This is a genomic window from Orbus hercynius, assembly GCF_003634275.1.
GTDB lineage: Bacteria > Pseudomonadota > Gammaproteobacteria > Enterobacterales > Orbaceae > Orbus > Orbus hercynius.
In genome coordinates this window covers 737,626-795,296 of record NZ_RBWY01000001.1, presented here as the reverse complement: position 1 = coordinate 795,296, position 57,671 = coordinate 737,626, and the positions used below count along the sequence as shown (strand labels likewise).

Sequence of the window (57,671 nt, the reverse complement as noted above, 5' to 3'; positions counted from 1 at the left end):
ATGACTGCAACGTTAAGGGCCAACAGTGTCAAAACCGTGGTTAGCGATACACTATTCGATTGGTGCAAAGGTACATATACTTTAGAAATCAGTGCAACGGCGGATACATCGGGTAACTTACAAGCTAAAACAATGTATGGTGATCCTTATTATCGAGATTATGAGACTAATACGGCAACCTACACCTTACAACCGGCGGGAACCGCCCCTTATGTGTGTTGGGCTCAGCCTAATTTAAGGATGGGTACTGATCAATACGCCGGTCCGGCATCCCAATGGGATCCGAGCAACGGCTTTTTGTTACAGTCTCTGGATGATCCAACTAAAAATTTCCCAACCACGGGATTTAATAATGCCTACTTTTATTTAGTGCTTGTTGGCACGACGGCTAAACAAGTTATTGCATCGACAACAGGGGCAAGTGGCTTAAGTGGAACGTACACCCCTGTAGGAACAGCGGGAATCTATGCTGAGCTCTCTGCTATGACTGCAAACACCAACTTATTGATGGTGAAACTCAAAGGTCCTGATATGAACTCGGCTACGATACCCATGCACTCTGCGACAGTATTCAATTTGCAATCGGGTACGGATATGGTGTATCGATTTAGTATTGATAAATGGTTTATTGCCAGAGCGGGAATTAATGGTGGTTACAAGGATTCAGCAAATCCAGCCTTAAACTATTGCACAGATCTCGGTGGTGGCGGTAAATACAAGGTCCCTAGTGTAGTCGGTGACTATACTAACGCATCGATAGAAGCGGGTGTTAATGGCAATTACCAACGCACTATCGGTGGTGGATTATTTGCTGAATGGGGCTATACAGCCAACAATTACACTGATAGTGGCTTCGAAGTGAACGAATATTGGGCGAGTGAATCCGTGATTGGCTACGATGATGACTACCAATACATTGTGTCATCGGTAAATGGCAGTGTAAATTACACCTTTTACGCCGACGATAAATTTTTTAGAGCAGCGTGCGTGAGTCCTTTATAGCATAATTCTGATCGGGCGACCGCTTCGGCATTGATAGCGCTGCCCATCAAGCTTAAGACGTAAAAAAACCTGCTAAAAGCAGGTCTTAAGAATTTGGTGCCAGTGGTCGGACTCGAACCGACACGCTTTTAAGGGCGGCGGATTTTGAATCCGCTGCGTCTACCGATTTCGCCACACTGGCATAGAGTGAATAAAGTAAACGTTGGCATTATACTCGGCTACTCACCGCTTGCAACTATAATTATGTATTTTTTTATTATTTGCTGAAAAAATAATCTTGACCTAATAATTGTTATCGCCATTAGCTTTTACGTTTAAAAAGATAATAACTAAGCCCTAAAAAGGCAACACTTGTTAACGCTGCGCCTAATACCGGTGGAATACCAATGACAATGCTCAATTTAGAAAATAGGCTATCAGCGATAAAAAAGATAAAACCACCAAAAATACCCGTAATAACCCTTATGCCCATCGAAACGCTTCTAAGTGGCCCAAATATAAACGATAACGCCAGCAACATCATAACGGCAACAGATAATGGTTTTAGCAGTTTTTTCCAAAACAGCAATTCATAGTTACTAGGATCTAACCCTGATGATTTCAAGTACTTTGCATATTGATATAAGCCTGATGCCGATAATGATTCGGGATCTTGAGCAACAATATTTAACTTATCAGGAGTAATGGTTGTTTGCCATGGCATGTTGAATAAATTCACGCCGTTGACTTTATACGGATCGGTCAAATCGGTTTTCTCGACATCAAAAAGTTGCCAAGAATTATTTTTATAATTGGCATAAGCAGCATGCGTAATATGAGTCAGTTCACCATTATTGACGGATAAAATATCAAGATCGGCGATAGTATCCGTTGAGTCAACTTTACCAATGTGGATATAGTCATTACCATCTTTGGCCCAAATACTATTTTGGGTCGCAATTAATGCATCACCATAAGCTTTTTCTGAGCGCATGTTTCTGGCTGTTTGCTCTCCCCAAGGTGCAACCCATTCACCAATGGCCATGACGATTAAGACTAAGGGAATCGCTGTTTTTAACACCGCTTTTATTATATGTAATCGACTAAAACCGGAAGTTTGCATCACCACCAATTCACTTTTTGAAGCAAGCATCCCCAGTCCAATTAACGAACCTAGTAATGCGGCAATAGGAAAAAAAACTTCGAGATCTTTTGGTACCATCAAAAGGGAATAGAGCGCCGCTGACAAGGCATCATAATCGCCTTTAACCCGCCTGAGTTGATCAATAAAACGAATAATTCCTGATAAACTGATCAACAAAAATAAAGATAAACTAATCATGCTTAATATGGTTTTACCAATATAACGATCTAAAATAGAAAACATATTAAACGTCCTTATGATGCAAAACGAGCAGGGAAATATCGATAACGAATCTTACGCATTGGGATACTATCCCAAAGATTAAAAATGACCGCAAGTATAAAGTAAAGGCCATTAACTGCATTAAACCAAAAGGTTGGATCAATACGACCTTTACTACCATGGGCTTTAATTGAACTTTCTAATAAAAAATAGACCAAATAAAGTAACATTGCCGGTAAAATTCGGGCTAAACGGCCTTGTCTTGGATTGGAGGCACTCAGGGGAATGACTAAAAATGCCATCAAAGGAACGGAGATAATAAGCGATATTCGCCAGTAATATTCTGCTTTGGCTTTTGCTGTTTTTATTGCTCTAAGTTGTGCAAAAGATAATTGTTCAACTTTGTCTTTAGTATCTTCATCTGAAACCGTCAATGTTTTTGGTTTAATTACGGCTTGATAGTTATCAAAATGAGAAATTCTAAAGTCTCTTAATTTGGTTGATCCTTCATAACGATTAGCGTTATCAAGAATGATGATTTGGTTACCCTCGCTATCATGAGTAATCTTACCTTGATTTGATAAAATTACCGATGGACGTTCATTTTTAAGAGGATTAGTTTGAGCAATAAAAATCTGTTTGATATTATTACGCTCAACTTCGCCTAAATAAATCACCGAGTCACCTTTTGGGGTACGTTGGAATTGGCCGGCGAGTAATCCGGCAAGGCTAGGGTTAAGTTTGGCATTTTCAACGAGCTTTTCTTCTTGTACGCTTGACCAAGGACCAAACCACACCAAATTGGCTGTACTCACGCAACAGGTGATAATAGAAAGGAATAATACGACTTGATAAATAATTTTCTTTTTAACGCCGCACGCATACATCGCAACCATTTCACTATCAGTATAAAAGCGACCAAATGCGATAAGAATGCCTAAAAAAAGGCTCAGTGGTAAAATTAATTGCGCCATATTTGATACCCCTAATAATAATAGGGGGGTAATGAGGCTACTGGGGATATCGCCATCAACTGCACTCGACATAATTCGGATTAATTTTTGTGAAAAAAAGATCATAAATAAAATAACGAGAATAGCGAGTTGTGCTTTGAATGTTTCTTTTATGATGTAACGGCGAATAATCACGTGCGATAAACCTACAAACAATATAATTGTGGCATTATAACGTGAAATGATGCTTTTCGTTATCAATTTTTTGTTGATATGAATTGGTTAAACGCTAGAATGGTAAAATCATTTCGATAAAACCAATTATTTAAGGATCGATCATGGATTTTCAAATTAATCACTGTGATGTATTTACCCAAGCAGCAGATTGCTTAGTTTTATCAGTATACCAAGGCGGAACCCAGTCACAAGTAGTGCAAGAATTTGATAAATTAACCAATAATACCCTTACTAATTTACTCAAGTCTGGCGATTTTAAAGCGAAGGTTGGTGATACCCTCGTACTATTTCATATCGAGAATATTGCGGCTAAAAAAGTATTGTTGGTGGGTATTGGCGAGCAAATAAATGCAACAACGGATAAACTTGCGACTATCACTAAGAGTATTGCTAATCAATTAGCATCCTTAAATAGCCAACACGTTTTAGTCTCGTTGGAACATGTTGCTAAGGAAGAAAGTTATCGTTATATTCGTCACTTTATCGAGTTAATCAATTATCATTGCTATCAATTTAATGACTACAAAACCACCAAATCGCCAAGTCTGGTGACAAAAAAAATCTCTTTAGTCGTTGATCAAGCCGACTGCCAGCTAGAAGCACAACAAGGCTTAAAACACGGTATTGCCATTTCGAATGCCATTAAGGCAACACGTACTCTGGCCAATCAACCATCAAATGTATGTAATGCACAATATTTGGCAGATAAAGCCGGCAAGCTTGATGACCAATTCCCAACATTAACAACCTCTTACTATGACGAGTCAGCATTAGCAAAATTGGGTATGAATGCCTATTTGGCGGTTGGTCAGGGTTCAAAAAATGAATCGATAATGACGGTAATGGAGTATCATGGCGCTAAAGATAAACACGCAGCGCCAATTGTACTGGTCGGCAAAGGGTTAACATTTGATTCAGGCGGAATTTCAATTAAACCAGCAGCGGGCATGGATGAGATGAAGTACGACATGTGTGGCGCGGCAACGGTGTATGGTGTCATGCAAGCAATCAGTGAATTACACCTGCCAATTAATGTGGTTGGGGTGATGGCTGGGTGTGAAAATATGCCCGGTTCAGGCGCTTATCGCCCCGGTGATATTTTAACCACATTATCTGGGCAAACAGTCGAAGTCATAAATACTGATGCAGAAGGCCGACTGGTATTATGCGATGTGTTAACCTTTGTTGAACGCTTTAAACCGACTGCGGTCATTGATATTGCGACATTAACCGGTGCTTGCATTGTTGCGTTAGGTCATCATTATACCGGCATTATGGGCAATGATGATGCGCTTGTTAATGAATTAGTCAGTGCATCGAATAAGGCGCATGATAAAGCTTGGCAGTTACCACTTGATGGCGATTTTCAAGAGCAAATTAAATCGACCTGTGCTGATATTGTCAATTCAGCGGGACGTGATGGTGGCACAATTACCGCCGGATGTTTTTTATCTCGCTTTACTCAAAAGTACCGCTGGGCTCACCTAGATATAGCCGGAACAGCATGGGTATCAGGTGCTAAAAAAGGTGCAACTGGTCGGCCGGTAGCCATGTTAATCGAATATTTATTATCAAAATCTTGCTAAGCAAGGTAGCATAATGCACAGTATAAAATTGATTGTTTAGGAGTAACTCGCATTGAAAAAGGTCATTTTTTATTTAATTGAAGACGATAAAGCGTTGACTGATTCGAGACTGCTCCCTCATGAAAAATTAGCCTGTGAAAAAATTACCGCTTGCTGGCAACAAGGACAGCGTGTTCTTGTTGCTTGCCAAGATCAACAGCAAGCAGAACGAATTGATGAATATTTGTGGCAACAACAAACTGACGATTTTGTGCCACATAATTTAGTGGGTGAAGGTATGAAGGGCGGTTCACCGGTTGAAATTGCCTGGATCGGTAAAAAGGGCAACAATAATCGTCATACTTTAGTTAATTTGCAAGAACCGTTTCCTGAATTTGCCACTATGTATAATGATGTGATTGACTTTGTACCGAATGAAGGACGGTTAAAAAATTTAGCACGAGAACGTTATATCACTTATAAAAATATTGGTTTTAATCTAAAAACGATCACTATCAAAGCTGACACTTAAACAAGCCAACTGGTGGATATTTTATCGCTAAAACGATTAATAAATTCATCTTTATTCTGTTTATATCATAGCGAGCTCATTATTCAGTTTTTATCTATCACTAATTTGTTGTAGAATACCGGCCATTCGTTTTATTTTTGATACATTGATTGTCATCAATGTTATTTTATTGGATATAAGCACGTATTATGAAAATCACATTAGATAAAACCTATAATCCGCAAGAAATTGAACAACCGATTTATACGCATTGGGAAGACAGTGGCTACTTTAAGCCTAATGGTAATCAATTAGCACCAAGTTACTGTATTGCCATTCCACCACCGAACGTCACGGGTAGTTTGCATATGGGGCATGCTTTCCAACAAACTATTATGGATGCGCTAATCCGTTACCATCGTATGCAAGGTCACAATACGTTATGGCAATCAGGGACAGACCATGCTGGTATTGCAACCCAAATGGTTGTTGAGCGTAAAATAGCCGCTGAAGAAAACAAAACTCGGCATGACTATGGCCGAGATGCATTTATCGATAAAATTTGGCAATGGAAAGCAGAATCTGGTGGCAGTATTACCAAACAAATGCGACGTTTAGGGGATTCAGTTGATTGGGAGCGTGAACGCTTTACGATGGATGATGGATTATCTAATGCTGTTAAAGAAGTCTTTGTTCGACTCTACAAAGAAAACTTGATCTACCGTGGTAAACGATTAGTTAACTGGGATCCAAAATTACGTACAGCGATCTCTGATCTTGAAGTTGAGAACCGTGAAAGCAAAGGATCAATGTGGCATATTCGTTATCCACTAGCCGATGGTGTAAAAACGGCAGAAGGCAAAGATTACTTAGTTGTTGCAACCACTCGCCCGGAGACTTTGTTAGGTGATACCGGCGTTGCAGTTAATCCTGAAGATCCGCGTTATAAAGATTTAATCGGTCAATATGTGATGTTACCATTCGTTAACCGACGCATCTTAATTGTTGGCGATGAACATGCCGATATGACTAAAGGGACGGGTTGTGTGAAAATCACACCAGCTCATGACTTTAATGACTATGAAGTCGGTAAACGTCATCAGTTACCAATGATCAATATTTTCACCTTTGATGGTGATATTCGCCAGCAAGCTGAAGTCTTCGATACCAACGGTGAATTGACCGATGTGTACAGTGGCGATTTACCACTTGAATACCAAAAACTAGAACGATTTGCAGCTCGTAAAGCGATTGTTGCTGCGTGTGAAGCATTAGGCATTTTAGACAAAATAGAACCACATGATTTAACCATCCCTTATGGCGATCGTGGTGGCGTGGTGATTGAACCAATGCTAACTGATCAGTGGTATGTCAGAACCAAGCCATTAGCTGAAGTTGCAATCGATGCGGTTAAAAATGGTGAAATCCAATTTGTGCCTAAACAATACGAAAACATGTATTTTTCTTGGATGAATGATATTCAAGATTGGTGTATTTCTCGTCAATTATGGTGGGGACATCGTATTCCGGCTTGGTATGATGAGCAAGGTAATGTTTATGTTGGACGTAATGAAGATGAAGTTAGAAAAGAGTACCAATTAGCCGACTCAATTAAACTAAGCCAAGATGATGACGTATTAGATACATGGTTCTCTTCAGGATTATGGACATTTTCAACCTTAGGTTGGCCTGACAATACCGATGATTTACGGACATTCCACCCGACGAATGTGCTCGTTACCGGGTTTGATATTATTTTCTTCTGGGTTGCCCGCATGATTATGTTAACCATGCACTTTATCAAAGATGAAAATGGTAAACCACAAGTGCCATTTAAAACGGTTTATGTAACAGGTCTGATTCGAGATGAAGAAGGGCAGAAAATGTCCAAGTCTAAAGGTAACGTTATTGATCCGCTCGATATGATTGACGGTATTTCTTTAGCTGATTTATTAGAAAAACGTACAGGGAATATGATGCAGCCGCAATTAGCGGAAAAAATTGGTAAACGTACTGAAAAGCAGTTCCCTAATGGCATTGAACCACATGGTACGGACGCATTACGCTTTACGTTAGCCGCACTTGCTTCAACAGGGCGTGATATTAATTGGGATTTGAAACGCTTAGAAGGGTACCGTAACTTCTGTAATAAACTTTGGAATGCCAGCCGTTACGTTCTAATGAACACAGAAGATCATGATTGTGGTTTTAATGGCGGTGAACTTGATTATTCCTTAGCAGATAAATGGATATTAGCGGAATTTAATCAAACGATTAAAGCTTATGAAGACGCATTTTCCACTTATCGTTTTGATATGGCGGCAGGCATTTTATATGAATTCACTTGGAACCAATTTTGTGACTGGTATTTGGAATTAACCAAATCAATCATTAGCAATGGTAGTGCCAGCCAGCAACGAGCGGCTCGTCATACATTAGTTTCGGTACTTGAATCATTATTACGTTTGGCTCATCCAATTATTCCGTTTATTACCGAAGCAATTTGGCAAAATGTTAAAGGAATTATGGGGATTACTGCTGATACTATTATGTTACAAAAAATGCCTAGCTACGATAAAAAATGGGATGACGAACAAGCGCAAAATGATCTTAACTGGATTAAACAAGTGGTTATTGCGATTCGTAATATCCGTGCTGAAATGAACATTGCCCCAAGCAAACCATTACAGCTAATTATCCGTGATGCATCACCGGCGAGCCATCGACGAATCAGTGACAATGTCACATTTATTGAGTCATTAGCGCGATTATCTGAAATTGTTATTTTAGAAGGCAATGATAAAGGGCCGATGTCAGTGACCAAACTGGTTGAAGGTGCTGAACTCCTTATTCCAATGGCCGGACTAATTAATAAACAAGACGAGCTTGCTCGCTTAAGTAAAGAGATTGAGCGGATGGACAATGAGATTGGCCGTATTGACAGTAAATTATCCAATGCGAGTTTTGTTGATAAAGCACCACCGGCCGTTGTTGCCAAGGAACAAGAAAAACGGCAAGCCTACGCAGATGATAAAGTCAAATTACTTGAACAGTACGCGGCAATTGAAAATCTGTAATAAGTGTAATTCACACAATTGATTAGCCTGCTATACGCAGGCTTTTTTTATTTTCAAAACAAACTGATTAAATAATGATAGTAGGGGAGGGAACACGGTAAGTTGGAATAATAATCTCGTGTATTGTTACTATAACGAGATTTTTATGAATAATAGCAAGAACTAATAATTCTACCAACATTACTGTGACATTGTCACAATTAAGATAATGTCTTAATTGTGATATTCATGCAGCAACAAATAAAAAAACGTATTAGAATGGATAAATTGTTCAGTAATCCGCACACAAATGTAAATTAATTGTTACACCGCGCTTATATTCACAAGTTATCCACAGGTTGAAATTATTAGGAAAAAAATACGCTTAATAACCAACACTAAAGTGCGAAATGCTCACGATGGACATTATCAATGTCGTTTCGGTATAGGTTTAAACGTATTAAATTCATCAAGAATGAACGTTATAGTCAACACGATAACGCGTCATGACACCTGCAAGATTAGTCTCCAGGCAAGCGCTGATTTAGTCGTTATAGTGCTAATATGAACTCATTAATAATGTGGGGATGATAACCTGCAGGGTCGATTATATTCACTCTAAATCATCAATAATGGTTTTACATTGTCTGTATTTTCAATTTATCGGCTTATCTTGCAATCATGAATTATATTTTATCGTTATGCTAATAATTCCTTTTTGTTACACGGATGGATAACATTCATAATCATCACAAGGAAGATAAACAAGGCTTTTAACATAATATACATTATTTTAACGTATTGATTTTAAATGGGTTTTTAAACTAATTAATAATTAACTTATTTTAGTTTTAGTAAATATAAGAGCTTGAAATGGTATTGGAATTAGTGATCTGGCGATTGATGAACGGGATTAACTTGGAGTACTTGGTCACCTCCTTTAAAATACATTTAAGTTCGCATAATGTATATTATGTTAAATAAAAGATATTATTTAATTCTATAAAAACATGGAATTAACCATTACTGCACTTCCTAAGTAAACACACACTTACAATCGAATAATAGTCTTATTTATAGTTTTCGATTGATTTTGATTAGTTATTTTTCAATATAAAAAAACTGGATTATATTATTTAGTGATATACAGTCAAAAATTTATTAAAAAACAATAGTAAATTGCGTCAATTTTGATTAGAATTTAGGTAAATAAAAATTTAATGAATGCCGTATCATGCAAGATATTTCCAAGCCTCTTCGTTCAAAAAGTTACTCGGTGCCATGTGAATTATGTAGCATTGGCTCTATATGTATTCCGATGGCTTTAAATAATACGCTTGAGTCAGTTTTGAATCGAAAACGCAGTTTTGCTAAAAATGAAATTCTTGTGACTGAAGGCGATGAGTTTCAACGTTTTTATATTATTCACTCAGGTGCATTAAAAACGTATGTTATAATCAATGGTACTGAGCAAATTAATGGTTTTTACCTTCCAGGCGACATTATCGGGTTAGACAGTATTACAACCCATAAATATAATAATACCATCAAAGCATTAACAACTACCCTAGCCTGTGAACTTAAATATGATGAATTGATGGCTTTAGTCACCAAAAGTACGCAAGTTCGTGACACTATTTTCAATCTAATGAGTCAAAATATTCTAAATTACCAAAAAATGATTTTAGCTTATTCTCAGAAAAATGCCGAAGAAAAGCTCGCTGCATTTATATGCTGGCTTTATACCCAATATGCTAAGCGAGGCCATACCTCGTTGAGCATTAAATTGTCAATGTGTCGTGCTGATATTGCTAACTATTTAGGATTAACGATCGAAACGGTTAGTCGAATCCTAACTCGTACCCAAGAGTTAGGGATTTTGAGTGTTAGAGGGAAATATATTTGTATTAAGGATCTTTCTGCGTTATTTCAGTTAGCTGCAGAAAAAATTTAGTGACATTGTCACAACTAATAAGGTTTATGTATCTATGAAAATTTTCAAAAAATCTTGCTTAGCGGTAATCTTACTGTCTACTTTTTCTCAATTATCTTACGCCGCTCAAGAACTATCTCCTGAGCGTGCTAACGCCTTAGAATCGTTTAAAGAAGTATCAACTCGAGGGCAATTTTATAACGAAACAGATTACGCTAGAGCCATATCAAAAATTGCCGATAAAGAAGGCGCGGCTTATTTCTATATTACTAGTACTAATACAATGCCAAAAAATGATAGCTTGCGTATTGTGTATGCAAAATTATACAAACAAGATGCTGCTGAAGTGACCGAAAAGGCTGATAATTTTAGAGAATTTGCTGGTGTTTATGAATATCCTAAAACTAAAGCAATTCGTTTTGAACCTTACGATATTGTCAGATTACGTGGTTACTTTCCTACTCAATATCAATTAAATACCGCAGTTGCAAAAGAAGCATCAGCCAAAGGCGCATATGCCTTCTTTATCGATCGCTCAGTTGAACTTAATGGTGGCAATCAACAAATTACAGCATATCTATTTAAAAAAGATGCTGTGGAACGAAAACTTCAACCAGACGATGCGATTCCTTATGATTCTGAAGCAGGCCAACTTGCGCTTGCACAAGGTGGTGAAGCAGCGATGCAAGTTGAGCGTCCGGGTTATTATTCTTCATCAGCATTTAACGAGCAATTTTATGTCGATAAATTTAAAAGTGATGACATAAAAGACGTCAATGCAGATCAATCCACAACGACTTTAACTAAAGAGACAAAAGCGGCGGCAACTCCGGTGGTTCAACCACCTGCCGATAGTCGTCAAGCTTCAATAATACCGCAAAAATCCTCACGTTACACCGTAACGCTACCTGACGGCTCCCAAATTGAAGAGTTAAACGATGCTACGGCTGCTAAGATGGTGCCGTTTGATACGATTAAATTCAGAGGTTATTATGTTTCTGATCAGCAAATATCGTATAATGCGGGTAAAAAAGCCTTAGCGAACGGTGCTAAGTACTATCATATCTCACGTATTTCACAAGATACGAAAGGACCCAATAAAACCATTTACGTTGATCTCTATCGTTAAGAATAAATGCTAACATATTGCCATTTAACTCCCGTAATTTGGGGAGTTAAATGGTTAAATCGGTTTTGATCGATTACGACTATTTCATACATATAGTATAAGCACCAGAATTGATCGATACATTACCTTCTACAACACCGACATCATAGTGATAGCCTGATGAATTGGTTGATACTTGGCTTGTGTAATAGTAACTATAATTAAAAATTTTCTTAATGGCACTGGCCGGTAAATTAGCCATCATATCTTTACGATTACCATCACCTGGTGCGTAATAGAATATTTTTCCCCATTCCGCCGTAACACCACCGCCAATCGCCCTGCTATAACCATTATTTTTAGCGTAATCAGAAATGGTGCTATATTCACCTGTGGCATAGATACTATTAGTCATATCCGTTCTAGTTGGTATATCGGCATTTAAAGCGGTACAATATATCGTTAGGATTAATGAATTAAACTATATTTTATAAAATCTTATAATTAAGTTAATGGTATTTTTACACAGTCAGTTTTTTGCGAAGAATAAAGCACTTTTAGCCCTTTATGGTTGCGTTTAGATAATTTATCGTAAAATGATTAAAAAGATATTTTAGTTATCCCTTACTCAATTCTTCAACAAATTGATTGATACGTTTTTCGGAAATTGGATATGGTGTACCTAATTGCTGAGCAAATAAATTAACCCGTAGCTCTTCTATCATCCATCGTAATTGCCTGGTTGATTTATCTTTGGTTTTATCATTGGCTTGAGTCTGATAAAGCTTCATTACTCGTTCAATAACATGCAAATGCAACCGATCTTTACTTGGATCTAAATAAAGCTTTTCGATCCGTTTATCGACAGCCTGTAAATATCGGTAAATATCTGGTAATTTTTGATACGTGCTATCAGCCACAAATCCTTTATAAATCAGCTGAGATAACTGCTGCTTTATATCAGCTAATGAGAGTGCCAAATTTAAATCCATCCGCCCTTTTAGCTTTTTATTAATCGCAAAATTTAGTGTCAAGATTCGCTCTACCAATGTGGCAATCTCGACAATGATATCATTGATTTGTGCTTTAATTTGAACCAACAGCGGCTGAAACTGCGATTGTTCGAAAATAATACCCTGCTCTTTATCGATCAAATAATCAATGCCACAGTAAATACAATCATCGATTAAATCGCTTATTTTACCAAATGGGTTAAAGTACAGGCCCAGTTTGGCTTTATTGGGCAATTTTTCATGTAAATATTTAATCGGTGAGGGAATATTTAAATAAATAAGCCGCTTAATTCCTTGCTGCATCTGCTTAATCTGTTCATCTTCATTATCAACCAGCTTGATTGAAACGCTATGTCCCTCGTCCACTAGCGTTGGATAAGCTTTGACTACGTAATTTTGTTGTTTCTTTTCATAAACTTTTGGTAAGTGGCCAAAATCCCAAGTCGTCAACTGGTTTTTTTCGATTTCATTATGCCTTGTTTGGGTTATTTGGGTTAACACTTTTTGGACTTGATCTTTTAATGTTTCTTTCAGTTCGCTTAAATCTTTACCTACTAATATTGGCTGATTTTGCTCATCTAAAATAGCGAAAGTCATTAACAAATAGTTTGGTACCAGATCACGTTGCCAGTCTTCTTTAGTAATGGTGATTCCTGTCATTTTACGATATTCACGCTCAAGAGCAGTAAAAAGATCGCCACTATATGGTTTACAACGCTCTAAAAAAGCTTGAGCATAATTAGGTGCTGGCACTAAGTGGCGCCGAAGTGATTTTGGTAGCGATTTAATTAATGCAATAATGAGCTCTTGGCGAAAGCCGAGTACTTGCCACTGAAACACACTCTCTTCATCAATTTGATTGAGAATAGTGAGTGGAATATTAATCGTGACACCGTCACGTGCGCCACCAATATCAAATTGATAGGTAATTTTAAGTTTTATTTGATTGTTATATAACCAATAATCTGGATAATCGTCCTGAGTGACTTGCTCTGCATTGGGGTTAATTAATATGGTTTTGGTGAGTAATAAATAATCACTATTAGCCAGTTTTTCTTTCTTCCACCAATGATCAAAATCTTTTGCACAGGTAACTGTCGTCGGAATTTTACGGTCATAAAATTCAAACAGTAACTGAGGATCGACTAAAATATCTTGACGCCTTGATTTATGCTCCAGCTCTTCAACTTCATTAACTAGTTGATTATTCTTGATAAGAAAATCGTATTTAGTATCGAAATCGCCATCAATTAGGGCTTGTTTGATAAATAATTCACGGCTCAACTGTGGATCAATTCGATGATAATTAACCGTGCGGCAATTAACAATTGGCAAACCAAAAAGCGTCACTTTTTCATTAGCGATGGTTGTCCCCTGCTTTTTTGACCAACGCGGTTCACTATAATGTTTTTTTGATAAATGGACGGCCAATGGCTCAATCCATTCTGGTTCTATTTTTGCAACATTACGGCCCCAAAGTTTGGCTGTTTCAACTAACTCACTTGCCACACACCATTTTGGTAAGGTTTTAAAGACTCCTGAGCCTGGGAAAATCGCAAATTTGATATTTCTTGCGCCAATATACTCGAATTTTTCCAGCTCTTTCATACCAATATGTGATAACAAGCCACTTAAGATTGCACGGTGAATCGATGGATAATCACTATCATGACTATTGATTGCAATATTAAGCTGCTTAACTGTTTGTCGAATTTGGCTGTAAATATCTTGCCACTCTTTAATGCGCAAATAATTCAAGAATTCTTTGCGACATAACTGCCTAAATTGATTATTGGTCAGTGCGTTTTGCTGTTGGTCAATATACTGCCATAAATTAAGATAACTCATAAAATCTGAGTTTTTATCTTGAAACCGTTTATGTTTTTCATCAGAAGCTTGCTGCTTATCTAAAGGCCGCTCTCTTGGATCTTGGATAGAAAGCGCAGCTGAAATAATCATGATTTCTTTCACACAGCCGGTTTTACGCGCTTCAAATAGCATTCTGGCCAGTCTCGGATCAATTGGCAACTGTGATAAAATTTGCCCAATTTTTGTTAAATGATATGATCCTTTTTTACTGAAGATTGCGCCTAACTCTTCTAATAATCGAATGCCATCTTTAATATGTTTTTGCTCTGGTGGTTCTAAAAATGGAAAGGCCGCGATATTACCTAAATCAAGTGCTGTCATTTGCAAAATAACCGATGCTAAATTGGTGCGCAAAATTTCAGGCTCAGTAAATTCTGGTCGGCTTAAAAAATCAATTTCATCATATAAGCGAATACAGATACCATCTGATGTTCGACCGCAGCGCCCTTTACGCTGATTGGCTGAAGCCTGTGAAACCGGCTCAATGGGTAGACGCTGAACTTTCGTGCGATAACTATAACGACTGATGCGAGCCATACCCGGATCAATGACGTATTTGATGCCAGGAACGGTTAATGAAGTTTCGGCAACATTGGTGGATAAAATAATGCGTCGACCACTATGAGGCTGAAAAATACGATTTTGTTCGGCTGCAGATAACCTAGCATACAGTGGCACAATTTCAGTATGCAGTAAATTCAATTTACTCAGTGTATCGGCTAAATCTCGAATCTCTCTCTCCCCAGTTAAAAAAACTAGAATGTCGCCTCGATTATCCTCAAAAGAGAGCTCATCAATTGCGTCAATAATCCCTTGAAAATCATCAACGTCATTATCATCCGATTGATGTGTTGGACGGTATCGCACCTCGACAGGATAAGTTCTTCCCGATACTTCAACAATTGGTGCCTGATTAAAGTGACGAGAAAATCGTTCAACATCTATCGTTGCCGATGTAATGATTACCTTTAAATCAGGGCGCTTTGGCAGTAGCTGTTTTAAATAGCCTAAAATAAAATCGATATTTAAGCTACGTTCATGCGCTTCATCAATAATAATCGTGTCGTACTGGCGCAACAAACGATCTTGTTGAATTTCAGCAAGCAATATTCCATCGGTCATCAATTTGATTAAGGTTGTTGGCTGAACTTGATCGGTAAATCTAACCTTATACCCCACAAGAGTACCCAATTGACTATTTAATTCTTGTGCAATACGACTGGCAACTGAGCGCGCGGCTAATCGTCTTGGTTGCGTATGGCCAATTAGCCCTTTTACGCCTAAACCTAATTCTAAACAAATTTTGGGTATTTGTGTCGTTTTACCCGATCCGGTTTCACCCGCAATAATCACCACCTGATGAGATTGAATTAACCGAGCAATATCTTGTTTTTTTGCCGTAACAGGCAGCCCGTCTGGATAATCAATTTTTGACGGCAAAGCTTGTATGCGCTGTAGATATACCGCTTGAGCTTGATGGATTTTATCAGTAATTGACTCGAGTATGTCAGGTGTAATCTGTTGTTTACCAAGCTGCAATAATGCTTGTTTTAAGGTATATTGATCGAACAAACAGACCGATTCTAACTGGTTAAAAAGCGCTTGTATTTGCTGTGGATATGGCATAGATTATTGCTGATTTATCAAATGTATACTGCTCATTATAGCAAAAAATTGTCATTTAAGCAGAAAAGAAATCTCATTGAGGAACAATATGAAAAAAAAATTATGTTTTTTATTATTAACCACAAGCTTAATGATAACCGCGTGTGATAAAACTAAGCCTGTTCAGGCTGAAGACTTAATGCACCACCGCTTTACGGTAAAAACGTTGAATGGTCAAGCGATGCCAAATAGCCCGCAAACTTTTATTGAATTTGGTGAACATCTCACTATCAATGGCCAGATGTGTAATCGTTTTTTTGGGCAATCAATATTAACCAATAATGAGCTCACAAGCCCAGGATTAGCGATGACAAAACGTTTATGTGCAGATGAACAGCTCAATCAACTCGATAGCGTCATCAGTGAACTGTTCAAAAACGGTGCAACAGTTAAATTAGACAACCAAACGAATGATAAAGTATTACTTAAATTAACTGATAATAGTAATACCATTGTATTTGAGTTAAATGATTTGATGTAATTGACCAAAGATAGAGGCATTATCTGCGTGAAATACACTATTTTATGATTATAATGACAAATGACTTTATTAAAAAAAATGTTAAGCTATAATACATAGCATATATTTAAAACTATCTATGAGTTAATTCTAGTGAAAACTATTTCAAAAAAAAATGTTGGTAATCTTCTCGATATTGTTTTTCCCTTTGAGGTTAACTCTTTAACATCCATTTTATAACTATACCAATGCTTGTCATTGGTTTTTTTATACCTAATATTTTTAACTTTTGACATTAACTTAACAAGCAGATATCTCATTATGAAAAAGACAAAAATTGTATGTACTATCGGACCAAAATCTGAATCCAAAGAAATGTTAACCAAGCTATTAAATGCAGGCATGAATGTGATGCGTTTAAATTTTTCTCACGGTGACTATGAAGAACACGGCGGGCGAATTAAAAATCTACGTGAAGTGATGCAAGAAACAGGTTTAAAAGCCGCTATTATGCTTGATACCAAAGGCCCTGAAATTCGCACCATTAAACTTGAAGGCGGTAGCGATGTTTCTTTGGTCGCAGGTCAAACATTCACATTTACCACCGATAAATCAGTGATCGGAAATGCTCAGCGAGTTGCTGTGACTTATGCCGGTTTTGCTGACGATCTAAAAGTGGGTAATCGTGTGTTAGTCGATGATGGCCTTATTGCCATGGATGTTAAAGAAATTAAAGGCAACGATGTTATTTGTACAGTATTAAATAACGGTGATTTAGGTGAAAATAAAGGGGTTAATCTTCCTGGTGTATCTATCCAATTACCAGCCCTTGCTGAAAAAGATAAACAAGATCTTATCTTTGGTTGTGAACAAGGTGTTGATTTTATTGCGGCTTCATTTATTCGTAAACGTTCTGATGTCGAAGATATCCGCGCGCACTTGAAAACACATGGTGGCGAAGATATTAAAATTATTTCAAAAATTGAAAACCAAGAAGGGTTAGACAATTTTGATGAAATTTTAGAAGCATCTGACGGTATTATGGTTGCTCGTGGTGACTTGGGTGTTGAGATTCCGGTTGAAGAAGTTATTTTTGCCCAAAAAATGATGATCGAAAAATGTGTAAGAGCATCTAAGCCGGTTATTACTGCAACACAAATGCTTGACTCGATGATCAAAAATCCACGCCCTACTCGCGCTGAAGCTGGCGACGTTGCTAATGCAATTTTAGATGGCACTGATGCGGTGATGCTTTCAGGTGAAAGTGCGAAAGGTAAATACCCGCTAGAAACGGTTAACGTGATGGCGACGATCTGTCAACGTACTGATACCACAATTCCAGCATCATTAGAATTGCAACAAGTTGAGAAATTAAGAATTACAGCTGCAGTTTGTTATGGCGCAGTAGAAATCGCTGAAAAACTCAGTGCACCGGTGATTATTGTGGCAACTCGTAGTGGTAAATCAGCTCGTGAAGTGCGTCACTACTTCCCAACAGCTAAAATTTTAGCACTTTCTTCAAGTCAAAAAACAATTAATCAATTGATCTTAACTAAAGGTGTTGAACCTGTTTTAATTGATTCAATTAATTCAACTGATGATTTTTACCGTTTAGGTAAAGAAATGGCAGTGAAACTTGGTTTTGCTAAATCGGGTGATATTGTGGTGATGGTTTCTGGTGCATTAGTGCCAAGTGGGACTACTAATACAACATCCGTTCATCGTATCTAATTTATATCATATTATGATAATATAAGCCGGCAAACGTCGGCTTTTTTACGTTGCATATCGTATGACTTAAATATGCAAATTTAACCAAATTCAGTATATAATTATACACATTGCATTTTGATAGTAGGCCAAAACTTCCATGGGTAATGATAATTTATATCTTCAAAAAGAGCTTAGCTGGCTTGCATTTAATGAAAGAGTGTTACAAGAGGCTGCGGATAAAAGCAACCCATTACTTGAACGAGTCCGTTTTTTAGGTATTTATTCCAATAACCTCGATGAATTCTATAAGGTGCAATTCGCTAATTTAAAACGAGATGTACTGATTGAACAAGAACATGGTAGAGGCGGAAATGCTAAAAGCGTCTTACGGCAAGTCCATCTACGCGTGACCCAAATAGAGTTAACATTTGATAAGCTGTATAATGAGTTATTACTCGAAATGGCTAGAAATCAGATATTTCTTATCAACGAAAGACAGCTAACCTCACAGCAAGAAGAGTGGATAAGAAAGTATTATAAACAAAACTTAAGACAATATATTACCCCCATATTATTAGATAGCCATACTGATCTCATTCAAATATTAAAAGATGATCACTCCTATCTGGCTGTTGAAATTATCAACAATAATGAGATAAAATATGCACTGCTGGATTTACCAACAGGGCAAGTTTCCCGTTTTGTGCTATTGCCATCTGATACAGTATCAAAAAATAAATCGATTATTTTTCTTGATAATATTTTACGTTTTTGTTTACCTGACATTTTTAAAATATTTTTTGACGTCACTGAATTTAATGCCTATTCAATTAAAATTAATCGTGATGCAGAGTATGAGCTTAGCAGTGAATTAGATAGTTTGTTAGAATTAATGTCACAAGGATTAAAGCAGCGTTTAACCGCTCAGCCTGTGCGTTTTATTTATCAAAAAGATATGCCCAAAGCACTGATTGAACTATTGCTCAATAAGCTCAAACTTTCTGAAAATGATGCAACTCCTGGCGGTCGCTATCCTAATTTAAAAGATTTGATGGGAATTCCGCTAATTGGTAGTAAAAATCTGCTCAATAAACCTTTACCCAGTTTAACTTATCATCGCTTTAAACAATTTAGAAATGCGTTTGATACGATCAAAGATCAAGATATTTTACTCTATTATCCTTATTACTCGTTTAGCCATGTACTTGAAATTATGCGACAAGCATCATTTGATCCTAGCGTTACCCATATTCGTATTAATATTTATCGTGTTGCTAAAGATTCCCGATTTGTTCAAGCCGCAATCAATGCAGCAAATAATGGTAAAAAAGTCACGGTTGTCGTTGAGTTACAAGCGCGATTTGATGAAGAAGTTAACATTCGCTGGGCAAAAAAACTCATTGGTTCCGGCGTAAAAGTGATCTACTCACTACCAAAACTCAAAATTCACGCCAAATTATTCTTAATTGAACGAAAAGAAAAAGATCAAATTGTCCGTTATGCCCATATTGGTTCAGGTAATTTTAATGAAAAAACCGCCAAAATTTATACTGACTTTTCGCTTTTAACCGCCGATCCGGTAATCACCGATGAAGTTAAAAAAGTGTTCAACTTTATTGAGAATCCGTTTAAACCAGTGACCTTTAATTATTTACTTATTTCACCACAAAATACCAGAATGAGGTTGATGGAACTCATTCAACGTGAAATAAACCATGCAAAAGCAGGTCTAGCATCGGGCATCTATTTAAAACTCAATGCCATAACCGATAAAGCGATGATCAATAAGTTATATGAAGCATCATGTGCCGGCGTCAAAATCAGAATGATCGTACGGGGAATGTGCGTATTAATACCACAAGTGGCCAACTTGAGTGAAAATATTGTTGTTACGAGTATTGTTGACCAATTTTTGGAACATGCGCGAGTTTATATCTTTGAAAATAATGGTACCAAAGATACTTATATCTCATCTGCTGATTGGATGCCTCGCAATATTGATAATCGCGTCGAAGCTGGCGTAAAAATTCTTGACCCGCAGTTACAAAAAATAATTCAAGATATCTTCACTATTCAGTGCAATGATAATGTTAAAGCCAGAGTCATCGATAAAGATTTACAAAATAACTATATTCAACGCGGTAATAAGAAAAAAATCAGAGCGCAAATTGCGATATATGACTACTTAAATCGATTAGAAAACAACCTATAAACCCAATAAGGATTATTGAGTGCAATCTAAACAACACCATAACCATGAATACGCTATTATGGATCTTGGCTCCAATAGTTTTCACATGATTATTATGAAGAAAAGTGATAATGCTTTACAAGTCATTTATAAAAACAAGCAGAATATTCATTTGGCAACGGGATTAAATAGTGATTATTTTTTGAGTCAAAGTAGTATTCAACGGGGCGTGGCATGTCTAGCGATGTTTGCCGAACGTTTAGCCAATTTCCCAGCCTCACATGTTAAAGTAATTGGTACCTATGCGCTGCGCGTCGCCAAAAATAGGCATCAATTTTTAACTGAAGCCGCCAAGGTTTTCCCTTATCCTATTGAAATTGTTTCAGGTCAAGAAGAAGCACGTCTTATCTACCTTGGTGCGATCAATAATGAATCTGTACCAAAATCGGAAGTAAAATTTGTTATTGATGTTGGTGGTGGTTCAACGGAAATCGCCATAGGTAAGGCGCTTAACCCGACATTAGTTGAAAGCAGACCAATGGGCTGTGTAACGTATGCTAAACAGTTTTTTCCAGATGAAAAAATCACTCGTCAAGCATTTGAAAAAGCAAGATTTGCAGCTGAGCAGCAAGTCGAAAAAATCATCCATTTTGTCAAAAATAATAATATTGCCATTGCCTTTGGCGCATCAGGCACAATTAAAAGTATCTATAATATTTTACTGGATATCGGTGTGAGTGATGGCATTATTACCCCAAAAAGGTTGGATGATTTAGTTTCATATATCCTTGAATTTAATCATTTTGATGATATTAATTACCCATCACTTTCTAATGAACGAAAACGGGTATTTGTTAGTGGGCTGGCGATATTTTATGGGGTATTTAAAGCGTTTGGTTTGAAAGAACTGCATTATACTCAAAGTGCACTGCGTGAAGGTGTACTTTATGAAATGATTGGTAATAATTCTAAGCATCAAGATATTTATCAGAAAACCATTGATGACTTATCTAAATTATATCGTGTTGACGAGCTACATGCTAAAAACGTTGCTTTGACAGCTCAGCATTTAATGACACAATGGCGACAACATGCTTTGGTAGATATTGACGCGGTTCTTGAATCGATTCTCGATTGGGCCGCGCAGCTGCACGAGATTGGTCTAGGCATTAATTTTTCGGGTATTCATAAACACTCAGCCTATATTTTACAACATAGTAATATGCCAGGATTTAATGAAGAGCAACAATTTTTATTATCAACATTAGTTAAATATCATCGTAAAAGTTTTAAATTAGATCACCTTCCCTACTTTAGCTTATTTGAGAAAAAACAGATTTACCCTCTGCTACAAATATTAAGATTATCGGTGCTTATTAATAATCAGCGGTCAGAAAATCTCGATCCATCCGTGTTTAAATTAACCATTATAGATCATGATCCATGCAAAATGGTCTTGATGATGGATAAAACTTTTGCAAAACATAATCGCTTAGTACTATTCGATCTAGAACAGGAACAGCAATATTGGCGCGAGAATAAGCCTTGGCAGCTTGATATCCAAGTGGTTGATATTGCTTAGTTTATGTTGCTTATTCACCACGACCATTTAGCGATTAAAAACCGTTGAGAATTTTAACGGGATCGACTTTACACGCTCGGCGAGCTGGATAATAGCTCGCTATTAATGTTAATAACATCGCTGTACAAAATACAATCACAATATCGACGATATGAATTTCAGAAGGAAGAAAGTCGATAAAGTAGATATGACTATTTAATAACTGGCGTCCAATTAACGATTGAATAACCAGTATGATATTTGAAAGCTGCCATGAAATGATAATCCCAAGGATAGCACCAATCACACTTCCCACCAAACCGGAAATCAAACCGTAAAAAATGAATATTTTACGAATCAATTCATTAGTGGCGCCTAATGTTTTGAGTATCGCAATATCACGTTGTTTATCTTTAACGGCAATAACTAGAGTTGATACAATACTAAAGCAGGCAACGCCCATCACAACAACCATCGCTAAATACATAATCTGCCGAATCATTTGAATATCATGGTACATATAGCCATAGTTAACTTCCCAACTCGACACAGATAACGGTGTTATAATATTCATCGCGGTATTTTGCGCGATATAATTAGCACGGTAAATATTATTAACATTGACCTTTATGCCCGTGACGTTGTCACCTATATTGAGGTATTGTTGCGCATCAGCTAACGGAATAAAAGCAACGCTATTGCCTAAACTACCGCTAAAGTCCATGATACCTACCACCATTAGGCGCACTCTTTTGGGTTGTTTAAGCTGACCGGAATCACCGCTAGTTGGGATTAATAATGTTATCCAATCGCCTTCTTTGGCCGATAACGCATCCGCCAAACCGGCGCCAATAATAATTTGCTGTTGATTATCGGCAAATGATGGCCACTTATCATGCAAAACATAGCGCGGTAAAACACTCATTTGCTCTTCCTGAGCGATATTCACGCCCTGCACTTGAAGCGCTTTTAATTTGGTGCCTTTTTCAACCAATCCGGAAAAACGGATAAAGGGAGCTGATGCAATGATATTTGGGCTATGGGCAATCTGATTTTCCACTGAGCGCCAATTGGCCAGTGTACCATTCTCGGCATAAAACTCAGCATGTGGAATGACCGACAGCACTCGGTTTTTCAACTCTCTTTCAAAGCCGTTCATTGCACTTAAACCAATAATTAACGCCGCAATACCGATAGCGATACTTAAAGTTGATATCACTGAAATCAGTGATAACATGCCACTTTGCTTACGTCCTTGTCTAAATTTTCGTGCCATAAACAGTGCTAGCATCGTTTTATTCACTCTCATGTAATGTTAGTGAACCATGAGACATCATATACTGCTGGTCCATTTTTTTCGCTAAAACTAAATCATGGGTCACCACTAAAAATGCCGTACCATAGTGTTGATTAAGTTCAATTAATAGTTCAAATATCGTTTCTGCAGTAGCCTGATCTAAATTACCTGTTGGCTCATCGGCCATAACAATGGAAGGATGATTAATTAATGCACGACCAATGGCAATGCGTTGCCGCTCACCGCCGGATAATTCTGCCGGTCGGTGCTTTGAACGATGTGACAAATTAACCGATTTTAGCATCTCAAATGCCTGTTCTTGTGCTTGTTTAGCGTTAATTCCGGCAATTAATAATGGCATCGCGACATTTTCTAACGCTGAAAAATCAGATAACAAATGATGGAATTGATACACAAAGCCGATCTCTTTATTACGTAAATGCGCTTTGCGAATTTCAGATAAACGATTTAATGACTGTTGTTTAAATATCACCTCGCCTGAGGTCGGGGTATCAAGGCCACCTAACAAATGTAATAAGGTGCTTTTACCTGAGCCTGAACTACCAATAATGGATGTCATAGTTTTTGCATTAATTGAAAAATTCACATTATTTAGTATATGGGTTGTTACTTTGCCATCTTGATAACTTTTACATAAATTAACCGTTGATAGCAATGGTGTAGAAGATAGGTCCGTTTGGTAATTATTCATAGCGTAATGCCTCAGCGGGTTGGATATTGGCGGCTCGATAGGCAGGATAGAGCGTGGCAACAATCGATAACAGCAGTAAAGCGATAAACACCACCGTTACTTGTGCCATATCAACGACTGAAGGTAAGCGAATACCAGAGAATGTTAATCCGAGAGCCGACATAATGTCACTTAAATTTAAGGCGAACATCAAGCCAATAAAGCAGCCAACTACAGTGCCAATAATGCCTGAACTTGCCCCTTGAATCACAAAAATTAACATAATGTTTTTACGCGTTAGTCCTTGAGTTTTTAAGATAGCAATCTCATTTTGTTTTTCCATTACTAATAAACTTAGTGACGTTATAATATTAAAAGCCGCCACAATCACAATCAGGCTAATTAATAAACCCATCACGTTCTTTTCCATTTTTATCGCTTGAAAGAGCTCACCGCGTTTTACTCGCCAATCGATAAAATGGAGTGATTTGGGTAATGTTTCGCTAACGAGAGACTCAATGTTTAGCGGCTTGTCTAAGTATAGTCGCCAACTTGTGATGGTATTATCTGGATAACGCATTAATTTAGCGGCATCATCAATATTGAGATAAACAATCGATTGCTCAATATCTCGGTTGACCGAAAATAGCCCTGAAACAGTAAAAACTCGTTGGCTAGGCAGCTTACCAACCGGGGTAATTTGGCTGACTTCTGGTACCATTAAACGGATTTTATCACCCACATTAACATTTAATTGGCTAGCAAGGTTACGACCTAAAATAATATTATATTGGCCCGATTGTAACGTGGCAAATTCGCCCCAATACACGTTATTGATGATTGGATCGTATTTGCTTGGATCAACGCCGAGCATGGTGGTTAACACAATGCTTTTTGCACTTTGTAAAATAACATCTCCGCTGACAAGTGGCACCATATTATTAACTTGTTTTAATGGCGGTAGCGATGATTTAGGATACTCTGTCGTTGATATCCGTTCATTATCAGCAGTAATTTGGGCTTGAGGAATATATTGTAATATATTATTTTGCATCTCGTTTTCAAATCCATTCATTACCGACATAATCACAATTAATCCAATGGAACCAAGCATGATGCCAATCATTGACAGCCAAGAAACAAATCGGCCAAAACTATCGGATTTTTTGCTATAAGCATAACGTAAACCGATGAAAAGAGGCAAAGGACGAAACATATTTATTTCTCTTTAATAATCAAAATGATAAATCTATATGATAATTAAATTTGTAAGCTAAAATTGCCTTAATAATAGCGATAATTCGTTAGCATATCAAGCATTAACAATCGTTAAGATGCTGATTTCTTAATTAGTGAAATTAAGTTATAATTTTTAAAAATTCATAATCCTTTTATTAAGATTGCTACATGTCAAATATTATACTGCCAAAAGCCGCTGGTGAGACACAAGAGTATGGTCAACTTGTTGGTTCATCACTATCCCTATTTTGTGCTCAAATACTAGCACGTCATCAAGGCCCAGTGGTCATTGTGACGGATGATATGCAACAAACTATACGCTTAAATGAAGAGTTAAAACAGTACTCACCTTATCCATCAATTCTTTTCCCTGATTGGGAAACATTGCCGTATGATAGCTTTTCACCTCATCAAGATATTGTCTCTGAAAGATTATCATGTCTTCATCAATTATCATCGTTTCGTCAAGGGGCTTTGATTTTGCCCATGAATACCATGATGCAAAAAGTTTGCCCTCATACCTATCTTAGTGGGCATGTATTTATGATGAAAAAAGGACAACGGATATCACGAGAAGATCTCAGAGTTGAACTTGAAAATGCGGGCTATCGGCATGTTAGCCAAGTGATGGAACATGGGGAATATGCCACACGGGGAGCACTTTTTGATATTTACCCGATGGGCAGTCGTTCCCCATATCGCATTGATTTCTTTGATGATGAAATCGACAGTATCCGTATTTTTGATGTTGAAAGCCAGCGTACCCTTGATGAGATTGACCAAATCCAATTGCTACCAGCTCATGAATTTCCATTTGATAAAGCAGCTATTGATCTGTTTCGTAGCCAATGGCGGGAAAATTTTGAAGTTAGATTAGAGGCAGAAAGCATTTATCAACAAGTAACTAAAGGCATTTTACCAACGGGTATTGAATACTGGCAAGCACTATTTTTTACCGAACCGCTGGCACCATTATTTAGTTATCTGCCCGATAACACATTATTTATTACTACAGCAAATGTACATCAATTTGCTGAAAAGTATTGGCAAGATATACAAAACCGTTATGAAAGCCGCAAAATTGATCCAATGCGCCCTTTACTGGCACCTGAGAAAATTTGGTTAAAAGTCGATGAAGTTTTCTCACAATTTAAACAATACAAACGTGTTGTTATTAGCCACGATAGATTAAGTAACAAAAAAGCGATTAACCTAAACTATCAAGCTTTACCAGCGCTTGCCATACAGGTTCAGCAAAAAGATCCTTACCAACAATTTAGCCAGTTTATTGATCATTATCAAGGTAAGATTGTCTTTTCAGTTGAGTCCGAAGGGCGACGTGAAGCGCTACAAGATATCATTAGCAAAATTAAGATCTATCCGAAATACCGTGAAACTTTATCTAATCTGACATTTGATAGCGAACGATTTTATTTAACAGTTGGTGCAAGTGAGCAAGGCTTCATTGATGTTGATCAGCAATTTGCTTTAATGACCGAAAATGAGCTACTTGGTCGACGTATTATTCGTCATCGAAAAGAAAACAAACAAGCGATCAATACCGATAATTTAGTGCGCAGCCTTGCTGAATTAACACCGGGTAAACCCGTTGTACATCTTGAACATGGGGTTGGTCGATATGCAGGTTTAACGACGCTTGAAACCGGCGGGATTACGGCAGAATATTTGGTGATTTTGTATGCCAATGAAACAAAATTATATGTCCCTATTTCATCATTAAACTTGATTAGCCGTTACTCTGGTGGTAATGAAGATAATGCACCATTAAATAAATTGGGAACTGATGCTTGGAGTAAAGCGCGCGAAAAAGCCGCTGAAAAAGTCAGGGATGTGGCGGCTGAGCTCCTAGATATCTATGCTCAGCGAGAAGCAAAGCCCGGATTTGAATTTAAGCAAGATCGCGAACAATACGAACTATTTCGCCAGGGATTTGCTTATCAAGAGACCGATGATCAGCTTAGTGCTATTAGTGCGGTAATTAGTGATATGTGTTCGCCAAATGCAATGGATCGTTTAGTGTGTGGAGATGTTGGCTTTGGTAAAACCGAAGTGGCAATGCGCGCTGCATTTTTAGCCGTAATTAATCATAAACAAGTTGCGTTATTAGTTCCCACTACTCTACTCGCTCAGCAGCATTATGAAAATTTTTGTGATCGATTTGCTAACTGGCCAATTCGGGTTGAATCACTCTCTCGCTTTAAAACGGCTAAGCAACAACAACAGATATTACAAGCTTTAGAAGCAGGTAAAGTGGATATTGTTATTGGTACCCATAAACTGCTACAAACTGATGTAAAATGGCATGACTTGGGGCTCTTAATGGTTGATGAGGAGCACCGCTTTGGCGTAAGGCAAAAAGAGCGAATTAAGGCCATGCGTGCCGACGTTGATATCTTGACCTTAACAGCAACACCGATCCCAAGAACGCTCAATATGGCCATGAGCGGCATGCGTGATCTTTCAATCATCGCCACACCACCCGCAAGGCGTTTAGCGGTAAAAACCTTTGTGCGTGAATATGATCATTATGTCATTCGAGAAGCCATTTTGCGTGAAATTTTACGTGGTGGTCAAGTGTATTATTTACATAATGACGTGGCCAATATAGAACACACAAAAGAAAAGCTTCAAGAACTGATTCCCGAAGCACGTATTGGCATTGGACATGGGCAAATGCACGAACGTGACTTAGAACGCGTCATGAATGATTTCCATCATCAACGGTTTAATTTACTCATTTGTACAACAATTATTGAAACCGGTATTGATATTCCTAATGCAAATACCATTATTATCGAACGTGCTGATAAATTTGGTTTAGCACAGCTGCATCAATTAAGAGGCCGAGTTGGTCGTTCATATCATCAAGCCTATGCCTATTTGCTTACCCCACCGCCCAAAGTACTGACAAAAGATGCCCAAAAACGCTTAGAAGCCATTGCCACTTTAGAAGATCTTGGCGCGGGTTTTGCATTAGCAACGCACGACCTCGAAATTAGAGGTGCAGGTGAATTACTCGGTGAAGATCAAAGTGGTCAAATTGAAACGATTGGCTTTACCCTCTATATGGAATTACTCGATGAAGCGGTGAAATCATTAAAACAAGGTAAAGAACCATCGCTTGAATCACTATTGAATAGTCAACATACCGAAGTTGAATTGCGCCTACCAACGTTAATACCGCAAGATTTTATTCCTGATGTCAATACGCGTTTATCGCTTTATAAACGCATAGCCAGTATTGCGGATCTTGATGAGCTGATAAACATAAAAATTGAAATGATAGATCGCTTTGGCCGTTTACCTGATCCTGTGCAATTTTTATTAGATGTCACGAAGATTCGATTTAATGCTATGCAACTTGGTATTAATAAAATTGAGTTCTCAGAGAAAGGTGGTTATATTGAATTTGGTAAAAATAATCATATTTCGATCGATTACTTAATTGGAGAGATACAAAAAGCACCAAAAATTTATCGTTTAGATGGACAAAATCGATTAAAATTGTTAAAAACTGAGCTACAAAAACAACAACGTATCGATTATATTCAGACTTTGCTCAGTCAGTTTGCTTTGCACTGTGAAGATTAATTTACTAAGGAACTTTTAGTCATGAAAAAAGGAATGATTGCCCTTGCTATCATTATTATACTAATTATTGGGTATATCGTTGCATCTTGGTACACCGGTAATATGATCCAAAATCAATTTGAGCGTAAAATCACTCAATTACAAGAGAAGATAAACCAAAATCCGTATCTGTTAAATGTTGAATTTCAATATGATGACTATAAAAAAGGCATCTTTTCAACCTCTTTTCATATTAAAGTAAACAATCCTAAAACGCATCATACTCTTGTTGATGATGTGGTGATTATCTATCATGGCCCTTTGCCATGGAGTGAGCTAAAAGCCGGTCGTTTTTTACCCAAAATGGCTGCTGTTTTTTATCGAACCTCACAAGACGGCAATGAAAAGCTTTGGCAAGCTTCTGGCGATCAGCCTTTTATGACATTAAATGCTAGTATTGATTATTATGATAATATTAATATTTTGGTCGCAAATCAGCCAATCAATTATACGGATGATAAAGGCCGTCACTGGCAAACAAGCCAAAACAATTTAGTCGTCTCGATTGATAAACAGTTCGACAACATGTCGCTTAATGGTAGCATTGGGCAATTAATTATGGAAAACAGCTCAGCTGCTATACAAAGAATTTCTGTCAATAATTTGAGTTTATCAGGTAAATATATCACCGAGAGTGATCAAACCCATAATCTTGATCAACAATTTCGATTGGATGAATTATCGTTACTATCTAGACTTAACAATGATGAAAATAAATTGAGCTTTAATAAGTTAGTGTTGACTTTTGAAAATACTCAAATCAACGATACACTCAGTGGCAAATTATTAACTTCTGTCGACAGTTTATCTTTTGATCAGCAAAACTTAGGCAAAGGGCAAATGCTAATTGGGTATACGTTTGATAAAAATGACCTCGATAAGCAAAATATGCTTGCTAGTTTAGATAAATTTTCATGGCATACTCAACAAGGCGAACTGAATGCTAATTTTGCAATTCAGATTAAAGAGGTATCATTAAAATCGTATAAACAGTTAACTCAAGATGATATTGTACTTGCGACTTCGCAAGTTAATTTTCCACTCAAACCGCTTTCTTATCTATATGCGCAGCTGATGAATCCAAAGCAAAATGAGCCGACTCAAAACGATATCGACTCTGCATCCCAATTTATCACTGTATTTTCACAGCTATTTTTAAGTAATTCACCATTAATCGATGTCAATGTTAATTCAGAAAATAGCGATGAAAATGGCTTATTTATTGACTTGTATTATTCAAAAGAGAAACAAGAAGCTCGGTTAAAAGGTAAAGCATTAACAATCAGTCAATTTTGGCAAGCGATTAATCACAATAAACTGCCCCATTTTTAATGGTATAAGATGCAGCATATTTAATGTGCTGCATCTATGTATTAGTTGATAGCTCTGTCAAATAATCAACAGATATTACGCTTGCTTTTGTGCTAAAACGCGTTCAACTGTGGCCACAATCGCTTGGGTTTGAGAATCGATTTCAATATTAACTAAATCCCCTACTTGTTTATTTTTAAGTGTTGTAATTGCCAAAGTTTCTGGAATCAAATGAATACTAAAACCACTGTCAGTTACATTTCCAATCGTTAAACTCGCACCATCAATGCCAATAAATCCTTTATACAAAATATATTTCATTAATGATTTTGGTAACTCAAGTACCATTTCACAATTGGTCATACTGCGATTAATCACCTTAATAATGGCAACCCCAGAAATATGGCCTGACATCACATGCCCCCCTATCTCATCACCATATTTAGCGCTTCGTTCAATATTTACCAAGTCACCGATGACTTTACCCCCTAAGGTAGTTAATGCTAGTGTTTCTTGAATAATATCAAATGTCACGCAGTCATGACTAAAATGAGTGACAGTTAAACAACAACCATCGTTCGCAATCGATGCACCAATTTCAATATGATGAGTTAAGTGTGATGGTAACTTAACTTGATAGGTACGTAGCTGATCATGATCTGTAATATTAACAATTTCGCCGATGCCTTGTACGATGCCCGTGAACATATTTATTATCCCTTTAACTGTGTGTCTGTTATTATTCTACCATTAAATTTTAGTAATAATAACCCGTCAGGTTATAACTTATCCGCGAAAAATGAGCGCATTGTCACTTTTAAAACGACTAAGATTAACTTATGATAATGTTACTGATGAGTCAGGATAGCTGTGCCGAGAAATCCAATATCCTTATGGCTCTTTTTGGCATATAATATCTCTTTTTTTGACATGAATGAATTAGGATAGTCTATGTTAAAAGCCATTATTGCCATTGCTATAGGCTCCGCTGCTGGTGGTATATTACGTTGGATTTTATCTAACAAGTTTAATCATTATTATACGATTCCATTTGGTACGTTATTATCAAACTTAATTGCAGGATACATTATTGGTTTTGCCATGTCATTATTGAGCAATTTTCCGAGTATTTCGCCTGAGTGGCGGCTACTGATCATCACCGGATTTTGCGGCGGGTTATCAACGTTCTCGACCTTTTCTGCTGAAATTGTGAACTTTTTACAAAAAGGCCAAATTACCCTAGGAATAAGCGCGATTGCCATTCATGTGATTGGTTCGATCATCATGACGATACTGGGTATTTTGACTTACCAACTCATTAAGCAGGGCTAGTCGTAATGGCGTTGTTATTTGTACAATAGTGAGTTAAAAATTATTCAATGACTATTTACTTTGCCAAAGCACTGTATTAATATACACTGTATATCAATACAGTCATGAGGCTATAATGTTAAGAATAAATAAATTAAAATTAGCTAATCAGATCTATTTAGCCAAAAAAAATCAACTTGATAGCATTGGTTTTGATACCCCTTTACAGCAAGTATTACAACAACAAACTTTATTATTACGGCTACTTAATCAGCAACATAAATGGCAATTATGGTTATCAACAAGGCCAATGCTGCAGCGGCGCTGGATAAAACAAGCGGGTTTACAAGAAAAAAAAGTCGTGCATTTATCTAACGTAAATCGCCTAAATATGATTAGTATAGTAGAAAAGGCTCTTCTGAGTAAAACGTCAAGCTATATTGTCGCATGTATTGATGATCCTTTGAGCGAAAATGATACGTATCGTCTACAGCAAGCAGTCAAATCCAGTGGTACCCATTTATTTTTAATTGATAGTCATTATTCAACTTATAATAAGTTTATGACAATGTCTTTGGCAGTGAATCCTATTCATTAAGCGCTCTCAATGTGCCGCCCTAATTTATGCCAAAATTATCAAATGAGCAATTGGCGCCTATTTATTGCTCATGCTTTGCCGATCATCAGCATTAATGGACTAATAATTGTCGGTTTCTCATCTTGATAAAAAAAAGAATTAACTACATAATATCAGAGCTGAAATAGTTGAAAATGATACCAAAATCAACATACAAAAACGATAATATTAAATATGCAAACAAAAAATGATATTTTAAACTATCAAAGAGTAAGAACGATGTAAATGAGAGCCCCTTTTCAATATCAATGATAATGCCTTTTACCAGTTGTACTTAAAATGTTTAAATCTCTTTTAATTTGTTTAAAAAATCGATACCAATTCAATTTCTTTATGCTCCGGTGATTAAATATAATGCTAAGTACATCTTCCACGCTTAAGTCACAGCTACTGTTATTACTTATTTTAGTAACGCCGCCATTTTTGTGGGCAGCTAATTTCATTGTTGGTCGTGCAGTTAATGGAATTATACCACCAATCACTCTCTCTTTCGCGCGTTGGATAATTGCTACATTGATTATTTTACCCTTTGCAATTAGTGCGCTGAAAAAAGATGCTAGGCGCTATTATCAGTATCGTTGGAAAATTTTATTTATTTCGATCTTAGGTGCAGCGGCCTTTAACTCATTAACTTATGTTGGATTACAATACACTACTGCGACAAACGGATTACTGATTAATTCATTTTGCCCAATGTTAATTGTGTTACTTGGGGTGATATTTTACCGACATGACTTACCATTACTGCGTCTATGTGGTCTGATTTTATCGTTTATTGGTGTTGTTATCATTGTCCTCAAAGGCAATTTTGATAACTTATTAACACTGAATTTTGCCAAAGGTGATATCATTATTTTTATTGCTGTCGTTTGTTGGGCGGTTTATACACTTTTACTTAAAACGTTACCTAATGATATCGATAAAATTGGCTTAACGGCCCTGCAATTTATTCTTGCAACGATTATTATTTCACCTTTTTTTATTAATGAATTTGTTCATAACCAACGTTTAACGTGGAGTCTTTTTTCTGCTAGCGCTATTGTTTATGTTGGTATTTTCCCCTCAGTGGTGGCCTTTTTGCTTTATACACTAGCGGTTGTCAAAATCGGTGCGGCGAAAACTGGATTATTTCTGCACTTGATGCCGGTTTTTGGTGCATTATTAGCCTTTGTTTTTTTAGATGAACGACTTTTTTCATACCATTTTATTGGTATCGTTTGTATTTTTTGTGGCATAACGCTCTCAAGCTATCAAAAAAAATCTTGATAACTATCGCTTAACACGGTGCGTACATGTAAGCGCGCTACACTCTCTTTATTTTATTCATTCTATTTTGTAATAACGAATTATTAAGCAATTATTGTTTTTTTGTGCCATTAATTGCTTTATTTAGTCGTAAATTTTTTGGGCCAAATAATGACGCAACACTCCAATTTTAAAGGTTTTTTACTGCGTCTACCGCTTAAGTAGTAATCCTTCAAGATTAATTACATTCCTCCCCTTTTTTCTTACACTAAGCCTATTAATTGTGGGGTTATTCCATAATCAGCTATATGAATTAAGTGAATCAGGAGATAAGTATGAGTAAATCAGCACAAATCATCGAAAAATGGGCACCCGATGATAAACAGTTTTGGGAACAAACGGGTAGAAAAATAGCAACCCGTAATTTATGGATATCCATTCCTTGTTTATTACTCGGATTTTGTGTGTGGATGCTCTTTAGTATTATTTCGATTCATCTTAATGATATCGGTTTTAATTTTACCAAAGAACAACTGTATCTATTAGTGGCTATTCCGTCCGTATCAGGTGCACTATTTCGTGTGCCCTACTCATTTGTGATTCCAATATTTGGGGGCCGCCGTTGGACAACCTTTAGCACTATTATTTTAATATTACCGTGTATTTGGTTAGGTTATGCCGTGCAAGATCCTAATACACCTTATATCATCTTTATTATTATTGCCTTATTGTGTGGTTTAGGCGGTGCAAATTTTGCATCAAGCATGGCCAATATTAGCTTTTTCTACCCAAAATCTGCGCAAGGCGGAGCATTGGGTTTAAATGGCGGTTTGGGCAATATGGGTGTTAGTGTTATCCAACTAGTTGCCGCATTAATCATTTTTGTACCGGCGCTAATTGGTGATGGGCAAACATTAAGCAATGGTAATAGTATTTGGGTTCAAAATGCCGCCTTTATTTGGGTTCCTTTCTTGATTATCTGCTCGGTGTTTGCCTTAGTTGGTATGAATGATCTCTCTACCTCAAAGGCGTCATTTAAAGAACAAGCGGTTGTATTAAAAGATGGCACGATGTGGACACTAAGTTTACTGTACCTTGCAACATTCGGATCATTTATTGGTTTTTCAGCTGGCTTTGGCGTATTAAGTAAAACCCAATTTCCAGACGTTGATATTAGCTTGCTCGTATTTGCCGGTCCACTTGTTGGCGCTATTGGTCGCCCATTAGGTGGCATGCTATCCGATAAATTTAACGGCATTCGCATGACATTAATCAACTATATCTTAATGATTATCTTTGTCATTGGCGCATTTGTCATGTTACCTGGCGTTGTTAGCGAAAAAGGGATCTTTTTAGGTTTTTATTTGATGTTTTTATTACTGTTTTTTACAGCCGGTTTTGGTAGTGGTTCTACTTATCAAATGATTGCTGTCGTTTTTAGACAACATATTTTCGAAGACAGCCTTAAATCAGGTGCAAATCAAGAAGCAGCGAACAAACATGCTGTAACCATGACAGCAGCAGCACTTGGATTTATCTCGGCAATTGGCGCGATGGGCGGCTTTATTATCCCACAACTTTTTAGCTTATCAACCACGCTAATGGGCACCGCTAACTATGCCTTAATCGTATTTTTGATTTTTTATATTGTCTGCGCACTGATTACTAAACTTAACTATAAAGCGCAATAAGTCACCAAGTTATTGGGAGCAAGATTATGAGTAAATTTATTGATCATCTTAAATTTTTTAAACACTCGAGCGGAACCTTCGCTGAGGGTCACGGAAAAACTGAATCGGTTAACCGTGATTGGGAAGATGCGTATCGCCAGCGCTGGCAGCATGACAAAATTGTCCGCTCAACCCATGGCGTTAACTGCACCGGTTCATGTAGCTGGAAAATTTATGTTAAAAATGGGCTGGTAACTTGGGAAACGCAGCAAACGGACTACCCAAGAACTCGTCCTGACTTACCGAACCATGAACCACGAGGCTGCCCACGAGGCGCGAGCTATTCATGGTACCTCTATAGTGCCAATCGGGTAAAATATCCTTTAATTCGTAAGCAATTGTTATCACTTTGGCGTGAAGCGAAGCAGCAATATGCCGATCCTGTTGATGCCTGGCAATCGATCATTAGTGATACGAGCAAAGGTCAATCTTACAAAACCAAACGAGGTAAAGGTGATTTTGTCAGAGCATCATGGCAAGAGGTTAACGAATTAATTGCCGCATCAAATATTGCGACCATTAAAGAGTTTGGTCCAGATAGAATTGCGGGGTTCTCACCGATTCCAGCCATGTCGATGGTCTCGTACGCCGCGGGTGCACGTTACTTATCACTAATTGGCGGCGCATGTTTATCTTTCTATGATTGGTATTGTGACCTGCCCCCTGCTTCTCCGATGACGTGGGGTGAACAAACTGACGTGCCTGAATCAGCTGACTGGTACAATTCGTCGTATATTATTGCCTGGGGCTCAAATATTCCGCAAACACGAACGCCTGATGCGCACTTCTTTACTGAAGTCAGATATAAAGGCACGAAAACAGTCGCTATTTGCCCTGATTATGCCGAAGTATCTAAGTTTGCCGATGAGTGGATTGCGCCACAACAAGGCACAGACAGCGCTCTCGCTTTAGCGATGGGGCATGTTATTTTAAAAGAGTTTTATCTCGATAATCCGTCTGAATACTTTTTAAATTATGCGCGTCGTTATACCGATTTTCCAATGTTGGTTAAGCTTGAAAAACGTGACAATGGCACATTTGCTGCCGGATCATTGCTGCGTGCAGACGATCTGGTTGATAAACTCGGTCAAGCCAACAATCCTGAGTGGAAAACCGTTGCCATTGATGAGCTAACACAATCACTGGTTGTTCCACAAGGTTCTGCAGGTTTTCGCTGGGGTGAAGAAGGGAAATGGAATTTAGAGGCAAAAGAAGGCTTAAATCAAAATGAAGTCCGTTTACAACTCAGCTTATTAAATCAGCATGATGAGGTTGTCGATGTAGGTTTCCCTTATTTTGCTAGCGAAAACCAAAAATACTTTAAACATGTACCACTTGATAATGTGCTATATCACAAATTACCGGTCAAATCGATTACCTTAGCGAATGGCCAGCAAGCTTACGTGGCAACCGTGCACGATTTAATGCTAGCAAACTATGGCATCGAACGTGGCTTAAATGATGATAATGCAGCAAGCAAATACAGTGAAATTAAAGCGTACACCCCAACTTGGGCAGAAAAAATTACCGGCGTGCCAGCAGAGCGTATCATCACCATTGCCAGAGAGTTTGCCGATAATGCCAATAAAACTCATGGCCGCTCAATGGTTATCGTCGGGGCTGGGCTGAATCATTGGTACCACATGGACATGAACTATCGTGGTTTAATCAATATGCTGATTTTTTGTGGTTGCGTCGGTCAATCTGGTGGTGGCTGGGCACACTATGTTGGTCAAGAAAAGCTACGTCCACAAACGGGATGGTTACCGCTAGCTTTTGCGCTTGATTGGCAGCGTCCACCTCGTCATATGAACAGTACATCGTTCTTTTATAATCATTCAAGCCAATGGCGCCACGAAACGGTTTCGGCTAAATCGTTATTATCACCGCTGGCTGACAGTTCAAAATATAGCGATAGCCTAATCGATTTTAATATTAAAGCGGAGCGTTTAGGTTGGTTGCCTTCTGCCCCACAATTGAATGTTAACCCGATTAAAATTACAAAATATGCTGCCGAACACAATCAAGATCCAATCAGCTATACCGTCGATGCCTTAAAACAAGGTGAGATTAAATTTGCAGCGCAGTCTCCCGATGACAATCGTTGCCATCCAAGGCAGCTCTTCATTTGGCGTTCTAATTTACTCGGCTCATCAGGTAAAGGTCATGAATACCTACTCAATTATTTACTCGGTACGGAGCACGGTCTGCAAAATACCGATTTAGGTAAACAAGGGATAGTTAAGCCAACGGAGCTTGAGTGGCAAGATAAACCCTTAACTGGTAAATTGGATTTAGTGGTTACCCTTGATTTTAGAATGTCGAGCACGTGTTTGTTCTCTGATATCGTGTTACCAACCGCAACATGGTATGAGAAAGACGATCTTAATACATCAGATATGCACCCATTCATCCATCCGCTCTCGGCAGCAGTGGATCCAGCGTGGGAAGCGAAAAGTGACTGGGAGATTTATAAAGGGTTTGCCAAAGAGTTCTCAGCCCTGTGCCCTGGCCATTTAGGCGTTGAAACGGATATTGTCACCCTACCCATTCAGCATGACTCTGCCGCTGAGCTAGCGCAGCCTTATGATGTCAAAGATTGGCTTAAAGGAGAGTGTGACCTCATTCCAGGCAAAACCGCACCTCAATTCATCAAAGTTGAACGCAATTACCCTGAAACCTATCACCGCTTCACCTCGATTGGTCCACTACTTGAAAAACTCGGTAATGGCGGTAAGGGAATTAGCTGGAACACCGAAAATGAAGTCGCCTTCTTAAAAGCACTCAATGGCACAAAGGACAATGGTCAGGCTAAAATTGATACTGCAATTGATGCGGCAGAAATGATTTTATCACTCGCACCAGAAACTAATGGTCAAGTTGCCGTTAAAGCCTGGCAAGCACTAGGTAAAGTTACCGGACGTGATCATACTCATTTAGCATTAAATAAAGAAGATGAAAAAATTCGCTTTAGAGATCTGCAATCACAACCCCGCAAAATCATCTCTAGCCCAACTTGGTCTGGCCTTGAAGATGAACATGTGTCTTATAATGCCGGTTATACTAACGTACATGAGCTCATTCCATGGCGTACGATTTCAGGCCGACAACAACTGTATCAAGATCATCAATGGATGCGTGACTTTGGCGAAAGCTTATTGGTCTATCGCCCACCAGTGAATAGCAAATCGATTGAGTGTATGCAGGAATATAAGTCAAATGGTAATCCTGAGTTAGCGTTGAACTTTTTAACGCCACACCAAAAATGGGGAATCCATTCAACGTATAGCGATAACTTAATGATGTTGACACTCTCTCGCGGTGGACCGATTGTCTGGTTAAGCGAAATTGATGCACAAACACTTAAGATTGCCGATAACGATTGGGTTGAAGCCTTTAATAGCAATGGTGCTTTAACCGCCAGAGCCATTGTCAGTCAACGAATCCCATCGGGCATGATTGTGATGTATCACGCTCAAGAGCGTTTGATTAATCTCCCTAGCTCCGAAATTACCGGGCAACGAGGTGGGATACATAACTCAGTCACACGAGTATATCCAAAACCAACACATATGATTGGTGGTTACGTGCAGCAATCTTATAGTTTTAATTATTATGGCACCGTAGGTTCTAACCGCGATGAGTTCGTCATGGTAAGAAAAATGGCTAATGTCGATTGGTTAGATGAGAAGTAGGAGGCAAAAAATGAAAATACGTGCACAAATCGGTATGGTGCTTAATTTAGATAAATGCATTGGTTGCCATACCTGCTCAGTAACATGTAAAAACGTTTGGACTAATCGTCCGGGCGTTGAATATGCATGGTTTAATAACGTTGAAAGTAAACCGGGCGTTGGATTCCCAGTTGAGTGGGAAAATCAAGAACGCTGGAAAGGCGGTTGGTCACTGAATAAAAAAGGTAAATTAGAATTAAAAGCCGGTAGTAAAGTCGGTATGTTATCGGGGATTTTTGCCAATCCGAATTTACCTGAAATCGATGATTACTATGAACCATTTGATTATGATTATCAAAACTTGCAAACGGCAACCAATGTTACTGCTTTACCAACAGCTAGGCCCTATTCCAAAATTACCGGTTTACGCATTAATAAAATTATTGCCGGACCGAACTGGGAAGATGATCTGGGCGGTGAATTTAGTAAGCGTAGCCAGGATTATAACTTTAAACAGATGGAAAAGCAGATTTATGGCGAATTTGAAAACACATTTTTAGCTTATTTGCCGCGCTTATGTGAACACTGTTTAAATCCAGCTTGCGTCGCATCTTGCCCAAGTGGGGCGATTTATAAACGCGAAGAAGACGGCATTGTCTTAATTGATCAAGATAAATGCCGCGGCTGGCGTATGTGTGTGTCTGGCTGCCCATACAAGAAAATTTATTTTAACTGGAAAAGCGGTAAATCAGAAAAATGTATTTTCTGCTATCCACGTATTGAAGCGGGTATGCCAACGGTCTGCTCTGAAACGTGTGTTGGCCGTATCCGTTATCTAGGGGTCATTTTATACGATGCTGATCGCATTAAAGAAGCAGCATCAACTGAAGATACGCAAGGTCTTTACCAAAATCAGCTATCGATTTTCTTAGATCCTAACGATCCAGCGGTTATTGCACAAGCATTAGCGGATGGCGTCGAACAAAGCGTCATTGATGCCGCGCAAAAATCGCCGGTATACAAATTAGCGATTGAGTGGCAACTTGCCCTGCCATTACACCCTGAATACCGAACATTACCAATGGTATGGTATGTGCCACCGCTCTCGCCGATTCAATCAAAAATCGGCCAGCAAGCGCTCGATGAGCAAGGGATTTTACCCGATGTTGAGCAGTTACGTATTCCGGTTAAATATTTGGCTAACTTATTGACGGCTGGTGATGAAAAGCCCGTGCTACGCGCCTTAAAACGCATGATGGCAATGCGAGCATTTAAACGCGGTGAAACGGTTGATGGTGTTAAACATACACATCTACTTGAAGACGTGGGGCTAACTGAAGCGCAAATTCAGGAAATGTACCGTTATTTAGCTATCGCCAATTATGAAGATCGCTTTGTGGTACCAACTCATCATTCTGAATTAAAAGCGTCACTGAAAAACCCAGCATTTTTAGAGCAAGGTAACTGTGGTTTTAGCTTTGGTGACGGCTGTAAAGGCAGCGATAGTAAATTCAACTTGTTTAATGCCCAGCGCATTGATGTGATTGATCAACTAAAAGGAAAAGACTAATGAGTGTTTATAAAATCAGCGCTTGCCTTCTTGATTATCCCAATGAATCACTTTGGCAAGCACAAGATGAATGCTTCGTGCTCATTGATGATGATAGCACGCTAACTGAGAAGCAAAAACAATCGTTCACGCAGTTTATCCGCGATTATTTTGCCTTGCCATTAATGGATGCTCAAGCTGAATATTATCAAACCTTTGACGTTGGTTACACCACCTCATTATTGCTATTTGAACACGTCTATGGTGACTCACGCGAACGCGGTCAGGCAATGGTGGATTTGATGAATCAATACGCCGAACATGGTATTGAACTTGCAACCAAGCAATTACCGGATTATTTACCGATCTTTTTAGAGTATTTATCGCTGTTAGCACAGCCGCAGCGTCATGCTCAATTGCTTGAAATTGCGCCGATTTTGCGCTTGCTGATGTTCCGCTTAGAGAAAAAACACAGCCGTTTTGTCGCGCTATTTGATCTACTGTATCAACTATCGGGTCATCAATTTGACGATAATCAACTTAAAGCAAAAGTATCACAAGAATCATCTGAAACGACTAACGAAAAGCTAGATCAAATCTGGCAAGAAGAACAAGTTCGTTTTCAAGCATCTACTGGTAATAATAAGCCGCAAGTGAATAATGCCACTTATTATGTCAATGTGGGTGCAGATAGAAGGAGCCACTTATGAGTTTTATGAATTCATTCTTTTTTGATTTTTACCCCTATATTGTCACCGTTGTATTTTTAGTCGGTAGTCTAATACGCTATGATTACGGTCAATATACATGGCGAGCACAATCAAGCCAAATGCTCAGTAATAAAAGTATGCGCTGGGCATCTAATTTGTTTCACATTGGTATCATTGGTATCTTTTTAGGTCACTTTGTTGGCCTATTAACGCCGCATTGGCTGTATGCAATGGTCATTTCAGCACCACATAAACAAATGCTAGCCATGGTCGCTGGCGGGGTGTGTGGTGTGATGGTATTAATTGGTGGCGGAGCCCTATTTTGGCGCCGTTTGTTCAACCCACGCGTTCGAGCAACCTCAACCAAAGCAGATATTTTAGTCATTGCCATTTTCGTCGTACAAGTGTGCTTAGGGCTAGTAACCATCGTGGTTTCATCTCATCACTTAGATGGTAGCGTCATGATGTCGTTATCACAATGGAGTCAAGATATTGCCACGTTCCAATTTGGTGCTAGCCATCATTTAGAGGGGATATCGCATATTTATAAAGCCCATATTATTTTAGGCATGACAATATTTTTAATTTTTCCATTTACTCGTTTAGTGCATATTTGGAGTGCACCAATTGGTTATCTCACGCGTCGTTACCAAATCGTACGGGAAAGACGCTAACATATAACCGACCTGCCTTGAGTGACAATCATGTCAACTTAAGGTAGGTCATCCCCCGCTTTGTTATCCTATTTTGCTATCTTATTTTTTATTGTATAATAGCCAACTCGCATAAAGAGGAAAAATGATGACATTAATCTTAAGCAAGCTTAATCCCTTAATTGTTGTTATCTTATCGATATTAGGTATTGCGTTAGTCGTGTCCTTACCTCTATCGACTATTTTAATGTGGCTGTTCACCGCGCTGCATTTATCAGCTTTATCGCACAATTTGGTGCTTATCACCACGATTGAAGACTATATCAAAGCCACGGCTATTTTTATTATTTTGATGATTATGCTGTTTCATCTTTATCAAAACTATAAACGCCATGTTAACCGCTTCCTCAAAAAACATTTTTTGATTATTAAAGGCTTTGGCATATTATATGTGGCCATTTTGGCGATTGTGCCAGTATTAAAAAGCTCACTACAACAATATGGTCAGCTCAGCCCTTATCACCATCTCTTTATCTACTTAACGATTGTTATCGTCTTCTTTTGTGTCTTTATCTCTAGTTTTGATGAAAACATCATGGGCAAACAATTTCGTCTTTCCGAAATTTTTGTCTGCTTGTTCCTATGTATGATGGGACTGGCGCTATTTTTCTTTTTAATGGGTACATCTAGCAGTTAAAATCACGACTCTCAATAAATTAAGCTCGGTTGATGCACATTTGCTACCTTTAGCACAAGGTGTAACATTACCTTCGATTATCTATGCCATAATAAGCGCCTATCTTATATTTTGTTATTTAACAAAAAATGGTAAAATATTACTGTTTTATCAATAAGTAAGCTATATTTATATAAATGTAATCAATTTAGGGAAACAAAAATGAGTATGAATTTATTTCAAATGACCAAACCTGCTACTCGATGCTATGTGTTATCGATTTGGATAGGAATTATTAGTGGGTTTGTATCAGCCTTAGTTAAATCAGGGACTGAAGGCATTTTTCCACCAAGACTCGTCACCGAAGGCGCTCCTCCGGTATTATTATTACAAAATATTGGTATTGATGTCACCCACTGGTTTTATACTTATTCTGAACAAATCGTCTATTTTGGTGGTAACTTAGTGCATATCATTTTCTCTATTGTTTGGGGCGTGATTTACTGCTTCGCAGCTGAAATATTCCCTAAAATAAAAATGGCACAAGGGTTAGTATTTGGTTTAGTTGTTGCTATCTTATTTCATGGTATCGCAATGCCGGTTCTTGGTATTTCAACACCTGTTTGGGATCTGCGCTTACAAGAGATTTTTTCAGAAGTATTCGGTACTGCATTATGGATCTGGATCATTGAAATTATGCGCCGCGATTTAAGAAATCGCTTCACGAAAAAAGCTGATCCTGAGTTTCAATAATAGACACGATTATTACTAATAACGTACTAAACACCCGCTCATTTTGCGGGTGTTTTTTTATGATTATTGGGAGTAAAACAATTATCATCATCTAAACCACTTATCAGTTCATACAATAAATTGTCTATATGATATCTCTCTTCTTGGTTTACCTTTATAATAAAGAACGTAATAAATGAATTGCTCAATAATCGAATAAGCAATTATTACGTAATAAAATATTTTATTAGAACAATATGGAATCAAATTGAATATGAAAAAACTGAAGCAATCGTTGTGCATTCTTGCCTCTTCGGCTTTATTAATGAGTAGTGTTAATGCAAGATTATTAAATCCGAATAATCCTGAAGGATATACCCAATTTAGGCTTAACTTAACTGAGATGCAAGATATTGCCAATGCTAAAAAATTAAGCTGGCGAATTTTTTACCAAGCACCCTCAACAGGCGTGAATGCCACTTGGTTTGATGCTGTAAAACAAGGCGATATTGAAACCATAAAAAGTATGGTAGCGGCTGGACAAGATATTGAAGTTAAAGATGAAGGTTCTTTGGGGCAAACTGCACTCGGGTGGGCAGCATTTATTGGTTATGAAGATATATTTGATTATTTAGTCAGTGAACATGCTAACCTTTGGGCGACAGATAACGGGGATGTTTATAATGTACTCAAATCAGCAGTCTTGGGTAAAAATGTGAATATCGTCAAAAAAGTTCACGCCTTATTACCTGATTTTGATCTTAATGATAGTCACTACGAAAGCGATGGTGAAAGTTTGGTGATGGTAGCGGCCAGTAATAACCGTATCGATACCGTAAGCTATTTAATTAGTGAGGGGGTTGATCTCAATAAAGTCACCACAACGGATGACAAAAATTACCCTTCTTATAATCAAAGTGCACTAAGTTATGCTTGCATGAATGGCTACGAGCAAATGCAACAGCTATTAATCGAACATGGCGCAATTAACCACCGCACCGGTCACGCCTCTTGTGAATAAGAGATAAAACAATAGCCCAATATGGGCTATTGTTGAAATACAGCACATTAAAACAGATAACGAATACCAATTGTGATATCGTGAGAATATAACTTAGTAGACCATTTATCCGTTATGTGTTCATCAGTCGTCGTATCTTTGATTTTACCACTGTCTAAATAACGATATTCGGCACTTGCCACCAAATTACTATCAATCTGATAGCTCACACCGGCCATCGCAGCCCAAGCAAAATGCGTTTTTGAAAAAGAATAATCATAATTTTGTTGCTCTACTTTGTATTTAACAAAGCTTGCACCGACCCCAAGTCCAACGTAAGGGGTAAAGCCAGTACTGTTGTAAAAATCATAATAACCGTTAACCATTAAGGTTGAATTTTTTATTTTAAAATGATCATCTTCGTATTCACCACCAGCAGTACCGCTTATCGATGAAAAGATATAAGTTGAAGTGTTCATTTTTGCATCAGAACGATATGTATAATCCAATTCTGCGCGTACCGGGACATGATAAACTACCTTAAAATCATAACCGACATTCGCACCGATATTAAACGTTGCTTTGGTTTTATCCTTAGTGGTTGTGTAATCAAAGTCAGCAGAATTAATATGAAAATAACCATGACTCTGCATATCTTTTGACTGCTGGAAACTGGTACCTAATTTACCACCAATATATATCCCGCTATTATCAGCTAATGCCGCTACCGGTAACGATGTAAGTACCAGCGCTACAGTTAGTTTTGTCAATTTCATATTCTTTTTTCCTATTAATTTTAATTGATTTTTTATTTACAAACTGTTTGAATAACTTTTTATGAAAAGTGTGATTAAATACAACGCTTAACTGATTATTAAAGCCAGAAATGACTTGATCTAATTCGGCCGTCATATTACGCATTACAGCAAATAATGTAAAATAATTTATTCTGTTTAGGTTATCGATACAGATAAATCAATCTTATATGGGGAGTTGTTAGCTACCCACCATTGAATAGTGGATTAGCTAACTGATAATAGGAATACTTTGTGCGGGCAATTAAGCTAACTTAGTTCTAATTAAATAATCAAATGCACTGAGTGAGGCTTTAGCGCCTTCACCTGTTGCAATGATAATTTGTTTGTAAGGCACGGTTGAACAGTCACCAGCAGCAAAGATACCTTTAATGTTGGTTTCATTTTTGCTATCAATCACAATTTCACCCATTCGATTGCGTTCAACAGTCCCGTCCAGCCATTGGGTATTGGGTAATAAACCAATTTGCACAAAAATACCGGATAACGCTAGTTCATGCTCGGATTCATCAACGCGGTTTTTATATTTCAAATTCGTTAATTTTGTGCCATCACCTGCGACTTCTAACGTTTGTGCATTGACAATAACATCAACATTATCAAGGCTGCGTAATTTTTCTTGCAATACCGCATCGGCTTTCATTTCAGGTAAAAATTCCAATAACGTCACGTGCTCAACAATACCCGCTAGATCGATAGCGGCTTCCGCACCAGAGTTCCCCCCGCCAATGACCGCAACTTTTTTACCTTTAAATAATGGACCATCACAATGTGGGCAGTAAGTCACACCACGAGTACGGTACTCTTGTTCACCAGGAACATTCATGTTACGCCAGCGAGCGCCGGTTGCAATAATGATGCTACGTGATTTTAAAATTGCGCCAGATGCTGTCTGTAATTGATGTAAGCCACCCTCTCTATCAGCCGGAATCAATTTAACAATACTTTGGTTTTCAATCACGTCAATATTGTAATCATTCACATGGCTACGAAATGCTTGAGCAAGTTTAGCCCCTTCCGTTTTAGGTACCGAAATATAATTTTCAATATCAACAGTATCAAGGACTTGACCACCAAAACGTTCACCAATCAATCCGGTACGAATACCTTTACGTGCAGAGTAAACTGCCGATGAAACGCCAGCAGGCCCACTACCCACCACCAGCACTTCATATGGCTCTCGCTGATTAATCTCATCTGCCACGCGTTTTTCAGCATTGGTATCGACTTTATTGACAATTTCAGCTAGCGTCATGCGACCTTGGCTAAATTCTTGCCCGTTAAGGAATACCGCAGGAACGCCCATAATATTACGTTCGGTCACTTCATGTTGGAAAAGACCACCATCAATCGCTGTATGGGTAATATTCGGATTCAAAATCGCCATCAAATTAAGCGCCTGAACAACATCAGGACAATTATGGCAAGATAGTGAATAGTAAGTTTCAAAATGAAATTTACCCTCTAAATGACGAATCGTATCTTGCAAGCTTTGTTCTTCTTTTGACGGATGGCCGCCTGCTTGCAATAAAGCTAAGACTAATGAGGTAAATTCATGGCCTAATGGAATACCGGCAAAACGTAATCCGGTGTCGATACCTGGATTGGTAATTAAAAATGACGGTATACGTACAGTGTCATCGTGAGTTTGCTTTACACTGACTTTATCTGATAATTCTGCGATTTCATTAATTAGTGCTAGTGTTTCAACTGACTTTTCACTTTGATCCAAATTAGCGATGAGCTCAACAGGCTTAGTTAATCGTTCTAGATACGCTTTTAATTGGGTTTTCATATTATTATCAAGCAGAGTTTTACTCATGGTGTTCTCCTAAACAAATCGGGCATAACGCCCGATTTTTTATGACTAAGATTGTAACTGGTATGGCTGTTAAATTAGATTTTACCAACTAAATCTAATGAAGGAGCTAATGTTGCTTCGCCTTCTTTCCATTTAGCTGGGCAAACTTCACCTGGGTGAGATGCAACATATTGTGCCGCTTTTACTTTACGTAAAAGATCAGCTGCGTCACGTCCAATCCCTTCTGCTGTGATTTCGATTGCTTGAATGATACCTTGTGGGTCAACTAAGAATGTACCACGATCAGCTAGGCCTTGATTTTCACGCATAATTTCGAAATTACGCGTTAGTGTACCGGTTGGATCACCAATCATTGTATATTGGATTTTACCAATTGTTTCAGAGCTGCTGTGCCATGCTTTGTGAGTAAAATGCGTATCAGTTGAAACAGAGTAGATATCAACGTTTAATTTTTGGAATTCAGCATAGTGGTCAGCAAGGTCACCTAATTCAGTTGGACATACAAAAGTAAAGTCAGCTGGGTAGAAGAAGAAAATACTCCATTTACCTTCGATATCTTTTTCAGTAACATCGATAAATTTATCTTGTTTAAATGCAGCATTAGCGAATGGTTTAACTTTGGTATTAATTAATGACATGTTTGTTCTCCTCTTGATTAATTGTTCGATATATTAACCAATTTAATCGACAGGATCTAATCTGTTGTCCCTATACTCTTAATAGTTATTGATTATCAAAATACATTAGTTTAATTAATAAAAACTAAATTAATAACATCCAACAATTCAACTATTCCTTTGATATCAATGGGTTGCTAGACTTATCGGTAGCCAATTGTGAATACCGCGTTTTCACCACAACATCAATTATGTTTAAATAATATAAATCAATTAGATATGGAGTATTATGAATTTAAGTTAGCGCAACCAAGTGGATTAGGTCAATAGGCAAAACGTGTGAGCGGAGTGTGAGCAATAATAATAAAAAAGCAACCTGGTATAGGTTGCTTTCCAAGTAATTATTTACCAGCGATTAGAGTTTCACTTGTGACGACAATTGCTTGCTCTGCGTCACGTAGTACAAGATTAGCTTCATAATATTTACCATCTGCTAACAGTTGTTTAGCTTGAGTAACCGCTGCTCGTGTTGCTTTAATTGGCATTAAATATTGTGTTTCATTAACCGCAATATCCGCTAAACGAAGATCGTCTAATGCACCTTTTGCATCACCATTTTTCAGTTTTGCATTCGCTTTATCAATCACGGCTTGCTTTTCAGGTGTGACGGTATAATCTTCAGCTAGGGCAATCGATGCATCAATGATAACAAAATCGTCATTTTTGGTTAAATCTGGATTTTTAGCTTGTTTAACAAATTTACTCCAATCAACGCTATCGTCATTTAATAATGTTGCCGATTGATCAACTAATTTTGTCGCAAGCTCTGTATTACCACCAAAAATCGCAAGTCTTGCGTACTGAATGTTGCGCATAGCATTAAAGCCTTGATTAGCAATTTGCGTGAGTTCTTGTAATTGTTGATCGGTTGCGGAACTGACTTTTGCTGCAACGCTACCAGTAGTATTGGTTGCCGTATCAGCCCAAGAAAAACCAGAAATTAAAGCTAATGATAGCGCTGTTGCGGTCATAATTCGTTTCATAACATACCTCATTTAATTTTTTATTTAGAATTAAATAGAAAAATTTTATTTAAAATTAACTACAAAAAAGTCTTTTTAAAATTATACTCAATTCAAAATAGCGTCAATCGGCTTACAATTTTTTTAACAAAAGCAAACAAGAAACTGGAAATGATGATTTTTATTAAATAAATCAAGCTTGTTTAACATATATTGACATGTCACTGCAATTGAATAAGGCAGAATGTGAATAAAATTACCCTAATTAATACCAATAGCTATAAGGACCATTATAAAAGAAACCACTTTCCCAATTTAATTGATTAGCTTCACGCCAGGCTTGCATACGCGTAATTTCAAGCTGATTGAGTTCTTTATACGATTTCCAAGCTAAACTATAACAGGCTTGAAAGACAGGATTATGAAAGCGTTTATTGTAGTTTTTCTCAAACTGTTTTCGACTTTCTGCAGGTAACTCATTCACAGTAGGCAATTGTGCCATCATCTGGGCAATTTGTGGATCACACTGCTTGGCTAAGCGAATTTGCATATCAAGTAGTTGCTGTGCATGTGCCTTCGACTCTGCTTCTTTTTCAGCTGGCGTTTGTGTGGTACAAGCTGTCAATAAACCAACGGTAACAATAAGGCCTGATACTTTGAGTAGATTCATGTGTTCTCCTTAAATGGGGTGGTAAATATAATGAAAACTGAGATTTTGGACTTACAATGCTTTACGTATTTTAATTTAAGTATCCCATATGCGCTAAAATCATTCAATTTTATCATGAATTAAATAAGAAAAAACTCAGTTAAGAATCAGTAAAAAACGATAAAGCGTCTATTTTTGATCGTTTTCATGCTACTCACAAAAACTGCTGACAAGAATAATGACATGGATAACAATCATTCAACATGGGAATAATTGATTAATTTTTAACAATATTTTTGCTATCATAACAGCTTGCTAACAGACAATTAATCCCCTTTTCTTTATGATTTACTCATTCATGATTAAATGTTATGCATCAACAATGAAACAATTAAACAACAATATTGCCAGCTATGTGCTCTATACTTTCGTTTTAATGATGACGATGGGATTACCCATGTTTATGTTTTATTCTATCGGAGTCCTTAGCCCTACGCTCATCCGAGAGTTCGCAATTGATAAAAGTCTGATTGGTGTGCTGACCATTGGTACTTTTACGCTTGCTGCATTACTCTCTTTGTGGGCAGGCAATATTGTGGCATATTTAGGTGCTAAAAAAACACTTACGATGGTTTTTGGGTGTGTATTGGTCTCATTTTCATTACTAATTGTATTTCGAAGTTTTTTTGGCATGATGCTAGCCCTATTATTTTCAGGTGTAGCCCAATCACTCACCAACCCACTCACTAATCTGATGATTGCACAGCGTGTTGATACTCGTTTTAAATCAATGATTATTGGGATAAAACAATCCGGTATTCAATGTTATGCATTGTTAGCAGGTCTACTCATTCCATATATGATGACTAAATATGATTGGCAATTTATCTTTATACTGCAGCTTCCCGTGATTGCGATATTAATGGTTATCGCCCCAAGGGTTGCACTCCCAAATGACCATCCATCCTCACTAAAACTTAAATTAATTAAACCCCATAAACTCTTAACTCTATTGATACTTACACAATTTTGTGTAGGGATGGTTGTGTCATCTTATGTGACTTATATCGGTTTATTTGCCATTGAACAACATTTACCTGAACACACCATTGGCCTATTAATTAGCTTATTTGGTTTGATGGGGATGATTTCAAGAATAACGATAACGACCCTCGGTGAAAAAATTAACAATGAAACTTTATTGCTGCCCATATTAATTAGTATGGCCATTGTGGTTTTAATCATCTTGATGTTTACAACCCACAACAGGCACTGGCCACTTTGGTTTAGTGCGTTTGGGATTGGTTCAAGCATTGTGGTGTGTAATGCCATTGCCATGAGTATTTTGCTAAAAGATCAGCGTTTTGGTCAAGCTATTAACTCGTCTGCTTTACTTTCCAGTGGTTTTTTTGCGGGATTTGCTATCGGCCCACCAGTATTTGGATGGATTCAAACGGCACATTGGGGATTTTATGGCGCTTGGTTTGCGCTGATTATAATGTTAGTGATTGCGTTATTGATGAGTCTTGTTTTATATCACACAAACAGCGAGTCAACTGGGCAATAATATTTATGTGATATTGTCGCATACACGGAGCATCAATAGGCCAATCTTATTTACTTGGCCTAAATAAATGCTGTATGTCATTAAGCAAAAGCTGTTATTTAATTATTTAAGCGATAACTTAGCAAATATTTCAGGATCGGCCATCAACTTTAATTTTCTGTCATCGGCCAAATTAGCTAATGAATCACCATGATAACGTTCAATACACTGTTCACGATAGGCTTTCTGCTTTTCATTATTTAAATGACGGTGAGTTGATAATAATATGACTAATGCATTAATCTCGGGTTTCGTTAATGCGGCAGAAAATCCATCTTCAATCATGTTCATTTGAGTTTTAGCTAAATTGAGATCAGTATCAATAATCGCTTGATTTGGATGCGTTTCCTCTTTAGTTAAGAATAATTTTGCCTTTTTCATCACCATACCAATCGATGTTAAACTTGAGTATTTAACCACGAGTGGCGAAATAATTAACGGCACTAATATAGCAATAAACCAGGTTGTAAACTGAGGATTTAATGTCAGAACAATATATAACCAAACAGCGCCAATTAATGTTAGCGGCCAGCAAAAATACACCGCTTCACGCCATGTTAGCGCATCATCATTACGCGCAGGTGAACGCCACTGTATTTTGCTGCCTAACAGCGCTTTTATCACAAATTTACTGTGAAAAATCATCCGAATGGGGGCTAAAATCATTGAAAATAAAACTTCAAGGATAATGGAAAATGCAAAGGGAATAACACCACCAACAGATTTAGGTCCCGTTTTAATGAGTACAATGATGAAACTCACTAATTTAGGGGCTAATAATAATGTAAATGTTGCACCAAGTAATTTAATGGCTAAAACTTCGTCCCAACGAGGCCAAACTGGGTAGAGCTGATTGGAATGTAAAAAATATTGCGGTTCATAAGTATTAAAGATTAAGAGTAGTAAGGTTGAAAATACTAAAAACAATAGCCATAGTAAAGAGGATAAATATGCCATCGCACTAGTTGCAAACATGACGCGATGGATAAAACGGATGCCTGGCTTAAATAGCACGTTGAGATTAATCAAATTACCCATACACCAGCGGTTATCTCGTTTGAGATCTTCGATAATATTGGCCGGAACCTCTTCATAACTCCCGCTCAAATCATAAGCAATCATCACTTGCCAACCCGCTCGCCCCATCAGCGATGCTTCAACTAAATCATGAGACATAATATGAATCGCTTGTTTGCCTTTGGTAAAAGGGGTTAAAATACAGTGCTTCATAAACGGTTTTAAACGAATTATTGCATTATGTCCCCAGTACTGTGCTTCTTTCAATTGCCAATAATGCACCCCACTACAAAAAATATCACTGTAAGTTTGGTTTGCAAATTGCTGAATTCGGCCATATAAAGTGCGCATACGAATTGTTTTAGGCGGTGATTGAATAATTCCTGCATTTGGCGTTAATTCCATCATGGCAATTAAATCGATAATACATTTACCCGTCATCACACTATCCGCATCAAGAATGATCATATATTCATATTGATTACCAAAACGACGGCAAAAATCATCAATATTACCACTTTTACGTTTTACTCTTCTCTCTCGGTGACGATAAAAGACGGAATTGGGCTGGTTAATATCGTCAACCAGATCAGCCCAAGCTTTTAACTCATTGGCATAAATATCTGCCGAATTAGTATCGCTTAATACATAAAAATCACATAAATCAAGTTGTCCTGTTTGATTGAGCGATTGCCAAGTTGCTTTTAATCCAGCAAAAACCCGCGCCACATCTTCATTACAAATGGGCATAACTAAAGCGGTACGATGTGATTTATTAATCGACTTTTCCGGTTCTTTAGGCATTTTAAGCGTATACTTATCGCCCCGACAAATCGTCACCCATATTCCCATTATTGCCGTCCAAAAACCGATCGATATCCAAGCAAATAAGATGGCAAACAAAGTAATGATAACGGCTTGTAATAGGTAAGGTGTAATATTACCGATCGCCAGCGAGGGATTAATCTGCCAATCGTTAATAAAGTTTACCTCGGCCCAACCTTGATAAGGTAATAATGAACTCAAATAACTCGATCCAATCAACGTTTGGCCGATGATAAGTAGCAGTAATAAGAATCGACGTATAAACACCATTAATTCGAATGGTAATTTACGTGTTATTTGCCGATTCGCTTTGTCCCAATAATGAGGTCGAATTGCTTGACGTTTCATCTTAGGCATTGATTCAATTTGTTTACGCGGCGCGTTAAACGAAGTGCAATGTAATAAATTTTGCCACTTTTGATTAATAGTTTGCACAAACTCATTATCTGAAGTTGGTGTGTTTTGCATGGTCTGCCTCTTATTACTGTTACTTATCATTTTATTGTGCTGGATATTGTGCATTCCACGTTTCAGTCAGTTGCTGGTTTTTGCCATCATCAGTCACAAGACTGACATAAATCTCGGTTGGCTTATTTGCACTCTTAACTTTAAATTGTAAAATAAGTCGCCAACCTTTATATACTGGGTTATAAACTAATCGGCTGCTAACAAGCTCACCATTTTCGCTAATATTGATTGCCGGTTTGATCGATTGGTTTGCCGGAAGCTTAGCTAGGTTTTTACCAACAAAATCAATCACATAGGAATATGAACCATCGAGTTTACGAACTAAATTAACTTGTTTTTCATCGCCGAGTGAATAGAGTGTCTCTTTTACCCTTGCAACACCATTTGGGTAACGATTTTGTTCATTAAGCGTATAGGTAATTTTATATTTGACTGCCAACTCATCCCCAGCTTGATACTGTTTTTCAGGCACCCAAAAACTAACAATATTGTCATTGGTTTCATCAGCGGTAGGTATCTCGATTAACTCAACATGCCCTTTACCCCAATTATTTTCTGGCTCAATCCAAGCACTTGGACGTTTTTCATAATGGTCATCTAAATCCTGATAATTATCAAAACTCTTATCACGCTGAATTAAACCAAATCCCTTAGGGTTGTCCATTGTAAATAACGAAAAGGACAATTTTTCCGGATTATTAAGCGGGCGCCAAATCCATTTGTCATCAGCAGTCAAGATGGATAAACCATTAGAATCATGTAATTCTGGTCGATAGTTTGTAATATCAGAGGGTTGATTTTTGCCAAACAAAAACATACTCGTTAATGGTGCAATCCCCAATTTTTCGACTTTTTTGCGAAAGAATATTTTAGCCTCAACATCAACAACCATATCAACATTTGGCTGTAAAGTAATTTTGTAAGCGCCAGTGACACTTGGTGAATCAAGTAATGCATAAATCACCAGTTGCTTTTGCTTCAATTTTGGCTTTTCGATCCAAAATTCCGTAAAGTGAGGGAATTCTTCGCCGGTCATTAGCCCCGTATCGATAGCCAGTCCCCTTGCCGATAAACCATAGGTTTGATTTTTACCAATCGCTCTAAAATAGCTAGCTCCTAGAGCAGAAAATATTTCATCATCCATTTTTTGGGGATTATTGATTGGAAACTGCACTTTAAACCCCGCAAAACCGAGTTGACTCGCTTTTGCTTCGGCTTGGCCGATTGCACTCGTATCAAAATAATCACTGCTATAGCGAATCTCTTTTACCTTATCATTGATAATTTCATTAATTTTTACTGGCTTATCAAAATACATACCTTGATGATAAAATTCTAATCGAAAAGGTAGCTTCTCTTGTTTCCAATAAGTTTTATCATGGTTAAAATTGATTTTTTGATAATCCATAAATGATAATTTTTTTAATGCATCGGGTAAATCACTTTGGGGCTCACTATACCCCTTTTCACTTAATGCTTTAGCTTTATCTACCACATTTTGCAAAGAAAAAGCCTGCGTTTGCCCACTGATAATTAGCAAACATAAGGTTATTGATACGGTTTTTAAGATTTTTTTCGTCAACAAATTGATGAATTTGTTAATGGTTGGTGCTGTCATATATACATAACCCTTGTCGTTTATTACTATTGCCATTGCCCTTGTGAGGCAATATTAAATATATTCTTTGAATCATTATCAAAATTAAGCTTAAGCAAGTCAATCATTGCCAATAGCATTTAATCATTCTTGGTTAAAATTTTATATTATGTCTATACTGATTTAGATGACAGATCTTATCGTGCTATTTATTAAAGATTAAGATAAGGTTTAAAGAGTTCGCCGCGCCAGCCAGAAATTAATTCAGGTAAGGCTTGCGTGTTATCAAGTTCCCCATGTATCCATTTGACCAATTGCTCAATATGCCGTCTAGCAACTAGCAGCTCAGAACTCAACTCAGTTTCAAGAGCAATTTGGCTTGCGGCTTCTTTGATCTTGCTGGCCCATTGCTTATAATCGGGATAGCTGATCATCCGTTTTATCGGCTCAATTTTATCCGCTGGCGAAGCAAGCATTGCTAATAGATTCTCACCAAACAAACGAACTTCTCTGCCTTTTAGCCCTAATGAGGCCAACTCAGCCAACGATGTCGGTTGATAACGCGCCAATTTCCATAAGACCTCTTCATGCACCACAAAATTGAGCGCAATATCATGCGCTTTGGCATAACTAAAACGCCAGCTAGCTAATTTTTGCAAATACCCCAACTGTTCACTACGCAGCTGCCAGGCATTTTTTATATTCAAGTACGCTTTATCGGATGGTACCATTTCACAGCGTCGTTTAACCGCATTATGACACTCTTCATAAGCCGCACTCAACCAACCTTTATTGGCTAACTGTGCTTTAAGCATGTCCATTAACGGAAACAGATAAAATACATCATTAGCCGCATATTGGCACTGTTTATCTGACAACGGTCTATGCAACCAATCAGTTCGAGTTTCACTTTTATCTAATTCAACATTTAAATACTTTTGCACTAACGTTGCATAACCACTACTTAATGGGTTATCTAAAAACGCGGCCAAGATTTGACTGTCTAATATCGGTAATGGCACCGCATTAAATTGATGCAAAAAAACTTCAACATCCTCGCTACACGCGTGAAAATATTTCTCAACATTTGCCTGCATTAATATCGAAATTAATGCTTGCCAATCCGTAATATTAATCGGATCAATGAGCGCTACATTATTACCATCAAATAACTGCAGTAAGCCTAGTTGAGGGTAAAAAGTTCGAGTACGCACAAACTCACTATCTAAAGTCACACGCGTTATGTTTTGCATCCGTATACAATACTGATTTAGTTGTTCATTCGTTGTAATTAATTGGTAAGTCACAATAAATAATTTCCAATATTCAATCTCATTAAAAAATTAACGGGCTGAGTTTAAGGTTTCATCTCAGACGAGTTAAAATGAATGTCAGTTACCACAATTTCAGCCCGAGTCATTAAGCGAATTGGTGGTCCCCATAATCCATAACCACTTGTTACAAAGCTGGTAAAATAACGGCCGTTATGACCTAACTGATAAATTCCCCAAGCATTTTTATACAGCATATTCACGAGCAAATTGATCGGGAAAATTTGCCCGGCATGCGTATGACCCGAAAACATCACATCAATCCCTAACTGACTTGGCTCATTGAGATTTTGTGGCTGATGATCGAGCAAAATAATAGGATGATTAGCATCACTTGGTTCGATTAAAGATGATAGCTCGGCTCGGTTCTTATTAAATTTTTTTAACGCATAATCATCACGACCAATAATCGTAATGCCGGTTCGATCATCATAAAACCGCTGATCAAGTAATACCGTCATATTACTGGCTTCAAAGGCGGCAACAACATCTTGCAAACTATTATTGGCTTCTCGCTCAATACCATAGTGTTCATGATTACCGAAAATAATAAATGTCCCGTAAGTGGCATGCAGCTGGGCAAAAATTTCGGCTAGATGTTTATCTACGTAAGGCTTAAGACGAAGATCTAACGTATCGCCAGTAATTACAATATAATCCGGCTTTAATTGATTGACGCTATTGACCATCGTTTGGATAAAATGTGGCGAAGTCGTTTCACTAATATGGATATCTGATAACTGTACAATTTTGACATTATCAACTTTAGCGGGTTTATCGATATCAATTTGATAGGTCACAATGCGAGGAGCACTGGCCAGATATAGCCCAATAATAAATAATCCAACCGCTAGAATTATATATAAAATTTGTAACCGATAACCCGGATTACCCTGCTTTTTGATGATCACACGTAAAATAAAACGGATGATATCAATCACAATGATGCTATAAAAAAAGCATAACGTCAGCGAAAAAATCAGGTTACCTAATAATGGCAAATAGAACTCAGAAATACCGCTAAGTATTCGACTAAGAATAAATGATAGCGCACCGAATATGACAATTAACCAAAACAGCTTCTTAGCGGTTGTATTAAAATACCCTTGTTGGTGGCAGTTAAACAGGCTGATCGTTCTAAACCCCAAATAAAAGGCGATAATTAAGCTAGCGCTGCTTGCAACAATTAGAAACCAACCCATAAAAATTTACATATAAAAAATGATAAAGTGGTATGATAGCAGAAATCGTGTTAAAGATATGTATTAATGTAATGATGGAAGATAAAAAAGATGCGCTTTTTTCAGCGCCAATAGAACGCTTAGGTGATTGGACTTTTGATGATAAGGTCGCTGAAGTTTTTCCAGATATGATAAAGCGCTCCGTGCCCGGTTATTCAAACATTATTTCAATGATCGGTATGCTAGCCAAGCGATTTGTCAAAGCTAACTCCAATATTTATGATTTAGGCTGCTCATTAGGCGCCGCAACCTTGACAATTCGGCGTAATATCGACCAAGAAAACTGCCGGATTTATGCTATTGATAATTCGAGCGCAATGGTTGAACGCTGCCAAAAACACATTAATGCTTACAAAGCTAGCACCCCGGTCGA

General features: G+C 37.7%; 42 protein-coding genes and 1 tRNA gene (2 of these 43 only partly in view). 25 read left to right on the top strand and 18 right to left on the bottom strand.

Annotated elements, in window-relative coordinates:
* On the top strand, positions 1–1,002 hold the 3' portion of the coding sequence (locus DES39_RS03775) for a hypothetical protein (RefSeq protein WP_121144412.1). The gene continues 513 nt to the left of window position 1, outside the view; only the last 1,002 of its 1,515 coding nucleotides appear in the window; its start codon lies beyond the left edge, outside the window; it ends in the stop codon at positions 1,000–1,002.
* A gap of 94 nt (positions 1,003–1,096) precedes the next feature.
* Here the strand turns inward: DES39_RS03775 and DES39_RS03770 are convergent.
* The 3 genes from DES39_RS03770 to lptF all read right to left on the bottom strand — a co-directional run bounded on the left by DES39_RS03770 (position 1,097) and on the right by lptF (position 3,495).
* Positions 1,097–1,183: transfer RNA gene (locus tag DES39_RS03770), tRNA-Leu, on the bottom strand.
* A 120-nt stretch (positions 1,184–1,303) separates the two neighbouring features.
* Positions 1,304–2,368, bottom strand: coding sequence for an LPS export ABC transporter permease LptG (lptG, locus tag DES39_RS03765; RefSeq protein ID WP_121144411.1), 1,065 nt, complete (start codon positions 2,366–2,368; stop codon positions 1,304–1,306).
* Between the two features lie 11 nt (positions 2,369–2,379).
* Positions 2,380–3,495, bottom strand: coding sequence for an LPS export ABC transporter permease LptF (lptF, locus tag DES39_RS03760; RefSeq protein ID WP_121144410.1), 1,116 nt, complete (start codon positions 3,493–3,495; stop codon positions 2,380–2,382).
* Positions 3,496–3,638: 143 nt separating this feature from the next.
* Here lptF and DES39_RS03755 point away from each other — a divergent pair, with 143 nt between their 5' ends.
* The 5 genes from DES39_RS03755 to DES39_RS03735 all read left to right on the top strand — a co-directional run bounded on the left by DES39_RS03755 (position 3,639) and on the right by DES39_RS03735 (position 11,731).
* On the top strand, positions 3,639–5,123 hold the full coding sequence (locus DES39_RS03755) for a leucyl aminopeptidase (protein WP_121144409.1): 1,485 nt from the start codon (positions 3,639–3,641) through the stop codon (positions 5,121–5,123).
* A gap of 52 nt (positions 5,124–5,175) precedes the next feature.
* Positions 5,176–5,634 (top strand): DNA polymerase III subunit chi, encoded by a 459-nt coding sequence (locus DES39_RS03750; RefSeq protein WP_170143331.1) that lies wholly within the window; start codon positions 5,176–5,178, stop codon positions 5,632–5,634.
* Between the two features lie 188 nt (positions 5,635–5,822).
* Entirely contained in the window at positions 5,823–8,690 is a 2,868-nt protein-coding gene (locus DES39_RS03745) for a valine--tRNA ligase (protein ID WP_121144408.1), read from the top strand.
* 1,213 nt (positions 8,691–9,903) lie between these two features.
* On the top strand, positions 9,904–10,623 hold the full coding sequence (fnr, locus tag DES39_RS03740) for a fumarate/nitrate reduction transcriptional regulator Fnr (protein WP_121144407.1): 720 nt from the start codon (positions 9,904–9,906) through the stop codon (positions 10,621–10,623).
* Between the two features lie 34 nt (positions 10,624–10,657).
* Positions 10,658–11,731 carry a YdgH/BhsA/McbA-like domain containing protein gene (locus tag DES39_RS03735; protein WP_121144406.1) on the top strand — a complete coding sequence of 358 codons (1,074 nt, stop codon included), beginning with the start codon at positions 10,658–10,660 and terminating at the stop codon, positions 11,729–11,731.
* Between the two features lie 79 nt (positions 11,732–11,810).
* Here the strand turns inward: DES39_RS03735 and DES39_RS03730 are convergent, their stop codons facing one another.
* Positions 11,811–12,125 (bottom strand): hypothetical protein, encoded by a 315-nt coding sequence (locus DES39_RS03730; RefSeq protein WP_121144405.1) that lies wholly within the window; start codon positions 12,123–12,125, stop codon positions 11,811–11,813.
* 202 nt (positions 12,126–12,327) lie between these two features.
* Complete coding sequence (hrpA, locus tag DES39_RS03725) at positions 12,328–16,218, bottom strand: ATP-dependent RNA helicase HrpA (RefSeq protein ID WP_121144404.1); 3,891 nt, start codon at positions 16,216–16,218, stop codon at positions 12,328–12,330.
* A gap of 88 nt (positions 16,219–16,306) precedes the next feature.
* Here hrpA and DES39_RS03720 point away from each other — a divergent pair, with 88 nt between their 5' ends.
* The 4 genes from DES39_RS03720 (at position 16,307) to DES39_RS03705 (ending at position 22,203) form a co-directional block, all read left to right on the top strand.
* A complete protein-coding gene (locus tag DES39_RS03720) occupies positions 16,307–16,738 on the top strand; it encodes an META domain-containing protein (protein ID WP_121144403.1) in 432 nt (143 codons plus the stop codon).
* A gap of 300 nt (positions 16,739–17,038) precedes the next feature.
* Complete coding sequence (pykF, locus tag DES39_RS03715; RefSeq protein ID WP_121144402.1) at positions 17,039–18,448, top strand: pyruvate kinase PykF; 1,410 nt, start codon at positions 17,039–17,041, stop codon at positions 18,446–18,448.
* A gap of 139 nt (positions 18,449–18,587) precedes the next feature.
* The gene (gene ppk1, locus DES39_RS03710) at positions 18,588–20,642 is read left to right on the top strand and encodes a polyphosphate kinase 1 (RefSeq protein WP_121144401.1); all 2,055 of its coding nucleotides are present in this window, start codon (positions 18,588–18,590) and stop codon (positions 20,640–20,642) included.
* Positions 20,643–20,661: 19 nt separating this feature from the next.
* Positions 20,662–22,203, top strand: a complete 1,542-nt coding sequence (locus tag DES39_RS03705; RefSeq protein ID WP_211324606.1) for a Ppx/GppA phosphatase family protein — start codon at positions 20,662–20,664, stop codon at positions 22,201–22,203.
* A 34-nt stretch (positions 22,204–22,237) separates the two neighbouring features.
* Here the strand turns inward: DES39_RS03705 and lolE are convergent, their stop codons facing one another.
* Genes lolE through lolC form a run of 3 tightly spaced genes read right to left on the bottom strand, consistent with a single transcriptional unit; the run spans position 22,238 to position 25,386 of the window.
* A complete protein-coding gene (gene lolE, locus DES39_RS03700; protein ID WP_281271069.1) occupies positions 22,238–23,473 on the bottom strand; it encodes a lipoprotein-releasing ABC transporter permease subunit LolE in 1,236 nt (411 codons plus the stop codon).
* 4 nt (positions 23,474–23,477) lie between these two features.
* Positions 23,478–24,191: a lipoprotein-releasing ABC transporter ATP-binding protein LolD gene (lolD, locus tag DES39_RS03695; RefSeq protein WP_121144399.1), complete on the bottom strand. Its 714-nt coding sequence runs from the start codon at positions 24,189–24,191 to the stop codon at positions 23,478–23,480.
* Positions 24,184–25,386 carry a lipoprotein-releasing ABC transporter permease subunit LolC gene (gene lolC, locus DES39_RS03690; RefSeq protein ID WP_121144398.1) on the bottom strand — a complete coding sequence of 401 codons (1,203 nt, stop codon included), beginning with the start codon at positions 25,384–25,386 and terminating at the stop codon, positions 24,184–24,186. Before lolC ends, lolD begins: the two co-directional genes overlap by 8 nt.
* 191 nt (positions 25,387–25,577) lie before the next feature.
* Between lolC and mfd the strand changes: the two genes are divergently transcribed.
* Both mfd and DES39_RS03680 read left to right on the top strand, forming a co-directional pair.
* Positions 25,578–29,021, top strand: coding sequence for a transcription-repair coupling factor (mfd, locus tag DES39_RS03685; RefSeq protein WP_121144397.1), 3,444 nt, complete (start codon positions 25,578–25,580; stop codon positions 29,019–29,021).
* A 21-nt stretch (positions 29,022–29,042) separates the two neighbouring features.
* On the top strand, positions 29,043–30,392 hold the full coding sequence (locus tag DES39_RS03680; RefSeq protein WP_121144396.1) for a DUF945 family protein: 1,350 nt from the start codon (positions 29,043–29,045) through the stop codon (positions 30,390–30,392).
* A gap of 75 nt (positions 30,393–30,467) precedes the next feature.
* On the opposite strand, the gene DES39_RS03675 is transcribed toward DES39_RS03680, so the two are convergent.
* A complete protein-coding gene (locus DES39_RS03675) occupies positions 30,468–31,079 on the bottom strand; it encodes a riboflavin synthase subunit alpha (RefSeq protein WP_121144395.1) in 612 nt (203 codons plus the stop codon).
* 243 nt (positions 31,080–31,322) lie between these two features.
* Here DES39_RS03675 and crcB point away from each other — a divergent pair, with 243 nt between their 5' ends.
* The 11 genes from crcB (at position 31,323) to DES39_RS03620 (ending at position 44,309) form a co-directional block, all read left to right on the top strand.
* The gene (gene crcB / locus DES39_RS03670; protein ID WP_121144394.1) at positions 31,323–31,703 is read left to right on the top strand and encodes a fluoride efflux transporter CrcB; all 381 of its coding nucleotides are present in this window, start codon (positions 31,323–31,325) and stop codon (positions 31,701–31,703) included.
* A 115-nt stretch (positions 31,704–31,818) separates the two neighbouring features.
* Positions 31,819–32,280 (top strand): SulA-like leucine-rich domain-containing protein, encoded by a 462-nt coding sequence (locus DES39_RS03665; RefSeq protein ID WP_121144393.1) that lies wholly within the window; start codon positions 31,819–31,821, stop codon positions 32,278–32,280.
* A 393-nt stretch (positions 32,281–32,673) separates the two neighbouring features.
* Positions 32,674–33,585 (top strand): DMT family transporter, encoded by a 912-nt coding sequence (locus tag DES39_RS03660; protein ID WP_121144392.1) that lies wholly within the window; start codon positions 32,674–32,676, stop codon positions 33,583–33,585.
* A gap of 314 nt (positions 33,586–33,899) precedes the next feature.
* Positions 33,900–35,255, top strand: coding sequence for an MFS transporter (locus DES39_RS03655; RefSeq protein WP_147405418.1), 1,356 nt, complete (start codon positions 33,900–33,902; stop codon positions 35,253–35,255).
* A 26-nt stretch (positions 35,256–35,281) separates the two neighbouring features.
* Positions 35,282–38,989: a nitrate reductase subunit alpha gene (locus tag DES39_RS03650; protein WP_121144390.1), complete on the top strand. Its 3,708-nt coding sequence runs from the start codon at positions 35,282–35,284 to the stop codon at positions 38,987–38,989.
* Positions 38,990–38,999: 10 nt separating this feature from the next.
* Complete coding sequence (gene narH, locus DES39_RS03645) at positions 39,000–40,538, top strand: nitrate reductase subunit beta (protein ID WP_121144389.1); 1,539 nt, start codon at positions 39,000–39,002, stop codon at positions 40,536–40,538.
* Positions 40,538–41,227, top strand: a complete 690-nt coding sequence (gene narJ / locus DES39_RS03640; RefSeq protein ID WP_121144388.1) for a nitrate reductase molybdenum cofactor assembly chaperone — start codon at positions 40,538–40,540, stop codon at positions 41,225–41,227. The genes narH and narJ overlap by 1 nt, the downstream gene beginning before the upstream one ends.
* Positions 41,224–41,901: a respiratory nitrate reductase subunit gamma gene (narI, locus tag DES39_RS03635; RefSeq protein ID WP_121144387.1), complete on the top strand. Its 678-nt coding sequence runs from the start codon at positions 41,224–41,226 to the stop codon at positions 41,899–41,901. Before narJ ends, narI begins: the two co-directional genes overlap by 4 nt.
* A 127-nt stretch (positions 41,902–42,028) precedes the next feature.
* Positions 42,029–42,577 carry a hypothetical protein gene (locus tag DES39_RS03630; protein WP_121144386.1) on the top strand — a complete coding sequence of 183 codons (549 nt, stop codon included), beginning with the start codon at positions 42,029–42,031 and terminating at the stop codon, positions 42,575–42,577.
* A gap of 201 nt (positions 42,578–42,778) precedes the next feature.
* Positions 42,779–43,309 (top strand): YagU family protein, encoded by a 531-nt coding sequence (locus DES39_RS03625; RefSeq protein ID WP_121144385.1) that lies wholly within the window; start codon positions 42,779–42,781, stop codon positions 43,307–43,309.
* A gap of 253 nt (positions 43,310–43,562) precedes the next feature.
* Entirely contained in the window at positions 43,563–44,309 is a 747-nt protein-coding gene (locus tag DES39_RS03620; RefSeq protein ID WP_121144384.1) for an ankyrin repeat domain-containing protein, read from the top strand.
* A gap of 47 nt (positions 44,310–44,356) precedes the next feature.
* On the opposite strand, the gene DES39_RS03615 is transcribed toward DES39_RS03620, so the two are convergent.
* The 5 genes from DES39_RS03615 to DES39_RS03595 form a co-directional block, all read right to left on the bottom strand.
* The gene (locus DES39_RS03615; protein WP_121144383.1) at positions 44,357–45,064 is read right to left on the bottom strand and encodes an outer membrane protein; all 708 of its coding nucleotides are present in this window, start codon (positions 45,062–45,064) and stop codon (positions 44,357–44,359) included.
* Positions 45,065–45,347: 283 nt separating this feature from the next.
* Positions 45,348–46,913, bottom strand: a complete 1,566-nt coding sequence (gene ahpF, locus DES39_RS03610) for an alkyl hydroperoxide reductase subunit F (RefSeq protein ID WP_121144778.1) — start codon at positions 46,911–46,913, stop codon at positions 45,348–45,350.
* Between the two features lie 86 nt (positions 46,914–46,999).
* Positions 47,000–47,563 carry an alkyl hydroperoxide reductase subunit C gene (ahpC, locus tag DES39_RS03605; protein WP_121144382.1) on the bottom strand — a complete coding sequence of 188 codons (564 nt, stop codon included), beginning with the start codon at positions 47,561–47,563 and terminating at the stop codon, positions 47,000–47,002.
* 380 nt (positions 47,564–47,943) lie between these two features.
* Positions 47,944–48,585, bottom strand: a complete 642-nt coding sequence (locus DES39_RS03600) for a YfdX family protein (protein ID WP_121144381.1) — start codon at positions 48,583–48,585, stop codon at positions 47,944–47,946.
* Positions 48,586–48,829: 244 nt separating this feature from the next.
* Positions 48,830–49,234, bottom strand: a complete 405-nt coding sequence (locus tag DES39_RS03595; RefSeq protein ID WP_121144380.1) for a hypothetical protein — start codon at positions 49,232–49,234, stop codon at positions 48,830–48,832.
* Between the two features lie 361 nt (positions 49,235–49,595).
* Between DES39_RS03595 and DES39_RS03590 the strand changes: the two genes are divergently transcribed.
* Complete coding sequence (locus DES39_RS03590; RefSeq protein WP_170143330.1) at positions 49,596–50,780, top strand: MFS transporter; 1,185 nt, start codon at positions 49,596–49,598, stop codon at positions 50,778–50,780.
* Between the two features lie 102 nt (positions 50,781–50,882).
* On the opposite strand, the gene mdoH is transcribed toward DES39_RS03590, so the two are convergent.
* From mdoH to DES39_RS03570, 4 genes are all read right to left on the bottom strand, one after another.
* Entirely contained in the window at positions 50,883–53,129 is a 2,247-nt protein-coding gene (mdoH, locus tag DES39_RS03585) for a glucans biosynthesis glucosyltransferase MdoH (protein ID WP_170143329.1), read from the bottom strand.
* Positions 53,130–53,160: 31 nt separating this feature from the next.
* The gene (locus DES39_RS03580) at positions 53,161–54,747 is read right to left on the bottom strand and encodes a glucan biosynthesis protein G (RefSeq protein ID WP_121144377.1); all 1,587 of its coding nucleotides are present in this window, start codon (positions 54,745–54,747) and stop codon (positions 53,161–53,163) included.
* Positions 54,748–54,938: 191 nt separating this feature from the next.
* Positions 54,939–56,033, bottom strand: coding sequence for a ribonuclease D (gene rnd / locus DES39_RS03575; protein WP_121144376.1), 1,095 nt, complete (start codon positions 56,031–56,033; stop codon positions 54,939–54,941).
* A 50-nt stretch (positions 56,034–56,083) separates the two neighbouring features.
* Positions 56,084–57,259 (bottom strand): metallophosphoesterase, encoded by a 1,176-nt coding sequence (locus DES39_RS03570; RefSeq protein ID WP_121144375.1) that lies wholly within the window; start codon positions 57,257–57,259, stop codon positions 56,084–56,086.
* Positions 57,260–57,333: 74 nt separating this feature from the next.
* Between DES39_RS03570 and cmoA the strand changes: the two genes are divergently transcribed.
* Positions 57,334–57,671 carry the 5' end (the start) of a carboxy-S-adenosyl-L-methionine synthase CmoA gene (cmoA, locus tag DES39_RS03565; RefSeq protein WP_121144777.1) on the top strand. 397 nt of this gene lie beyond the right edge of the window, so 338 of the gene's 735 nt are visible here — the first part of the coding sequence; its start codon is at positions 57,334–57,336; its stop codon lies off the right edge, out of view.

What these genes read in the sequence shown, in the direction of transcription:
- lptG (WP_121144411.1), bottom strand. Translation starts at nt 2,368, where the DNA reads ATGTTTTCTATTTTAGATCGTTATATTGGTAAAACCATATTAAGCATG.
- DES39_RS03755 (WP_121144409.1), top strand. Translation starts at nt 3,639, where the DNA reads ATGGATTTTCAAATTAATCACTGTGATGTATTTACCCAAGCAGCAGAT.
- DES39_RS03745 (WP_121144408.1), top strand. Translation starts at nt 5,823, where the DNA reads ATGAAAATCACATTAGATAAAACCTATAATCCGCAAGAAATTGAACAA.
- fnr (WP_121144407.1), top strand. Translation starts at nt 9,904, where the DNA reads ATGCAAGATATTTCCAAGCCTCTTCGTTCAAAAAGTTACTCGGTGCCA.
- DES39_RS03735 (WP_121144406.1), top strand. Translation starts at nt 10,658, where the DNA reads ATGAAAATTTTCAAAAAATCTTGCTTAGCGGTAATCTTACTGTCTACT.
- DES39_RS03730 (WP_121144405.1), bottom strand. Translation starts at nt 12,125, where the DNA reads ATGACTAATAGTATCTATGCCACAGGTGAATATAGCACCATTTCTGAT.
- hrpA (WP_121144404.1), bottom strand. Translation starts at nt 16,218, where the DNA reads ATGCCATATCCACAGCAAATACAAGCGCTTTTTAACCAGTTAGAATCG.
- DES39_RS03720 (WP_121144403.1), top strand. Translation starts at nt 16,307, where the DNA reads ATGAAAAAAAAATTATGTTTTTTATTATTAACCACAAGCTTAATGATA.
- pykF (WP_121144402.1), top strand. Translation starts at nt 17,039, where the DNA reads ATGAAAAAGACAAAAATTGTATGTACTATCGGACCAAAATCTGAATCC.
- ppk1 (WP_121144401.1), top strand. Translation starts at nt 18,588, where the DNA reads ATGGGTAATGATAATTTATATCTTCAAAAAGAGCTTAGCTGGCTTGCA.
- lolE (WP_281271069.1), bottom strand. Translation starts at nt 23,473, where the DNA reads ATGCTAGCACTGTTTATGGCACGAAAATTTAGACAAGGACGTAAGCAA.
- lolD (WP_121144399.1), bottom strand. Translation starts at nt 24,191, where the DNA reads ATGAATAATTACCAAACGGACCTATCTTCTACACCATTGCTATCAACG.
- lolC (WP_121144398.1), bottom strand. Translation starts at nt 25,386, where the DNA reads ATGTTTCGTCCTTTGCCTCTTTTCATCGGTTTACGTTATGCTTATAGC.
- mfd (WP_121144397.1), top strand. Translation starts at nt 25,578, where the DNA reads ATGTCAAATATTATACTGCCAAAAGCCGCTGGTGAGACACAAGAGTAT.
- DES39_RS03680 (WP_121144396.1), top strand. Translation starts at nt 29,043, where the DNA reads ATGAAAAAAGGAATGATTGCCCTTGCTATCATTATTATACTAATTATT.
- DES39_RS03675 (WP_121144395.1), bottom strand. Translation starts at nt 31,079, where the DNA reads ATGTTCACGGGCATCGTACAAGGCATCGGCGAAATTGTTAATATTACA.
- crcB (WP_121144394.1), top strand. Translation starts at nt 31,323, where the DNA reads ATGTTAAAAGCCATTATTGCCATTGCTATAGGCTCCGCTGCTGGTGGT.
- DES39_RS03665 (WP_121144393.1), top strand. Translation starts at nt 31,819, where the DNA reads ATGTTAAGAATAAATAAATTAAAATTAGCTAATCAGATCTATTTAGCC.
- DES39_RS03660 (WP_121144392.1), top strand. Translation starts at nt 32,674, where the DNA reads ATGCTAAGTACATCTTCCACGCTTAAGTCACAGCTACTGTTATTACTT.
- DES39_RS03655 (WP_147405418.1), top strand. Translation starts at nt 33,900, where the DNA reads ATGAGTAAATCAGCACAAATCATCGAAAAATGGGCACCCGATGATAAA.
- DES39_RS03650 (WP_121144390.1), top strand. Translation starts at nt 35,282, where the DNA reads ATGAGTAAATTTATTGATCATCTTAAATTTTTTAAACACTCGAGCGGA.
- narH (WP_121144389.1), top strand. Translation starts at nt 39,000, where the DNA reads ATGAAAATACGTGCACAAATCGGTATGGTGCTTAATTTAGATAAATGC.
- narJ (WP_121144388.1), top strand. Translation starts at nt 40,538, where the DNA reads ATGAGTGTTTATAAAATCAGCGCTTGCCTTCTTGATTATCCCAATGAA.
- narI (WP_121144387.1), top strand. Translation starts at nt 41,224, where the DNA reads ATGAGTTTTATGAATTCATTCTTTTTTGATTTTTACCCCTATATTGTC.
- DES39_RS03630 (WP_121144386.1), top strand. Translation starts at nt 42,029, where the DNA reads ATGACATTAATCTTAAGCAAGCTTAATCCCTTAATTGTTGTTATCTTA.
- DES39_RS03625 (WP_121144385.1), top strand. Translation starts at nt 42,779, where the DNA reads ATGAGTATGAATTTATTTCAAATGACCAAACCTGCTACTCGATGCTAT.
- DES39_RS03620 (WP_121144384.1), top strand. Translation starts at nt 43,563, where the DNA reads ATGAAAAAACTGAAGCAATCGTTGTGCATTCTTGCCTCTTCGGCTTTA.
- DES39_RS03615 (WP_121144383.1), bottom strand. Translation starts at nt 45,064, where the DNA reads ATGAAATTGACAAAACTAACTGTAGCGCTGGTACTTACATCGTTACCG.
- ahpC (WP_121144382.1), bottom strand. Translation starts at nt 47,563, where the DNA reads ATGTCATTAATTAATACCAAAGTTAAACCATTCGCTAATGCTGCATTT.
- DES39_RS03600 (WP_121144381.1), bottom strand. Translation starts at nt 48,585, where the DNA reads ATGAAACGAATTATGACCGCAACAGCGCTATCATTAGCTTTAATTTCT.
- DES39_RS03595 (WP_121144380.1), bottom strand. Translation starts at nt 49,234, where the DNA reads ATGAATCTACTCAAAGTATCAGGCCTTATTGTTACCGTTGGTTTATTG.
- DES39_RS03590 (WP_170143330.1), top strand. Translation starts at nt 49,596, where the DNA reads ATGAAACAATTAAACAACAATATTGCCAGCTATGTGCTCTATACTTTC.
- mdoH (WP_170143329.1), bottom strand. Translation starts at nt 53,129, where the DNA reads ATGCAAAACACACCAACTTCAGATAATGAGTTTGTGCAAACTATTAAT.
- DES39_RS03580 (WP_121144377.1), bottom strand. Translation starts at nt 54,747, where the DNA reads ATGACAGCACCAACCATTAACAAATTCATCAATTTGTTGACGAAAAAA.
- DES39_RS03570 (WP_121144375.1), bottom strand. Translation starts at nt 57,259, where the DNA reads ATGGGTTGGTTTCTAATTGTTGCAAGCAGCGCTAGCTTAATTATCGCC.